Raw genomic sequence first — 57,671 nt, 5'->3', positions numbered from 1 at the left:
AGCATGGTTTACGACAGAGTTGATTCAAAAAAGAGATGAGATGGTGTTTAACCTTGCCAAACGTGACAATATTCCGATTATGTTTGTACTTGCAGGGGGCTATCAGAACTTAGATGATTTAGCAAAATTACATGCTGAAACTTTTCATATAGCGCATCGTATTTATTATGAAAAAAATAAAGACTAAATTCACTGTTAAATTTGGCTGGAATACCGTATTTATTGGCTGAATTTAGTAATGTACGATCTGTATAAATCCATACAATGATAATTGTTCTCATTTATGGTGGTTATCATGTTTATTCAAAATTTAGAAAACTTTCCAATCGTTCGTATTAGTTATCAAGCTGAAGATGCAGTTTCAGTTGATGAAACAATCGCAATTTATGAATCATTATTGAGTCGCAAAGAAACTTTTGTTTTTATCAGTGAAGGGGCTTTTCCTGAACAAAAAAATGATCATGAAGAACGCAAGCAAGTTGCAGCATGGGTTAAAGCAAAACGTGAAATTTTAACCCAATATGTGAAAGCGTTGATTCATATTGAACCTGATGAAAATATTCGACTTGAAACGCAAAAATTTGCCAATAACTTTATTAAGTTTACAGGCTATCCGATGTTTATTGTAGACAATCAACAACAAGCGCAGAAAGTCATCGACGCTGTTTTAAAGTGATAAATATATAGGCAAACCATGCTTGATAATGTGGATCCTTTTTTTGTAGATCAAATAGACCAAGCAATTATTGTATTAAAAATACATCAGCAAGTTCCTGATTGGGAGCTTGCGTCACATCAGCATGTAAAAAGCCAATTGATGATGACAGTGAATGGCTTAATTACTGTGGAAACACCGTCTGGTATTTGGGTTGTTCCAGCACAACAGGCTTTATGGATTCCGTCAAATGTGCCACATAAAGTCAGTAGTTATGGTGTCTCTTCTGGCTATGTTGCATTTATTGACCCCCAACTTGATCATCTTTTAGAACCGAATTGCACCATGTTGCAAGTGACAAATTTACTGAATGCCTTATTGGAAAGAGTTGAAACCTTGTCTGATACGGTACTTTCAGAAAAAGACTTCCGTTTGCAGCAATGCTTGTTAGATGAAATTCAATCAGTTGTAAAGCCAAAATTTTATTTACCCATTCCACAAGATCTTCGTTTAGTCAAATTGGCCCACCATTTATTAAAATATCCTGAGCAAAATCAAAGTTTGGCTGAATGGGCAAAATTATGTTGTATGAGTGAACGAAGCCTTACACGAACTTTTCATCAAACGACAGGGATGAGTATTAATCAATGGCGAAGAAAGTTACATGTTGTATTGGCATTACAATGGTTAACAGAAGGAGATTCAGTACATCAGGTTGCGATGAAATTAGGCTATGACAGTGATAGCTCATTTATTGTGATGTTTAAGAAAATAATGCAGCTTTCTCCTCGAAATTATATGCAGCAAACATAAGGTTTTATTTTCAAATAGAAGTAGTTTTAGCATTTTATCAAAATGAATTTATAACTTTATGAATTATTAAAAAGATTTGCACTGTCGCATTTTAGCTTGAAAAATTTAAATTGATTTGGGTAGACGATGTCTGACCTTGCGCTACTATATCTGTAGCGGTGCCTCTCCTTGTGTTATCACATTCTTGCGCTACAAACAAAGCAGGGCTTTGTTCTTGCTCAAGTGCTTTGATTTACTCATTAAGTTACATTATATAAAAATAGCCAGAATGATCTGACTATTTTTTTGCAATTTTAAAGGGGATTAAACTGCTTCATTTACCAATGGGGTTTCAACTGTAAAGTTTGGCGGTGTTAATACCGTTTTTCTTAACTCAGGTGAAAGCTCAGGATAATCAAGCGTGTAGTGTAGACCACGTGATTCTTTACGCTGCATGGCACAACGAACAATCATCTCTGAAACCATGACCAAATTACGTAGTTCAATCAAGTTCTTACTGACATGATAATCTTGATAATATTCAGTAATTTCTTTCTTCAACATTTCAATACGATGCAATGCACGTTGTAAACGTTTTGTGGTTCTTACAATCCCGACATAGTTCCACATGGTTTGGCGGAGTTCATCCCAGTTTTGCAGGATCACAACATCTTCATCAGGATTGGTCGATTGTGAAGCATCCCATTCAGGCACGGTCGGTATATCAAAGTGAGGATTAAACTTTGCCTCTATGTCCTTGGCAGCACTCATACCATATACAAAGCATTCAAGCAGTGAATTGCTGGCCATACGGTTAGCCCCATGTAACCCTGTATATGACGTTTCACCAATTGCATATAAACCAGCTAAATCAGTTTGGCTATGTTCATCGACCACCACGCCACCGCAAGTATAGTGTGCTGCTGGAACAACAGGGATCATATCCTTGGTGATATCAATACCAAGTTCCAATAAGCGCGCGTATAAGGTTGGGAAATGTTCTTTAACAAATTCAGCTGGTTTATGACTGATGTCTAACCAGACATGGCGGATGCCTAAGCGTTTGATTTCATAATCAATAGCGCGTGCAACAATATCTCGTGGTGCAAGTTCGGCACGTTCATCAAAGCGCAGCATAAAGCGTTCACCATCAGGTAAACGTAAATACGCACCTTCACCACGCATTGCTTCCGTAATCAGAAATGAGCGTGCTTGAGGATGATATAAACAGGTTGGATGGAATTGATTAAATTCCATATTTGCGACACGACAGCCTGCACGATATGCCATGGCAATACCATCGCCTGTGGCAATATCAGGATTTGATGTATATAAATAAGCTTTCATTGCACCACCACAAGCAAGGGCAGTGAATGGGGCTAAAAATGTATGAACTTTTTCATTGCTTTCATCAAGTGCGTAAAGACCAACCGCACGATTGGACTGTTGTTTATGTCCTAATTTATGTGTGGTGATTAAATCAATCGCAATGTAATTTTCAAAAATATGAATATTTTTCTTTTCTTGAGCGCGTTGAACCAGTGTGGTCGAAATGGCTTTACCTGTGGCATCGGCTGAATGAATAATGCGACGTTGTGAATGTCCACCTTCACGAGTGAGATGTAATTGTTCATCTTCATCTAATGTAAACTGCACACCATGGTTGAGTAAGAAATCGACAGAAGGTCGACCACCTTCAACGGTATGTTTGACTGCATCAATCTCACATAACTGTGCGCCTGCAATCATAGTGTCATCAATATGCTGTTGAATAGAATCTGTTTCGTCAAGTACGGCAGCAACACCACCTTGTGCAAAATATGTGCTTGCATCGGTTAAGGTTGATTTCGCTAAAACAGCAATATTAAAATGTTCAGGCAAAGATAAGGCTAAACTTAAGCCTGCACCGCCACTCCCCACAATAACCACGTCAAATTGATGAGTTGTACTTAAATTAGACATGTCCATCAGCTAATTTGAAAAATGTTTGCTAATAACACTCTTTTTTTTAACAAATTACAATAGTCACATGTGTCAGATTTTAGTATAAATAAGATATTCCAAGGCTTTTAATATAAAATTAAGTAAAGTCTTGTTTTATAAAAAAATGTAAACATATTTTTACGTAACGATATTAAATAATATGTTACAAACATTTTTAAGCAAATAATCATCAGATGCAGGTTCGTGAGAAATGAGTAATGGTCTAATACAAAAAGGAATGTATGCAGCAGTATTTACTGTCGCTGCGGCAACATCACAAGTTCAAGCTTCAACACCTGTGGATTTTTCTAACTTGGTTGAACAAGTCAGTCCAGCTGTTGTGAGTGTTAATGTTGTTAAAAAGTTATCTCAGGAAGAGTTGTTACAGCAACAAGTACCTGAAATTCTGAAGCGTTTCTTTGGTAATCAAATCATTATTCCACAACAACGCGCGCCACAAGAAAAGACTGCGTATGGTAGTGCTTTCTTTATTAGTAAAGATGGTTATTTACTGACAAATCACCATGTGGTTGAAGATGCATCTAAAGTGACGATTATGTTGAATGATCGCCGTGAAATTGATGCAAAAGTGGTGGGTAGCGATGAACGTACAGATGTGGCTTTATTGAAAGTTGAGGGGAATAATTTCCCATCATTATCTGTTGGTAATGTAGATCAACTTAAAGTCGGGCAGCCTGTTCTTGCAATCGGTTCGCCATTTGGTTTTGATTATTCTGCATCAGCAGGGATTGTCAGTGCCAAGTCACGTAATATGATGGGTGAAACCTCTGTTCCATTTATCCAAACCGATGTGGCATTAAATCCGGGTAACTCAGGTGGTCCGCTATTTAACCAACAAGGTCAAGTTGTTGGCGTAAACTCTCGTATCTTTAGTGGTACGGGGGGGTATATGGGCTTGTCATTCTCTATTCCAATTGATGTAGCAATGGATGTTGCTGATCAGTTGAAAAAGAATGGTAAAGTAACCCGTTCTTATCTTGGTGTAATGCTGCAAGATATCGATCGAAACTTAGCAGAAGCTTATAAATTAGATAAACCAGAAGGTTCGTTGATTACCCAAGTTGCACCGAATTCACCTGCAGAAAAAGCGGGCTTTAGATCAGGCGATGTAATCTTAAAATATAATGGTTCGCCAATATCACGCACCTCTGAATTATTGAATTATTTGAATCGTACTCAACCTAATCAATCTGTTAAGCTCGAAGTTTTACGTGACGATAAACCAAAAGTAATTACAGCAACTTTAACTGTTGCACCAGATGATACCCCTGCAAAAGTTGACAATACCAATACTTCGGCTAAGCCAAATAAAGGGCCTATCATTGGTGTTGCGATTCGTGCTTTAACTGAACAAGAAAAGAATCGTTTAAATGTTAAAGGTGGTGTGTTTATTCAAGATGTAACCAGAGGCGGTTTAGCGGCACAGTCACGGATTTTACCTGGTGATGTGATCACCCAAGTAAATAACAAGAAAGTAAATACACCGAATGATTTTGTTGATGCTATTTCTGAGCTACAGAAAAATACGGTAGCGCGTGTAGCGATTGTTCGTGAAGGACAACATGCTATGATTGGATTACGTATTCAATAAATACAACTAATCAGAATCAGCCACTCTAAGAGTGGCTTTTTTATGTCAAACTTATATTGATGGTTGAAAAAGTGGAAAAGGAAAGAAGATATGAGTTCAGTATTTGATTTAAGAATCAAAGTAAAACCACAGCATATAGATGTCTTAGGTCATGTAAACAATGTGGTCTATGTACAATGGATGCAGGATGTTGCATCTGCACATATCGAAACATTGGGTGTTGGACTCGATCAGTATTTAGAAATGAAACATGCAATGGTTGCCGTAGAACATCATGTTCAGTATCGCAAAGCCGCAATGTTAGATGATGATGTTATTTTAAGAACTTGGTTATACGAGATCAACGCACTTTATTCTTTCCGTCAGTATGCTTTTTTTAATGCCAAAGACCACAGCTTGCTCTTTACGGGCAATACCAAATGGGCATGTATAGAAATCGCTTCAGGGCGTCCGAAACGGATGTCGCCGACTTTTATCCAAGCCTATCAACCCATTGATCCTGAAATAGATCCTTTTGATTTAAGTTCAATTATTTAAATTACTTGGATTTTTAGATGAAGTGCAATAACACATAAAGAAAATCTTATATTTAGTGAAAGTGACCTCTCTGTTATACACGAGAGGTCGATAGGTTTTATATCAATTCGACTCGTGGAAAGTCTACTGGCGTATCTAGTGCGATATTGATGTAGTTGGTGAATATATTCAAAGCCACATGCGCCATAATCTCAACGATTTGTTGGTCATTAATACCTACATTGCGAAGTGTTGTGATATCAGCGTCAGTCATTTGAGCTCGTTGATTGACCACCTTTAAAGCAAAAGTCAGTGCTGCTGCTGTTTTATCATCAGTTGCTTTTCCTATTTGCGCTTCAGCCATTTCAGCAGCGCTAGCGCCAGCATTTTGACCGAGTACAGTATGTGCTGCTAAGCAATATTCACAGCGGTTTAAATTGGCGATTGCAACAGCAATCTGTTCACCTAATTTTGCACCAAGTGTACCTTTACCTAAAGCAGCAAAAGAGGACCACATGCTTTGTAAAGCTGCTGGCGAATTTGCCACTACCTTAAACATATTTGGAGTCGTACCAAAAGCTTGTTGAATTTGGCTTAATAAAGGCTGACTTGCTCGGGGTGCGAGTTGAGTGTCAAGGTTGATACGTGACATATTGATCTCCTTAAAAGGATCGTAGTGATAGTAGAAGTGCATCAAACTTTGATTATTATGTGTAAATTTTCTGTATGATTAGATACAATATGTTCATAAAATATATCAATTCGTTCAAATGAAAACTATTCACCCCATTGATCGCCTTTCAGGTCTGCTTGATCGTTTCCGCATGCAGGCAGAGTTGTACCATACTGGTGTGTTATGTGGCGTCAGCCATTTTGATGCTTGTGACGGGTATGGCTATTTACATGTCTTACGTCAGGGACAACTGGAAGTCAGTCATCCAGCTATGGCGCATTTGCCAAGACGCATGCGTTTTGATGAACCAACGCTTCTTTTTTATCCTGGGCCAATTACACATCATTTTCATAACCCGCCCAGAGAAGGTGCTGATTTTACCTGCGCACGGTTGATACTGGATGGTGGACAACAGAATCCACTGGTAAGGGCATTACCTGCCGTAATTGCACTCCCTCTAGCGCGTGTACAAGGATTGGATCAGGCGCTTGCACTATTATTTGCTGAAACCGACCATGCCCGTTGTGGGCAACGATTATTAGCGAATCGCTTATTTGAAGTGGTGGTGCTTCAACTATTACGTTGGCTATTAGATCATCCTCATGAAGCAGAGGTAAGTACTGGACTTATTATTGGCCTTTCAGATCCACGTTTGGCACGCACGCTGGTGGGAATGCATGAATATCCGGGTGAATCGTGGACACTAGAGCGCATGGCTGAACTGGCATGTATGTCTAGAACAGCTTTTGCCAATACCTTCCGTGATGTGATGGGACAGACACCAGCTGAATATTTAACAGACTGGCGTATTGCTTTGGCACAAAGTAGATTACGTGAAGGGCATTCAATTAAAATATTGGCTGAAGAACTGGGTTATGCTAATCCATCAGCATTATCTCGCGCATTTTCAGTCAGAATAGGCATGTCTCCCCGAGAATGGTTGACCAGCCATCCTGTCTAATGCTTAGTGTAATGATTTATGACTTAACTTAAACACTTCACCGATTGGAAAATTGAGCAGGGGAATCAACCATTACGGCTTCAGCACCTAACTGTTTTGCTATCCGATAGTCTGCTTCAGAATTGATACCGAACAGCACAATACGATTTGCTGCTTGTGTCCTAAAGCAGTTCATAATTTCCTTATCCCAAACAAACTCTGCTTTTGAACGGCCTTCACCTAAGGTATAGGTTTCTACAACCTCAACCTGCCGTCTTAACTCCAAACCGTGCCACCCAATTGGTTCCTGAGCAGCCTGGCAATTATGGTTTAACGCGACACGAGCTAAAATATCCCGAGTATCATCTCTTGCAACAAAATACGGAAGTTGACCGACCTGTTTGACGGCATCTGTATAACGGCGTTCAGTGGAGTAGAGCCTTACTCGGTTAAGTGAGTTGGTGGAAACGAGTACACGTTTAATAGCCGTAGCAATTTGCACCGGATCTGCATCAGGCGATTTAATATCAATATAAAAAGTGGTTCGAGGAAATTGAGTAAGCACCTGTTGAAGTGTTGGGATACGGATTCCTTTACCTCTCCATGGGTAAATCGTTTGTTGTCCTGTATTGCGGGCGACATTCCATCCTGCATCCAAGCCCTGTAATTGTTTTACAGTATATGCAGAGACCAAACCTTGGCCATTACTTAAAGCATTCAGATTATTAGGACGATAGAGTACTGGAACACCATCATTGCTTAACTGTACGCTGATCCAGATCACATCTGCGTGATTCCTTAGAGCGAGATTAATTGCATAGGCTGTGTTCTCAGGCGCATCCGCCGTTCCACCGCGATGCGCAACAATTAGTGGTGATTGACCCGTTTGATTTGAGTAAGGCGCTGCATTTAATGCCATGCTATGTAGTCCATGACCGAATATGCATATCAACATGATGTTTTTAAACACGCTATTTTTCATAATAATATTGCAACCTATGGATTAAAATTTATAGCCATATTGGAGTCTTATGCCATTTTCACTATATTTTTAGCTTAAATTGTCGTCATTTATAAAATGTGACTATTTATAGTGAATAAATTAAACTAATGATTTTGTTTAACTTAAATAAATTTTTCTGTTCAATCATTAGCTTAAGATCCAAAACTGAAAAGAAGATTAGATCTTTATTATTTGTCCTGTGACAAAATAATTAAAACAACAGAACAATATCATGGCATGTCAAATAATTAAATATTCATTAGGGATTTTTGAAAGTTAAATGGTTTTTTAATGCGTAATCTTACATATCATTGACTGACCATCATTATTTCGCATTGATAAAATCCTGTTAAATATACATACGCAGATCAACAAATATTTATTTTAAAAACAGAAGATTAGAGTAGAGATCATGGATTAGATGCCGTGGATATTACGAGCAATTTTTAGCGATTTCGTGATTAAACTCGTTTCCAACTGGATACCACATATTTGTATAAGTCTGCTGTCATCCCATTCATATTGGATCATGCTTTGCGCATACTGAGATAGATTAACGTAGACAGTGGCGACAAGGATGATGGCTTGAATGGATTTATTAACTTATGAATTTTATTATTAATTTGATTAAATTTTTCATGTAGTTAAATACGCATTGTTTCGTTAAGCAGCATCTAGAATCTAGTAATTTTTTGAATTAATGAAGTGGTAATCTATGAAAAGTTTAACCAAGAATGTTTTGATCATTGGTGGAAAAGGCAAAAATGGACGACGCGTCGCAGAGAAATTAAAGTCGCATAAATTTAATCCAATTGTTACTACTCGTACCATCAATGAGCATGTAGAAAATGAACGGTATTTTGATTGGAATGACAGCAGTACATTTGGTCCAGCACTGAAGAATATTGAAATTGTTTACATTGTTCATCCAGATACTTCAATGTCAGGAGCAGATCAACAGCTTGAAGGATTAATCACAGAAATGATGAATCAGTCTGTTTCCAAGGCTGTATTATTATCAGGCAGAGGTCAGGCATCTGTTGAGAAGTGTGAAAAAATTTTAATGCAGTCCCAACTTGATTGGACTGTCATTCGTTCAGCATGGTTTAACCAAAATTTCAGTGAAGGTCATTTTCTACATGGTATAAGATCTGGCGAAGTGACGTTTATGGCAGATACTGTAAAAGAGCCGTTCGTTGACTTAGAAGATTTGTCAGACGTGGTGGTTGAATGTCTGATAGATGCTGTACATAACGGCAAAATTTATGAAGTCACAGGCTCAGAGTTATTGACTTTCGCTGAAGCGGTAAATGCTATCGGAGTAAAGCTTAAACGAAATATACAGTATCAATACCTTAATCAAGAAGCATATAGACAATATTTAAAGAATGCAGGACTGGATGAATTTATTGCAGCGCATATGACGCAGGCATTTTCTGAAATTCTCGATGGGCGAAATGAAAATATTGGCAAGGGCGTTACTCAGGTTCTGGGGCGCGATCCGATTAAATTCACTGATTTTGTAAAATCAAATAAATTCTAGTTTTATAATTTATAAGGTAGCAAAGTGATGTCTTTAGAATTATCAGTTTCACAGAAATATTTAACCAAATTGGGCGTAGAAGATAAGTATTTAGCTACGCTTGAGAATCTAAAAAAGTTGTTATTTCTACATGTAACCAGCATCCCGTTTGGAAATATTTCTTCTTTTCTTGGTGATAACGTGTCTATGGAATTATCACAGATCGCAGACAAGTTACTCGATCAGGGAAGAGAGGGCTATTGTTTGGAACAGAGTACGCTGACTAGAACAGTATTAAACGAACTGGGATATGAGGCTTTTAATCTTTTGGGGCGCGTATATTATCAATCTCAACCTATAGAAGCTCCGATTCGTACTCATTTGGTGACTGTGGTAAAACTGGTGGATAAATTATATTTATTTGATCCCAGTTTTGGTGGAACGACTCCGACTGCCGTCCTTTCACTGGATAAGCTCGGGGAAATTCAGAATACACCGCATGAAGCTTTCCGTTTTATTGATGTAAAAGACAGTGGTGTTGCTGAAAGTGCCCTGACGGGTGTGAAGATTATGCTTCAAGCTTATATACGTGATGAGTGGGTCAATATTTATGCACTTGATCCAGAACAGAAAGTCTCGGAGTCGGATGCTGTGATTGCCAATTGGTATATTGCAACATCACCAGATTCTATATTTACTCAACATTTGATGCTTGCTGCAGTTACTCGAGATGAACGAATAAACTTAAGTGGAACGACTGTAAAGATCCATGGTAAAAATCATTCAATAAAAAAAGAGCTCACAAGCGAAGATGAATTTCGCGAATATCTTGAGAAGTATTTTAAAATTAATACGCAACAACTGAATGTGGCTTTCATATTTAAAAAAATAATCAATCCTGCCGAGTGAAAGATGCGCTTCTAAGAACAACAAGCAACGCTTGCAAGCTGTTAAACAGACCTGAATGAATCATCGCAAATAGGCTTAAGTAAGATTCACGATAATCATCAGGTTGCAGCTTGCGCATATTTTCAGCATAGTATGTCAGTGGAATATCATCCTTGGAATTAATATTCAATACATGAATAAATAAGAAATCTCAGAGAAAATCTCAAGAATGAATGGAGGAAACTTTGGGTCTAAAGCTACGAAAAAACCGTGCGCCTTCGCCAAATAATGTCTGTCCCTTGAGTAAGAGTATGGCACTGCTACGGGGCGCTTGGACTGCAGAAATCATCTGGTGTTTAAGTGCTGGACCACGTCGATTTGGCGAGTTAAGAGCTGACTTGCCATCAATTACCGCAAAAGTATTAACAGAACGTCTACGTCATTTGGAAAGTAAAGGAATTATACAACGTCTGCCAATCCCGACATCGCCGCCCTCTGTAGAATACAAATTAACAGTTATTGGTGCAAAATTCCTACCCGCTATTCACGCAATCGCCAAAGTTGGTGATGAACTCAAATTTGGCATGCCAGATTCCGAAGCAGACTTAAATGAATAAAAAGCTAACTATTAAAATACTTTGATTTAACAATATTTTGCACAATACATTGTTAATAAGCGCGGTTGTGTTTTATTCCTGTGCAGGATTGTTTTTAAAGGATTCTCTAAACTCAGAAGGTGAGTAGTTAAATGTTTGGGAGAATACTCGGCTGAATGCAGCCTGAGAGGAATAGCCAACAAGCTCAGCAATATGAAAAATACTTTTTTGCGTGGTTAATAGTAATTCACTGGCTAATCGCATTCTCAGCGATTTTAAATATTGTATTGGGGTGGTCCCGACAGATTCTGTAAATTTCTTGTAAAAGCTTGATTTAGAATAATTGGTAGATTTTGCAAGTTCTTCAACAGTCCAGTCAAAATGCGGGTGATTATGCATTAAAGACATGGCTTTACTGATCATCGGTTCCTGTAATGCTGAAATCCAGCTTTTATGATTCGGTTCAACAGTGCTAAGCCAGCATCGAATTGACCAGATAAATAATAGATCAATAATTCTGGTCAGCATAATCTGACTGCCTATCGAAGGTGCTTTAAGTTCCTGTTGAATTGCATGAACAGTGATTGGAACCCATTCTGCAATAATATTTGTGGCTTTACAGGTAAAAGGGACATGAATAAAAGCAGGTAACCCCTCGGCAATAGCTGAGCCATAAATACCTGAAAAATCGATTGTACAGGTGATGATTTTAGCATCCTGAAATGCATCTGTATTCAAGCTTATACTGTGAAAGTTACCAGGTAAAACCACAACTATGTCGCAATGTTTCAATTCCAGATGATGTTCCAGATGATCCATTGTTAAAAGGCATTTTTCTTTCTGAATAATATGTATATAGCCATGATTTGGAGAAAATTCTAGTATTTCTCCAGACAAAAGAGTTGAAATACTATGGATTTTGCCTGCTATATCTGATAACCGATAGATATCAAAAAAAGTATCTGAAAACGAACTAAGCATATTTTTGGAATTCCGAGAAAAATACTGTTTCTGCAAAAACTTTGCATTCTTGGTGATTGTTAGCCGGTAATTTATGCCTAATAATCATTGCAGGAAGCTTTGACTGACCAAAAGTATCAATTATTAATTCGCTCTTAATAGTTATGCCATGAAACTTCTTGAAAAGCTAGATCACTTGAATATGAACATAATAATTTTCTGGAGTAGCAAATGAGTTTAAAACCAACGGTTATATTGGTACATGGTTTTTGGGGAGGCGCAGCGCACTGGAATAAAGTTATTCTAGAATTGGCAGCTAGAGGATATTCGTCTCTGCATGCTGTTGAGATTCCGCTGACCTCACTGGCTGATGATGTAGAACGTACAAAAAAAATGATTAAACAAATAGATGGTGATGTTTTGTTGGTTGGTCATTCCTATGGCGGTGCTGTCATCACAGAAGCTGGAAATTTACCCAATGTTGTAGGTCTGGTTTATATTGCTGCATTTGCACCTGATTCAGGTGAAAGCCCTGGGGCGATTACCCAACAGAACTTACCTGAAGCGGCGCCAAATTTAGCACCAGACAGTGATGGTTATCTCTGGTTAAAAGCAGATAAATTTCATGAAAGCTTTTGTCAAGATTTGACTGCGGATGAAGGTTTGGTCATGGCAGTAACCCAAAAGGCACCGTTGGCTAGTACGTTTGGTGATGTGATTACTTCACCGGCATGGAAAACTAAACCATCTTGGTATCAGATCTCTATAGATGATCGAATGATTAATCCTGAGAATCAAAATATGATGTCAGCACGAATGTCAGCTAAAAAAATAATTTCGCTGAATGCCAGTCATGCATCTTTAGCATCAAAACCTGTTGAAGTAACAGAACTTATTGATGAAGCAGCTACTTTTCTAGCTGGTTAAAGATTTTCGAAGTATCAGAAAATCTGAGGTTGTGAAAAACATAATAAAATATTGAAAAGAGATATAACATGGATGTTATAAACCGATATAGAAAATTTCTATTACTGGGTTCGGTCGTATTATTTCTTGTCGGAATAGTATGGTATCTAAAGCCAGAAACTCATGCTGTCAGTGACGTATCAAGTTCAAATTCAACAATACAAAATCAGCAATCGTTGAGTACTGTTGCGTCAGTTTCTGATACTAATCAACAAGTGTTAAAGTTTCATGGTGTTATGCCTGAGTTGGCGCCATCACTGCGGGGGACAGAGGTGAACTGTCCTTTACAGGTTGATACGAAAGGTCAATTGGTTTTGTCGCGTGGCATTCGCGACTGTTTCGATTATTTTCTTTCAAGTATTGGTGAAAAAACTGAAAGCAGTATTGTTGTTGATATTCGTCAATACCTTGCTGGTCTTCTACCAACGACTGCTCAACCTTATTCTTATCAATTACTTGATAAGTATATGAATTATCTGCATCAGCGTGAAAAGCTACCTGCAGCTCAGACCAACAGTGCAAAGGACTTTAAAACAGTAGCTTCAGCTATAGTTAAGCTGCGTAGACAGATTTTTACGCCACAGGAAGCAGATGTATTTTTTGCCCAAGAAGAAAGCTATGACCAGTATGCAATTGCACAATACGCGATCAATAATGATAAACGCTTAAACACAAATCAGAAGGCAGAAAAAAGTGCAGCATTGCTGAATGAACAGCCAGAAGAACTGAAAGCAAGTATGCAGCCGATTTTACAATACAACCAATTACAGGAATTGACCACCGAGATTAATCAACGTGGAGGTTCAGCAAGTGAGCTGTACGAGATGCGTAAAAAATTAGTCGGTGCGGCAGCAGCAGATCGCCTCACTCAGGTTGATTTACAGGAAAGCCAGTGGCAAAAAAGAGTAGATATTTATCTTGCAGCGAGAGCACAAATTACAGCGAGTCAGCAAGATGCGACTCAACAACAGGTTGCAATAAATGAATTACGTAATAAATCTTTTAGCAGCCCAGAAGAACGAATTCGTGCACAGACTTTTGAACAGATACAGGCTAATTCGAATAAAAAAGTCGCTGAATAGGCAATAAGGAAATTATCAATAACAGAAATATAGCATTGAGAATTAAACAAGGAGATTTTCAGGGAAATATTTTGAAGTATCAAGAAATCAATGTAATACAAAAATAATGTTCAAATATATGGAGTCTTGAACAATGAAAAAAGCAATCCCGGCCTTGGTATTTGGGGCCATCATATTCACATCGGTTAACAGCTCAGCAATTGTAACTACAAGTTATCAAAATTGCGGTATCAAAAACGATCAAGCGGGTTGTAGCAAAACATCTGCAACGGATTGGGGACTGTTCTCTAAAAAAACAGATTATGCCAAAACTAAGTATCCCTTGATATTTGCACATGGTTTATTTGGTTTTTCTCAGATTGGACCGATCAATTACTGGCATGGTATTCCTCAGGATTTAAGTCGCCAAGGCGCTGATGTATATGTAACTAACACATCTGCTGCTAACTCAGATGCAGTACGTGGTGAACAATTACTTAAACAAGTTCTCACGATTCAGGCTTTAACAGGTGCAGAAAAAGTTAACCTGATTGGTCATAGCCAAGGTGTGCAAACTGTTCGCTATGTTGCTGGGGTTCGTCCTGATTTAGTTGCATCCGTAACAGGTATTGCGGGTTCAAATAAAGGTAGTCCTGTTGCAGATTTGGTGGAAACATTTATACGTAAACCAGCCAGTGTAATAGGCTTTGATAAAACTATCGGAGCTGTAATCAATATGTTTACAGGTATAGAAAGTTTTCTGGGGGGGACTTCTAGCAATGGTGGTGCATATGATCAAGATGTTTTAAGTGCACTTGCAGGTTTGACCAAGGCTGGGGCTGGTGAGTTTAATGCCACTTTCCCGCAAGGTATTCCAGTGACTGAGTGTGGTTCAGGAGCAGCTACAGTAAATGGTGTGAATTATTATTCATGGTCAGGTAAAGGCGGACTCACAAATTTATTAGATCCTACAGCTTACGGGTTGCTTGCGGGTGAAGCATTTATCAAATTGAGCACTGGTAGTGATAGTGACGGTTTGGTACCAATATGTTCATCTCATTTGGGCAATGTCATTCGCGATAATTATCCACAGAACCATTTGGATGAAGTTAATCAGATTGTCGGACTTGTTGGCTCTGGTGCTGGTGCAGATCCAGTTCCGTTATATAGTCATCATGCTAATCGTTTAAAATTGGCAGGTTTCTGATTTTTAAATTCAATGTTTTTTCATGAAGGAAAGTAGGAAATTAGTTTTCTACTTTTCCTCAGTTTAAGATCGTTAGCAAAAATAATGGATGAAAAGCATAAATTTTAGAGTGTCATTATTTTAGTTAAGATAAATGATAAATCATTGAATAGGTCCATCGCTTTTTGTTCATCTAATTCAGAAGTGGTGATACGTATAGCTTTAATATCTTGGCCTAATGAAAACTCTTTTCCAAGTCTGACTTTCCATCCCATTAGCGCGAGTTGATAGGCTATTTCCTGAGCTTGCACATGTTCGATCCATAGATTTAAACCATCACAATAACTTATATCTAGAAGCTTTTGATCCAATAATTTTTTAACGATTTCTTGATTTTTTGTCTGATATTGTATTTTTGCTTTATTCATTAATTGATGAACTTTTTCCGATGTCATAAGCGAAAAAATCATCTTTTGTAAGATATGACTCACCCAGGTACAGTTTGGATTTAGTTTCATCCTTAGTCTGGTCGCAGTCTGAGGATCACAATTGATAAATGCAAATCTAAAGTCCGGACCTAAAAATTTTGATACAGATCTTATCACCGCCCAATGTCGGGTAGATTCAGGCACAATGTGATAATAAGGTGTTGTGGCAAGTAATGAAAAGTGATCATCAATAATAATGAGTACATCAGGGTATTCAGAAAATAACTGATGTAATTCTTGTGCCGTTTTAGCATCAAGACTATAACTGGTCGGATTCTGCGCTCTTGGTGTAATGACAATTGCTTTGGCTTTTTGCTCTAGTGCTTTTCTTATACTGTGAATATCATAACCTTGTGCTGTAACTGGGAAAAACACCATATTAAAGCGATTCACCTGTAAAGTATGAATACTGGTAATGAAACCTGGTTGCTCAATCGCAATACTGTCAGATTGGATTAAATGTGCATTGAGAATTCTTTCAATTGCATCTACCGCACCATGGGTAAATTCAATTTCAGAATTTTGATTATTTACATCAGCAAAAATTTCATTTCGTGCAAACGCTTCAAGCACTGAAAGCTTGGTACTGTCACCATATAAATACGAAGTATTAAAATTAAAGTTGATTTCATTTAATTGAGGTAAAAAATTCTGACATGGATTTCCATGCGCGAGGTCAAAAAATGTTTGATTGGTTTTTTGAAGATTTTCAAAACGGTTAATTTGTGGACTTTTGCGAACTTGAGTGCCTGCACGCCCTTTGGATACAACAATCCCCATTAAGGCTAAATCTTTATAGGCGGCAGCAACTGTATTACGATTGACTTCCAGCTCAGTGGCCAAAGCGCGAATATTGGGTAATAATTCCCCCTCCTTCAAAATCCCATTCTGAATAAGTTCTCGAATACTATTTTGAATGTCCTGAGATGTTTTACCTTTAATTTCAGCCATATAGATCCAATCATTTACTTTCAAACCCGATCAAGTTATTTAACCAGTCTTCAAGTACAAGTTTTGCTTTGTCTGCCAGTATATTGCCATAATATTGATTCTCAAGTCTTAAATCCAAAATATCTATCTTATGTTGCTTTAATTCATCAGTATGACCGATGAGCCATCTTTCAAATTGTTTAGGATCTGCTTCAGCATGGAACTGTAATGCTATAATATTATTTCCTACACTAAATGCTTGATTTGGATAGTAAATTGAACTAGCTAAGTGTGTGCCAACGCTAGGTAAATCAAAGGTATCACCATGCCAATGTAAAACGTGTATACCTTCAAGAAACCTTAAAGGTGATGCAAATGCCTGAGCACTCAAGGATAAACGCCCCCATCTTATTTCTTTGATGTGGCCGGGATATACTCTTGCACCTAAAGCAGTGGCAATCAGTTGAGCACCCAAACAAATACCAAAAGTTGCATAATTGGTTATTAATCGTTGCTTCAATCCCACGATGATTTCTTTGAGATAAGGATAGGTAATGATGTCATAAGCACTGATTGGCCCGCCAAGAATGATAAGCGGGTCCTTTTCTTGTAAGATAGCACTTAGATCATCTACACCTGCTTGAAAAACGCAAATGTCATAGCCCATCTGTTTTAGTACGGGAGTAAAGCTTCCTGTATCCTCAAAACTTAAAAATTGGATCACATTAATAACTTGGTGTTTTATCATGTTCATGTTTGTCTCTCGGTAAAATAAGTGTGGGTCAGCGCTATAAATCAAACTGAATTGGATGACTCTTCATTCTGTTAAAAAACTGAATCTGCAGTTGTATTTTGATAAGAGTATTGAGAGGATAACGTTCTCATCTGACCATTTTGATAGATCAGAACACGCATATCTTCAGTCACTTGTACAAACTCAACTTCAATAGGATCAATTGCTGTCAATGTTGCGATGAGTTGTTGAATGGAATTTTGTGAAGCAAGATGATTGGGTGTAAAAGTACCGAGTAACTTTTTTTCTCGATATATATTGATCTGATAATGAGTTTTCATCGTGATGCTCTATTCAGTAGGCCAGTAATAACTGTCTGGTTTGGAACGTGCGCCAAAAATTGCTTGTCCAATCCTGATATCTGTTGCACCTTCAGCGATCGCAAGTTCAAAATCTCCAGACATACCCATTGAAAGCCGTTGTATCTCTGGATGTTTTTTTGAAATTTGATCTCTTAGTGCTCTTAAAAGCTGAAAACACTGCCTGACTTCAGTAGGGACATGGCTATGTATTGCCAAAGTCATCAATCCAACGATTTTTATGTAGCTAAATGGCTGACATTGTTCTATGAAATGTTCTAGTTCGTGAGGCTGAATGCCATATTTACTGCTTTCGCCTGATGTATTAACTTGGACAAAGACAGGCATAATCCGCTTTTCTTTTTCTAAGGCACTATTCAGTTTGTAAGCAAGTTCGACGCGATCTAAGGCATGGAATTCACTGATAAATTGGGCTACATATTTCACTTTATTGCGCTGTAGATGCCCAATCAGCACCCATTTTAAATTGCTAAGTTGTTTTAGTTCCTCATATTTAGCCTTGGCTTCAAGAACTTTATTTTCCCCGACACAGTCATATCCTAGCGCGTGAATTGCTCGAACATGTTCTGCTGAAAATGTCTTACTGACAGGCAATAATCTGATTTCAGAAGGATCTCGATTCACCTTGTGGCAGGCTTTCTCAATCGTTAATTTAATTTCACTCAGTCTGTCTGAAATAATTTCTTTGAGCACAATATTGACCTATGACAAAATTATTTATTGTATAGAACAATATCATGAGCATGTTCAATAAACAAATGCTTAAAGAACACCTCCACTCAGCAGAATTTATTTTTGCTACCTGAGCAAGAGCAAAGCCCTGCTTTGTTTGTAGCGTAAGGCGTAGTGGGGATTAGCGTGTTTTTTTGCCAGTAAATGGTACCTGACGAATTGTCAACAGACTCTAGCGGATTTGATCGTAACGACATGCATCTCAGGACTCATCTACACGATTACTGAATAATGTATCGTTCAGCAACAAATTCATTTCGTTACGACCTGACTTTATTGAGTCAAACCAAATAATATTTTGTGTGCCAAGCTGTCCTGAGTTGGATCCATCACTTGTACCTTCTCAGCTACTTTATATGCACGCTGAATAGCAGGGCGTTCACGGATTGTTTCAAACCAAGATTTAATATGAGGGAAATCAGCAAGCTTTATGCCATGTTCTTCATGGTGAACGATCCAAGGATATGCTGCCATATCGGCAATTGAGTAATCTTGACCTGTAATGAAAGTACGTCCGTCGAGATGAGTATTCAACACTTTATAGAGGCGTCGGGTTTCATTGACATAACGTTCGATTGCATAAGGAATTTTTTCAGGTGCATACTTTGCGAAATGTTGATTCTGACCTAACATTGGACCAAGCCCACCGACTTGCCAATACAGCCATTCCAAGGCCATGATTCGTGCTCTGGGTTCACTGGAGAGAAATAATCCGCTCTTTTGAGCCAAATATTGAAGAATTGCGCCAGACTCAAACACACTCAAAGGCTCGCCACCATCGTCTGGACTATCATCGATGATTGCTGGAATACGGTTATTGGGTGAAATAGCAAGGAAGGCTGATTTTAACTGATCCCCCCGACCGATATTCACAGGTATTACATCATATTTAAGTCCTGCTTCCTCAAGAAAAATAGTGATCTTATGGCCATTTGGCGTTGGCCAGTAATGTAGGTGGATCATAGGATGATGCCTTAATAAGGTTTTGAGCGAAAATCAACTGATTTAAATTATGATCAGGGAGATAACAGCTTCACTTAGCGCAGGCTGTATAACCCTGATCTTTTGAGTGGTGGTTATAAATCGATAACCGTCACGCCATCATTACCATTGAGTCCCAGTACCATACTCTCAGCAAATTGAGGCTCTTTAAGTATTGAAATCACATGATCACCAAAAGCTCTCGGTGGCATAGGTGCCCCAAAGCGGGAGACAAATTCTTCAGGTGTAATTCCCATGGCTGCTGCATAAGCACCTGCTGCTGAGTCACCAACGCCCGTACCAAGGATCATCATGCGAGGAACGATGGCCTGAAACTGAATACCAAGATTTTTATCTTGCGCAAACAAATTGGCATATTTGGTCATGAACCAAAGCGCACGTTTAGAACTGGCGTAGCCACCTGTCATCTGAGAACCAGACTCAGCTGCACCACTAGATCCCACTAAAACTCGGCTGCCTGGATTTAGCGGTGTTTTTAATACAGCTTGAAACCAGAAAAAGGCTGCTTTGACATCAGTTTCCCAATTTATAGAAAACTCTTCCCAAGTCAATTCATCCAGAAGCCCCATTCGCGGCGCTGCTCCAGCATTTAACACAAGGACATCTGGACGAATGTCTGCAATGATACGATGTGCCGCAGCTTCATTTGTGATGTCCGCAGAAATTGTATCAACCCCTAACCGTTCAGCGACAGCATCAAGATCTTTGGCATTACGTGCAACCACAGTTACTTTTGCACCTTGATCAACCAGTGCTTCAACTAGACCTAAACCGAGACCACGACTACCACCAGTGACCACGACTTTTTTGTCTTTCAGATTCATGACGATTTCTCCAATATCTAATAAAGTGATGTACTACTAAAACGATTGAAGCCTCAGAAAAGAGTCAAAAAGTTTATAAATTATTTTAATTTGATTGAGTGAAGTGCTTTCGATTTGGCTTTTTATATAATTTAATTCGCCGCTGATCAGTCTGATCATGTGGATGTGTATTGATAACTTGCGATGATGAGGCAGGTGTGGAATCGAAAGATAGTTGACGTGATTTTTTTGGCAGGACATGATTTTTATCATCTACGCTTAAATGTGTTGAATCACTTTAAATCATCATCTACAGCCGAAAAGGCAGGATAATGGAGTGGCTACTTGGCCATACTAGGCAAAATTACAACATCGATTAGAAGGGAATATGGGGGTAGGAAAAATTTGAGCAAGATAGACAAATAAAACAAAGCTCTCAATGGAGAGCTTATCTGTAAAAAACCATGCAATTGTATGAGTGACATTACTCAATTTTGAGATGAGCTATTTTTAAATAACAAAAATGTATGATTTTAATTTCATACGCTCAGCCGCAGTGTTAAGTAAATATGGTGCAATGAAGCGATGCGGAACTGTCATCATTTTCAAGGTGGGTGTTGAGAACCATTTATGACCGCTGCTAAAGAAAGAAGAGAAGATCACCTGAGATTCGATCAGGTTGATGACCATACATATTTGAATATCAACTGAATCAGAGTGAACAACAATCATGATTAAATCTTCTTGCTTGATCATTGTTGCTGATTTTAGTGATTGCCAGTGTGAGTCAGATTTAGATTTAAATCCCAGCGTATTCCATGACTGACTAACGATCTGATTGATTGCTGGAGGAGCATTGGCAAAAATCTCATATGCCCATTCTTCGGCGCTGTACTTTTTATTCATCATGGGATTAGCAATATCAACGCTAAAAGCATCTTCATAGCCAATATTTTCTAAAGGACATACTTCACGTGCTAGATCTGGAATACGGATTGCTTGTGCTTTCATGGCATTCTCCTTAAGGCATTTGGCTCATCAACAATAGCTATATGCTCAATGGCGAATGGGTTTGAGTATGATGACGAGCCTAATTGTTTATTTATTTGGGGTTAATATCAGCTCTGCATCAGCGGCAACATATCGCACATAGCGGTAATCTCGAATAAAGCTAATTTTGCCTTCTTGCCATTCCAGCCACATGATATAACTTGGTTTGATGTCTATACGGTTTTCAAAGAGAGCAATGACCTCGCGATCTCCAAGCCATGCGGGAACTAGCCAGATGTGGTCATTTTTTGCGTAGGCACCAAAGAACATGGAGACATCGGCAGCGCCAACACGGACAGGATGAGTAGACTGACTGAGTTTGACATCATCAGAAAGTAATGCTTTTAGCCCATTCCAGTCGCGTAGGTTAAACAGCTTTACATAGTTTGCTACTGCATCAGATGTTGGTCGGGCAATTTGTGCTTCTTCCGTGGTTATGTTGATTTCGCGCAGTCGAGCACGTCCAAGGGAAAGATGGGCTTTTACTGAGTCTACTGAGAGATTCAGTAGGGTAGCAATGTCTACAAGAGGCTCATCAAGAACGTCTTTAAGAATGATGACACTGCGCTGAAGTACTGGGAGTTGCATAAATCGTGAAACAGCCATTTTAATTGTTTCCTCGCGCATCAGCATCTCCATCGGATCAGAGGTATTTATATCTTCAATATCGTCAGTAACACTATCCACAGCTTCTGTTATTCGAATGGCTCGACTTCGAAGTAAGTCAAGTGCTCGGTTATGTGCTATGCGGAATAACCAGGCACGTAACATCTGAAAATCTTGTATTTTGTCAATCACAAGCAATGCCCGAGCAAGCGTATCCTGAACGACATCTTCACCTTCAATGACAGAGCCCATCAGTCGCGAACAGTAGCGATGCAATTCAGGGCGAAGCTGTTCTGCCAGATTAATCAGTTGGGTCTGTTGCATGTGAGGCTTAGGATCATGGTCTTTATTCAAATTGTCTCACCATTCAATCATGGTCACAGCGGTATGGCCGCTGCAATCTAAAAGGATATATTGATATCAATGACCTGACTGTTTTGTCATTTTGCGGTCACTGTAATTTGTTGTTGAACAAAGATTTCTATTGAGCATGAATCAAGTGCTTTAGATCCGCCAATAAGGTTAATTTCTATCTGCACAGCACCACGTTAATGTTTTTGTTTAGATAAGCTATTACTAAAACGATTGAGGAATATAAAAAGAGTCAAAAAGTTGTAAATAATTTTAATTTTGTTTGAAGCTGCTGCAATTATTTTATGTGTTTTATTGATATTTAGCAGGATCATTCTTTTTTATCATGAGATTTAATCAGTTATTTTTTTATAGTCTGGCTCAAACTTTTTTTGAGTCCGATCCTGTTTTTATTAAAAAGACGATTATAGATTTTACGAACAGAAAGAACATCGCTTATTTCTGCATTAATGTATTATTCGTCAGCATCTGGAAGTATAAGTACCAAGAAAAAGTGCTTGGTTCTGCTTGTTATTGTGGGTCACCAGATTAAAAGCATGGATTGGCGCAGTTGATAAAACAATACACAGCAGGTCTTATTTTTATATGTAATTACTATATTTTTGACCATGTTCTGCTTATACTGTGCAGCAATTAAGATATTTCATTTTTTGCACGTCATAAGTACTTTTGATATTGAGTACATGATTGTGTACATATTTTTAGAGTAGTGTATGGCAGTAGCTAAGAAATCCGTTAATATCAACAATATACGTAATTTTTCGATTATCGCTCATATCGACCACGGCAAGTCGACACTTGCAGACCGTTTCATTCAAATGTGTGGTGGATTGCAAGACCGTGAAATGCAGGCTCAAGTCCTAGACTCTATGGAGCTTGAGCGTGAACGTGGGATTACCATTAAAGCGGCTTCTGTAACCTTGTACTATACCCATCCAAATGGGCAAGAGTATCAATTAAACTTTATTGATACACCGGGGCACGTGGATTTCTCTTATGAAGTATCGCGTTCTCTTGCTGCCTGTGAAGGTGCATTGTTGGTTGTCGATGCTGCACAAGGGGTTGAGGCGCAATCTGTTGCAAACTGCTATACCGCAATTGAGCAGGGTTTAGAAGTACTACCTGTCCTTAATAAAATCGATTTGCCACAAGCAGAACCTGAACGTGTTATTCATGAAATCGAAGAAATTATCGGTATTGAAGCAACACATGCACCAACATGTTCGGCAAAAACAGGTCTAGGTGTAGAGTCTGTTTTAGAGACATTGGTTGACATTATTCCAGCACCGCAAGGTGACCGTGACGCACCTTTACAAGCCTTAATTATTGACTCTTGGTTTGATAACTATTTAGGTGTGGTATCACTTGTTCGTATCAAACAAGGTCGTGTGCGTAAAGGCGATAAAATGTTGATGAAATCAACAGGTCAATCGCACATCATCACTTCTGTTGGTATTTTTAATCCAAAACATACCGATACAGGTATTTTAGAAGCGGGTGAAGTTGGCTTTATCATTGCTGGGATCAAAGACATTTTTGGTGCGCCAGTTGGTGATACGATTACCTTGGCAACCACACCTGATGTTGCAACTTTACCGGGTTTTAAAAAGGTAAAACCACAGGTTTATGCGGGTTTATTCCCAATTGATGCCAGTGATTTTGAACCATTCCGTGAAGCGCTACATAAGTTACAAATTAACGATTCTGCGTTGTTCTTTGAACCTGAAAGCTCAGATGCTTTAGGTTTTGGTTTCCGTTGTGGCTTCTTGGGAATGCTACACATGGAAATTGTACAAGAACGTCTAGAGCGTGAGTATGATTTAGACTTAATCAGTTCTGCGCCTACCGTAATCTATGAAGCATTGATGAAAAATGGCGAAACGATTTATATCGATAGCCCATCTAAAATGCCTGATGGTTCAACGGTTGAAGATTTACGTGAGCCGATTGCTGAATGTCATATTTTAGTGCCTCAAGAATACTTGGGTAATGTCATGACCCTGTGTATCGAGCGTCGTGGTGTGCAAAAAGATATGAAATTCTTGGGTAACCAAGTATCGATTACCTTTGAAATTCCAATGGCAGAAGTGGTTATGGATTTCTTTGATAAATTGAAATCTTGCTCACGTGGCTTTGCTTCGTTGGATTACAATTTCGTGCGTTTTGAGAGTTCATCTCTAGTTAAGGTCGATGTGTTAATTAATGGTGATAAGGTTGATGCTTTGGCAATGATTTGTCATCGTAATGATGCGCGTCACCGTGGTATTGCTTTAGTTGAAAAGATGAAAGACTTGATTCCGCGTCAAATGTTTGATGTGGCGATTCAAGCTGCAATAGGTGCACAAATCATTGCACGTTCAACAGTTAAAGCGATGCGTAAAAACGTATTGGCTAAATGTTATGGTGGTGACGTTTCTCGTAAGAAGAAACTGTTATCGAAACAAAAAGAAGGTAAGAAACGCATGAAGCAAGTGGGTAGTGTTGAAATCCCACAAGAAGCGTTCCTTGCTGTGTTAAAAGTAGAAAGATAAAAACTAGAGGTCTTATTGCTCATGGATTTTGATTTTAATTTAATTCTCGTTCCTGCAACGCTTATATTTTTTGGGCTATGGTTACTGGATAAGTTTGTACTGAAACAACGTGCAACAAAAGGTAAGGGGAATGAAAATGTCATCATTTCATGGGCATATGATTTCTGGCCTGTTCTAGCAGTGGTTTTGGTGTTGCGTTCATTCTTATTTGAACCGTTTAATATTCCTTCTGATTCTATGGTGCCGACTTTAGAAACAGGTGATTATATTTTGGTGAATAAGTTCCAGTATGGTGTTCGTTTACCGATTACCAATACCAAGATTATTGATATTGGTGAGCCACAACGTGGTGATGTTGCTGTTTTCCGTTATCCAGAAAATCCCAAAATTAGCTATATCAAACGTATTATTGGTTTACCGGGTGACCATCTTGAATTCAATAATGGTCAACTTACAATCAATGGCAAAAATGTTGAGCAAGTACCTACTGAGTTTAGTCGTGAAAAAGATATTTTAGATACACCTAAGTCAATCTACTATTATGAAACGATGGGTACACATAAGCATTTAGTTCGTTTGTTGGAAGGTCAAAATACTTTGGTTTCAGCATTTAATTATGCACAGAAAAAACAAGACCTACCTTATGTAGCAACTGCAAATGACCGCTTTGTAAAATCAAATGGTCAAAGTTGGGAAGTGACTGTTCCAAAAGGCCATTATTTTGCCATGGGTGATAACCGTGACCAAAGTGCAGACAGTCGTTTTTGGGGCTTTGTACCTGAAGAGAACTTAACTGGTCATGCAATCTATGTGTGGATGCATAAGGAACCTGGTTTAAAAATGCCTTCATTTAGTCGCAATGGTGCAATTAACTAATCGGCTACAGTTTAGAAAATCAAATAAAGGTCAATTTTTATTGACCTTTATTTTTATCTGTTAAAGCTATAAAGTTGTCTTGATTTATAAGAAAAATGAAATAGAACAAATGATTTAAACTAGCAACTTGATGCAGTTTCAAGGATAATAGCGCGGTAAAGTTTTTTATCACACCAGGGTTTGCAGTGGATAAAAAATTTATAACAATTGAAAATGATCAGTGGGTCTGCAGCAGTGTATTTGACTCAATTATATGATTATTTTCAATTGCGATTAAAGATTATTCATTCTGAGCTGTTGGATAAAAAAAATGCGTAAAAATCAACAAGGCGCTTCATATATTGGAATTTTACTGGGGATAATCGCTTTAGCTTTTATGTTGAAAATCATAGTTGCTGTATGGCCTTTATACTGGGATGATCGTGTGATTAATAATCAAATTGTAGAGCAGATCAAGAATAGCTCTGCTGAAATCACACCAATGAAATTTGCAACAGAAGTTGATAAACGGTTAGAAATGAACAATATCCGAGATACTAAACTTGAGGATATTGCGACTGTATCAACTAAAGATGGTTTACAAGTGACTAAAAAATATGAAGTACGAAAAAATTTCATGCTGAATATAGATTTAGTCCTCACTTTCGAGAAGAGTTTTGATCAAAGGTCAGTTGAAAGTAAGTGATCCTCGCTTACAGAGTAGAATCGGTTACCAGTTTAAACAATACGAGTTATTACAACTCGCGCTGACTCATCGCTCGGTGAGTCACAAATACAACTATGAGCGCCTAGAGTTTTTAGGTGATGCATTGTTGGGTATGATCATCGCAAACTACTTATATCATGCGTATCCTCATGAAAATGAAGGTCGTTTGACGCGTATGCGCGCAACTTTGGTACGCCAAGAAGCATTGGGTAAAATTGCCAATGATTTAAAGTTAAGTCAAAGTTTAATTTTAAGTACAGGTGAATTGAAATCAGGCGGTCATCATCGTGAGTCAATATTAGCAGATACAGTTGAAGCAATTATTGGCGCAATTTACACCGAAACGCGAGATTTGCCTTTGTTGGAATCGATTGTTTTAAAATGGTATGAACCGTATTTAGATCATATCGAACCGACAGATCAACTTAAAGACCCGAAATCACGTTTACAAGAATATCTACAAGCTCGTAAAAAGCATCTCCCAGTTTATGAGGTCGTAGATATTCAGGGTGATGCACCTAACCAGCATTTTAAAGTAGAATGTACAGTAGATGGCTTGCCTAAAATGATGGGTGAGGGATCAAGTCGCCGTTTTGCAGAACAAGCAGTCGCGGCGGATTTTTTAAAGATATTGGAGCAGTAAACTGCATGAGTACACATTCCGATCACAATGATGCTGATCACGAGCCGTCTGAAAACGGTAATGAGTTAATTAATCAATTTTTTAGCTCGCAAGGTACAAAAATCCCTTCGGATTACCGAAGTGGATTTGTTGCAATTGTAGGACGTCCAAACGTGGGTAAATCGACATTGATGAACCATTTATTGGGGCAAAAATTGTCAATTACTTCACGTAAGCCACAAACGACGCGCCATAAAATCATTGGTATTGATAGTCGTGAAAAGTCTCAGGCTGTATTTGTTGATACACCGGGGATGCACAAGAAAGAAGTGCGTGCGATCAATAAAATGATGAACAAAGCTGCACATTCTGCATTGCGTGATGTCAATTTGGTTCTATTTGTTTTAGATGCCCAGAAATGGACACCAAATGATGACTTGGTTTTAGAAAAACTGCAAAATGCAGAAATGCCAGTCGTTTTGATTATCAATAAAATCGATACCTTAGAAAATAAGCGTATGATTTTACCGTTGATCCAAGAACGTGCGAAGTTAATGAATTTTGCTGAAATTGTTCCTGTTTCAGCATTACGTGGTGCAAACTTGGATCATTTGCGTGAAGCGATTGAAAAGTATCTGCCATTCCAGCCACCATTATATTCTTTAGAACAGTTAACTGACCGTTCAGAACGTTTTCTTGCCAGTGAAATCATTCGTGAGAAAATTATGCGTCAGTTAGGCGAAGAGCTGCCTTATGATTTAACGGTTCAAATTGAATCATTTAAAACAGAAGAAGCGACAGTGAATGAAAAAACGGGTCGTCCTAAAGCTGCATGTACTTATATTGATGCCACAATTTTTGTTGATCGCCCTGGGCAAAAAGCCATCGTGATCGGTGAAAAAGGTGCTAAGCTGAAGAAAATTGGTATGGATGCTCGTGTTGACATGGAAAAAATGTTTGAGCAAAAAATCATGCTAACACTTTGGGTGAAAGTTAAAGGCGGTTGGTCTGATGACGAACGTGCTTTAAAAAGTTTAGGCTACAGCGATATTTAATTGACTTTTTGGGAACTGAAATGATTCGAGTTATAGCAATTCTTGCTTGCATAATCATGTTACAAGGCTGTATCACTAAAATTGTGACAGTTCCCGTCAAAGTTGCTTATAAAACCACCAAAGGTGTGGTTAAAGGCACTGCTGCGGTTGTAGGCGCTGTTATTCCTGACGGGGATGATGACGATGATAAGAAAAAACAAAAGGATGATTAAGTTCAAGCTAGATGCGTAATGAAATCTTGCATGGTTATTTAATCCATCATCGAAAATACAGAGAACGTAGTCATATTGTGCACTTATTTACACAAGAGCATGGTCGTGTCGACGGTATTCTTAGACAAACCCCACCACCACAATATCAACCGATTACTTTACAAGCGTCGGGAAAATCCGAGCTTAAAAACTTTTCAAAACTCGAAATACTCAATCAACCGATTTTCTTTTATGGGGATGCTTTCTTTTCAGGCTTTTATTTAAATGAATTGCTACTTCGTTTATGTCCGCTTGAAGAAATGATGTCTGAAACATTTCAGCAATACCATTTAACTTTACAACATTTACAAAAATTGGCTGAACATCCACAAGCTGATTTATTTCTTCGGCAAATTTTACGCCAGTTTGAACACGCACTGTTAGAAGAGTTGGGCTATCCACTGGATTATGGGCATGATTCAAATCAACAAGAGATTATGCTGACCCAACGTTATCAATTTCAATTGGCGGAAGGCTTTACACCAGTGTCATATACTTCGTCTGGGACGTTGCTGGGCCAGCAAATTCTAAGCATGGCAAATTATGAAAAGGGTAGGGATTTTAGCCCAGAGCAGTTACAATTATTGGCTAAACTCTATCGACAAATGATTACTTCACTTTTAGGTGATCGACCATTAAAAAGTCGTCAGCTTTGGGTTCAAAATGCTCAATCTAAAACGTTGAGCCGTTAATTTTATTTTATTGGTTAATTAGGAGAATGTTATGGCTGCATTGCTAGGTGTAAACATTGACCATGTTGCGACCCTCAGACAAGCACGTGGAACAACTTATCCTGATCCTGTGAAAGCTGCATTAATTTGCGAACAAGCAGGGGCGGAAGGCATTACTTTACACTTACGTGAAGATCGTCGTCATATTCAAGATGATGATGTGCGCCGTATGCGACCTGTATTGACGACAAGAATGAACTTGGAAATCGCTGTAACTGATGAAATGGTTGCATTTGCAAAAGAGATTCAACCACATCATGTGTGTTTTGTGCCGGAGAAACGTCAAGAAATCACCACAGAAGGTGGTTTAGATGTGCTTGGGCATTTTGAAGATGTTAAAGCTGCGACTCAGGCATTAACTGCAATTGGTTGTGATGTATCTTTGTTTATTGATGCTGATTTTGCGCAAATTGATGCTGCAATTGCTTGTGGTGCACCCACTATTGAATTACATACGGGTGCTTATGCAGACGCTAAAACTGCTGAAGCTCAACAGATTGAACTCGAAAGAATTATTAAAGGTACTGAGTACGCAGCATCTAAAGGTTTGGTCGTCAATGCTGGTCATGGTTTGAATTTGGACAATGTGGCTGCAATTGCTGCAATTCCTCAGATTCATGAACTCAATATTGGACATTCGATTATTGCTGAAAGTGTTTTTGTCGGTTTGGAACAAGCAGTAAAGGACATGAAGGCCGCACTTCATGCAGCTGGTTAATTTAATTTTTGATTTACGTTGTTGAATATTGATCATGTCGAATATGAATTATGATGAGCTTATGCAACCTGTGATTGCTTTTTTAGGCTGTGAAACGCCAAAAGCATGGTTGGATGAGGCATTGAACAATCTCCCATTGCTCATGCAAGATCATGCGAATTGTGAAAAGAAAGCGGCTGGAACAGCAATGAACTTGATGTTTCGCTACAGTTTTTTTACCGATTTGCAGATCAAATTAGCACAACTTGTGCGTGAAGAAATGTTGCATTATGAACAAGTGTTAGAGTTTATGAGCAAACGTGGTCAAGAATGGAAAGGTCTGAGTGCGGGTCGTTACGCAGGTGGTTTGCGTAAGGAAATTCGTACTTATGAACCAGAAGCGTTGATTGATGTTTTGGTGATTGGTGCGTTTGTTGAAGCACGTTCTTGTGAACGATTTTATGCCTTAGCGCCATTGGTAGATGATGAGTTGGGTCGTTATTACCGTTACTTGCTGAAATCTGAATCTCGTCACTATGAGGACTATTTAGCTTTGGCTTTAGATGTTGCTAAAACTGCTAAATTAAAAGATCCAGAAGAGGATATCCAGCAACGCATCGAATTGATTCGTGAAGTAGAGAAGGATTTGATTTTAACGCCTGATAAGACTTTCCGTTTCCATAGCGGTGTACCGGTTTAACTGCTTGCCTGATTAAAAACTGAATTTACAAAATAGACCAAAGCATTGCTTTGGTCTATTTTGTTGTGCTGTTTAATAAAAACCAGATGGAACTGTTGCTTTAGTTTGTCACACGCTGTGTCTAATCTTGAAATAAAAAAAGCCCACTTTGATAAGTGGGCTTTTAGAATTTGGCTCTCCAACCTGGGCTCGAACCAGGGACCTGCGGATTAACAGTCCGTCGCTCTACCGACTGAGCTATTGGAGAATCTGAATGCGATTATAAGGATATATCTTTAAGGGTCAAGCCTTTCCTGTCATCTTTTCTTCATTTGTACACTGTATGGTTTTTATTTGAGCAATCTATAGATAATTTAAAAAAATTGATTCTGACAGTTGCAATAGTGAAACGGTCTTGTTAGATTAAAACCATAAAGAGTGTTTAAGTTTGACTTAAACAGTGTGGATTTAAAACCAACTTGCCAGCACTAAATGGCTAAATAGGAGACAGCGAATGAATACGCTTACTATTTCTCAAATTTTTGAAAATTTCTCAGTCTACCAAGAAAATTACCTTTCAATCCTGCAAGATCCTGAACAATATTTTATCCAAGTTGAACAAGCCTATTTAGATGTTTGGCCATTTACTGAAAAAAAACTGTATTTGGGCGATCTGTTGCAGCTTTGGTTTAGTGAAAAATGGCTCATTAATACACCGTGTCGATTATTAAATTCATCCAGTCAGGTTTCATCAAGTTCAGACAAGCAGGCTACTCAAAAACCAGTTCAACGGACACAAGATTTTTATCTGTTCCAATTGAGTGGAAGTACCTTATCAGGTTCTAACCATGCGCAAATCTGGTCAGTTTCAGAACAAAAAGTGCTTTATGTTTCTTTGGATCGCATCTTTAAATATTACTGCTATTTTGAATCGATTGAACGCCCAAAAAACCATCCTCAAAACCCACTTAAATTGTTTCAACACGCGATTTAATCAAACGCATTGAGAACGCTTTTAAGTGTGACTTTAAATCTGCTTAAAAGCTTCAATTGCTCGAATACGACTTTGCTTTAAATCCACAATTGGCTTTGGATAGTTGAGCTCTATATTGGGATTTTTTGCATAAGGTTCATGAATGGTTTTTGCGTCTAAATGTGCAAGTTCTGGAACCCATTGTCGAATGTAGTCACCTTGTGCATCGAATTTCTGCGATTGGCTGATAGGGTTAAAAATACGGAAATAAGGTACGGAATCAGTTCCTGTGGATGCACACCATTGCCATCCGCCGTTATTGGCAGCCAAATCTCCATCAATAAGATGTTGCATAAACCATTGCTCACCTAAACGCCAATCAATCAATAGGTTCTTGGTGAGAAACATGGCGACAACCATGCGGATCCGATTATGCATCCAACCTGTGTGAAGTAATTGGCGCATACCTGCATCGACGATCGGAATCCCTGTCTGACCTGTTTGCCAAGCGCTTAAATCATCTGCAGCATCACGCCATTGTAGCTGCTGTGTTGGCATTTTAAAGGGCAAGTGCTTTGACACACGCGGGAAATCAAACAGGATATGCTGATAGAACTCACGCCAAAGTAGCTCATCGAGCCATGTTTGTTGACCAACATGATCAATAGAAAAATGTCCGAATTGTGCTCGAAATAGGGCATTGAAACACTGTCGAATTGAAAGGATGCCTATATTTAAATAGGCTGAAAGCTGGCTGGTGGCTTCAATTTGGGGGAAATCACGTTCGAGTTGATAATGACGGACTTTGTTTTCAATAAATTCATCCAAGACATTCAAGGCATATTGTTCGCCAATTTGCCACTGTTTGTTGATCTGATTCGGATCGAATGTAAAACCAAGCTCGGCCAAAGTCGGCAGGCTATTGTTATTCAACTTGCCCAGATCTATTGCATCATTTAAAGCTTGAGTCTCAGGAATAGGGAAGCATTGCGGGATCGAAATACTCAGTTGTTCATAGCAGTATTTTTTAAATGCACCGAAGACTTGATAGGGTTGATTGGATTTATTGCGAATTGAACCGACAGGGAACAGAGTGCGATCATGATATAAAACCAAATCACGGTTACTTTGATTTAGTTGTGTTTGAACTTGGAAATCTCGATTTAATTCATTAACACCGCACTCAATATTGGCGTGTACATTTTCAATGTCCAGTTTTTGACAGAGTTGATCGATCTCTGCTGCAATGTTTTCCCATAAGGGAACAGTGCGGATAATCAACGGAATTTGAATAGAAGCAAGTTCTTGTTGAATGGCTTGAATTTGACGTAAATAGAAATCAAGCTTAATCGGTGCATCGTCATGCATTTGCCATTGTTCAGGTGAAAGAATCACCAGTGCAATTACAGGACCGCTTTGCGCTGCATGCCATAGGGCAGTATGGTCTTGAATACGTAAGTCTTGACGAAACCAAAGGAGTTGTTTTTGCATAGGATTGATAGGAATGGATTCATTCACACTAGGTTTTCATCAATTTAAACCAATACGCATAAAAAAGGCAAAGTAAAAACTTTGCCTTTTCGATCAGATCAATCAGATCTTAGTGGTGATGACCACCTGCACCGTGTACATGACCGTGCTCTAATTCTTCTGGAGAAGCATCACGAACTTCTGCGATTTCAACTTCAAAAGTAAGATCTTGGCCAGCTAATGGGAAGTTAGCATCAACGATGATGTTGTCGCCTTCGATTGCTTTAACAGTAACGATTTGAACACCATCATCAGTTTGAGCTTGGAACTGCATACCAGCTTCAATGTTCTCAACACCTTGGAACATTTGAGCAGGAACTTCTTGAACGAGGTCAGGGTTGTATTCGCCATAACCTTCAGCAGCTGGGATAGTTACTGTAAATTTGTCACCTACAGTTTTACCTTCTAAAGCTTTTTCTAAACCAGGAATGATGTTACCTGCGCCATGTAAATATGCAAGTGGTTCACCTTGTGATTTATCGAGAGTTTCACCCTCAGCGTTAGTCAGCGTATAGTGGAAAGAAACCACGTTGTTATTTGCAATAGCAGTCATGTTATTGATCCATTCGGTAATCGATAATTTTAAGGCTACATCATAAAGTGAAAAGCAATTTTTGTAGACTAAAATTACTAAAAAATTGCATTTTCATCTGTATTTTGACCATTTTTTCATAAATATGGGCAAAAATTTAAATTTCAATGCAATTTTATTTTTGGCGCGATTTTTCGTGTAACAAAATCTTTAGCCGTTAACAAGCCTGCATGAGCATAGCCATATATCGTCGCTTGATGAATACGATATAAAGACACATACATTGATTTTGCCACGAAACCTTGAACATTGACCTGACCAAGTAGCTCACCGACCGCTTTATTTTCACTGAGTGATACCAGTGAGCCTTTGTCTGCGAACTGGAACATTGGCTGTGGTCGTCCTTTGATGCGTGCATTCATTGCATCTACTAGAAACGAAGCTTGTTGACTTGCGACTTGTGCACGTGGACCAAGTGGTGCTTCTCTTGCATCTAAAATACAATGGGCGCAATCACCAAAGGCAAAAATGTTTGGATCAGCCTGAGTCTGTAAGGTTGCGTATACGTTTAAACGCCCCATGCGATCTTTTTCAAAGCCTGCTAAGTTGGCAATTACTTTAGGGGTTTTTATCCCTGCTGCCCAAACTTTTAATTGTGCTTCTACGGATGTGCCATCACTAAAATAGACTTTTTCAGCATCTACTTTTTCAACACGTTTGCCCGTTAATACATCTATTTTCATTCGTTGTAATTGCTGTGTGGCATGCTCAGCCATTTTTTCAGAAAGTGCAGGTAAGATACGATCAGCGCCTTCAACCAAAGTAATTTTGACATTGTTTGGGTTAATTTTATTTAAACCATATTTATAAAAGTTCTGTTTGGCTTGAACCAACTCAGCTGAAAGTTCAACACCTGTTGCGCCTGCACCAATCACGGCAATGTGTAATTCACGATCAATATTTTTATTTTGAGCATCTAAATACAAGTGCAGTAAGTCCTGTTGGAAGACTTCTGCTTGTTGGCGACTGTCGAGATAATGACAAAACTCTTTAACCCCAGGCGTATTAAAATCATTGGAGACTGAGCCGACAGCCAGAATTAAGGTGTCATAATGCAGGGTGATTTGCTCTTGATTGGATTCATATTTACTGGTTTGGGTTTTGCTGAGCTCGATGGTTTTGTTATCACGATCTAAATGTTCAAAACGACCCAAGACAAATTCATAGTGATGCTTGGCTGCATGCGCATAATAATTGGTTTCTTCATCACTTGGGTTCATGGTGCCAGCTGCAATTTCATGCAGCAATGGTTTCCAGATATGGGTGAGTTTTTGGTCAACAAGGGTGATTTTGGCTTTTTTACTCTTTCCAAGCGTATCACCGAGTTGTGTCACCAGTTCTAAACCACCAGCGCCACCACCAACAATCACGATATGATGTAGATTTGACATAGAAAACCTAAATTGTTGTTATGAAAATAGAATGGCATAAATATGCCATTCTATTTAATTGTTTAGGTTTTTTTTGTATTACAGGTTACATAATTATAATAAATCTAACTAAATTGGTTGGTTTTAATTAAATTCCAAAAATCGACTTGATCCATTCCATTAAACGTTCAAACCAAGAGGCTTGTTCAATATGCACTTCATCTTCAATATCAAAACTTTGAATCAGTTGATTGTTTTGGTAAACATTCACTTTTGCCAAATGCATGATCTTTTCTAAAGGTGCGGTAAGTGATGTCTCATTCAGTTCAACATTCAAATGGGTTTGAGTTGTTGTAAGCGGTTCAACTGCTGCCAAGAGACCATTTGCCTCAGTTTTCATGATACGGCTATTTACAACATCAAAAGTCGCTAAATCAATTGGTGTCGCATCGTTATATAAAGATGTGGTAATGAGTTGAGGTTTTTTTGCTTCAACCTTAAACATTTTTAAGGTGGATTTAACTACAGGAAGCTCAGCAATCAATTGTTTGTCTTTAATTGCGACTTCATCACGGGTGTAGGCATAGCCCAAGTTTAACAGTTTATGTGCAATTTCCGCGCGTTTAACTGCACTTTTTGCACCCATCACCACCACAATTAAACGACGATCAGGAGACTCTGTAATAGCAGAAGGACGATGCGCTGTCAGTGCTAAGTTATAGCCGGCTGCTTTAGTAAAACCCGTTTTTAAACCATCTACACTTGGATCAGACTTTAAAACAAGGTTGGTGGCATGATGAAAATGTTGGTTATAACTAAAACTTGGCATCACTGAATAATGCATATATTCAGGGGTTTGTGATGTGACTGCTTGACCTAAGATCGCCATATCATGTGCTGACGAAAAATGATCAGGCATGGTAATGCCCGGAGGGTTGGCAAAATGAGTATCCTTCATTCCCAAGGCTTGTGCTTCTTGGTTCATACGAGCAACAAATGCAGGTACACTACCTGAGATACGTTCTGCCAGCGTTACTGCTGCATCATTGGCAGACATCACAATCAATCCAGCAAGAAGTTGGTCAATTGAGATTTGCTCACCTTGCTTCAGGTACATTTGAGATTCATCCCATTGCACGATCTGAACTACAGGGGTTGCAGTAATAATCTCTTCTTTTTTGATATGACCTGCTTTGAGTTCTTTCAACGCAATATAGGCGACCATCATTTTGGTCATGGATGCTGGGGCACGCTGTACATGACTATTATATTCAGCAATGGTTTGACCCGATTGCGTATCTAATATTGTCCAAGCTTCAGCTTCAACAGATTGCGGATTAATATTAAGTAAAGCGGCGTTAACAAACGTGGAGCAAACCAAGCCAGTTATCGCGATAAAAGAAGCAAGAATTTTCAACAGATTTACCTTTAAGCCAATCCTATGGCAAGAGTGCATAAACTTTGCGAATGCTATGCCTTTTTTGCACTCTTCGCTAGTCAGAATCGTAGACAATTGCGACTAAAATCGCCTGACTTTGTAAAAAAATGCTAATCTAATTGGTAATTTCTCACTGTCTATTTTCGAATATATATTTATGTTGCATTATCAGATTGAATTTGACGATTACCGTCAGCACCTCATTCATGTCACATTGCGCTTTCTGGCGAACCCTACTCAAGTTTTGTCACTTCCTACATGGATTCCTGGTAGCTATTTGATCCGTGAGTTTTCTAAACATATCGAATCTGTGAAAGCCTATGATGAAGCGGGTCGTCAACTGCAAATTAATAAGTTTGAAAAAAATAAATGGCGTTTATATAACACCGACCATGAACTGATTACTGTTGAATATGATGTTTATGCCTATGACCTTTCGGTACGTGGCGCATATGTCGATCAAACCCGTTTATATGTCAATCCTGCTTGTGTCTGCCTAGGGCTACAAGACCAAGAAGAATCAGCAATCGAAGTTGAAGTATTTTTACCTGAAGAATTAAAGCATTTTCAAATTGCCACAGGTTTAGAGTCAAGAAGCTTGGTGAAAGGGCGCTATACCTTAAAAGCCAACAATTATGCACAATTGATTGATGCACCATTCGAATTGGCGGATCAAACCCGTTTTAGTTTTGAAGCGAATGGGATTCCACATGAATTTGTGGTTTCTGGTCAGCATACAATGAATGCAGCGCGTATGAAGCAAGACCTTGAAAAAATCTGTAGTACAGAAATTTCAATGTTTGGTTCAGCACCTTTTGAAAACTATACTTTTATGACCATGGCAACTGGCAATAGTTATGGTGGTTTAGAGCATCCGAATAGTACCAGTCTGATTTCGCCACGTGATGATTTTCCTAAAGCAAATGAACCTGTAGAGCCTTCTACGGATTATCAACGCTTCCTTGGGTTGTGTAGTCATGAATATTTTCATTCATGGTTGGTTAAATTTATCCGCCCTGAAAATTTTGCAAATTACGATTTAGATCAGGAAGGCTACACCTCACTGTTATGGATTTTTGAAGGTTTCACCTCTTATTATGATGATTTGATTCTGTATCGCAGTGGTGTGATTTCTCAAGCATCTTATTTAAAGTTGCTAAAAGGGCAAATTGATCGTTATCTACAGAATCCGGGACGTTTTATTCAATCTGTTTCAGAATCTAGTTTTGACGCTTGGATTAAATTTTATCGTCAGGATGAAAACTCAAATAATGCTGGAACCAGTTATTACAATAAAGGCTGTTTGGTTGCACTCAGTTTAGATTTAGGTCTACGTTTACGTGGTTCTAGTTTGGATGCGTTAATGCGCCGTTTGTATGAAAATACCCAAAAGGGCATGCAAGTCAATGAGCGTACCATTGTCGAACTGTGTAATGAACTGACTGGCGATAATTGGATCGAACAGATTAATCATTTGATTAATACCACAGATGAATTACCACTGGATCAATTGTTCCCTGAATTTGGTTTGAGCTATAGCTTGCAAAATGAAAAAGCACTTCCATTTGGTTTAAAAGTTGCTGAAAAAGCTGAGGGTGTCATTATTCAGCAAGCGCGTCGTGATGGTGTTGGCGCAAAAGCGGGGCTGTCTGCCAATGATGTGATCATTGCGATTGATGGTTTAAAAGCGTCTGAAAAACTTTTAAACCAATATGCAAAACAGCAAGGTCAATTTACGGTTTATGCATTCCGTCGTGATGAGTTTTTACAATTTGAGTTGCAAGGCGGCGAAGTTGCGTTGACTACGGTTGAGTTAACTGTATTAGATCAAGCCAAAGCTGAGAAATGGTTAAAGGCTTAATTAAGTTGTGTACCCCAAAAAACCGATGTTAAAACACATCGGTTTTTTTTCGCCTAAAATTTAACGTTGTATGATCAATCAATTACCACGATATGTTGAATATCCATAAGGGCTAATCAACAGTGGAATATGATAATGTTCAAGACTTCCATCAATCACAAAAACCACAGGAACTTCTGGGAAAAAAGCACGTTGGTTATTTTGTTTAAACCATTCACCAGTTTGAAAAGTAACCTTATAAACACCTTTATCTAATACTTTGTTTTCAGGGTATAAGGATGAAATTCGCCCATTACTGTCTGTGCTTCCTTCATTAATTTTTACCCATTTATCTTTTTGTTGCGCTTCGAGAATGACTTTAACATTGCTTGAAGGTAAGCCATTTTCAAGATTTAATACATGTACGCTTAATGGGTTTTGGGCAAAACAAAGCCCAGAAAATAGGGTTGCTGAAATAGCTAAAGTTAATTTTTTCATCATCAATTTTTACTAAGACTAAAATCACTATGTTAAGGTCAAGTTGAAGTGTTGCCGTTAAAAAAATGTAAAATTATATTAATTGTTAAAATTTAATCAAGTGTCAGAATTAAAATAATTTTTATTTAACAATAAGATAGATAATTAAAATAATAAATAAAACAGTATTGTTGAGAGGTTTTCAAATGAAATGCTTAGGCTTGCAAACGAGCCTTTCTAAAAAACGATGCGTATTTTATTTAGATGCTTACAGTAAGTGAGAAACCGATTTGACTGGATAAATACTCTATAAAAATTTTGTCAGATTTAAACTTAGCTACTGTCCTTGGCGATTTATACGACTATTTATAATGTGATTTGAGGTAGTCAAAAAACTGAATCAAACCTTAGCCTTGTGGTTTTTTAAATGCTATAGTCAAAGATTATTGTTAATTTTTTATAAACAAAATATTAATCAACTATTTATAGTTGGTGCTTAAATCTAGTCCAGTATGTACTTTGTCGTGGTCTAACACGATGTGTGAATCATACATTCGACAGTGAGAAGGAAAATATAATATGAAAAAATCTCTTTTCAAAATTCCACGGATAGTTTTGTGTTGCGTTTTGCTCTTGGCAACATCTGTTGCACGTGCAGATGGTACAGGCAAGCTACAGTTTTTATATACGGCTTATTTAGATGTACCTGCCTTAATTTCAAATATGCTTGCGTCCTGTAAGCAATTTGATCCATCGACAGAGCCAGAATTACAGCGTTTGTATGATCAATGGTATCAAAAACATGGGCGTTATCAGAAAGAGTTGCAACAACTCTTATTTAAGTTACTTAGCGAACAACTGGGAAAAGCAAAAGCACAGGAGTTTGTTACCCACCTCAAAACAGAAGTTCAAAATGAGTTAGGGGATTTGTATTTTCCGCTGAATCATACGTGGACTAACAACTGGTATTGTACCAAGGAGTTACCTGATGAATTGACTGGAAAGGGCTTAATGTTGAATTACGCAGACTATGTTGAAGAACTTAAGCAGAAAGTAAAATAACGACACCGCCCTAATTTTAAGCGGCTTTTTGATTTTGAAATCAGTCAAAGTCGCTAAGTCAGCAATGATTTATTTCAACCCAAATCTGCAATAACAGTAAAATGAGGTAAATAAGCTAAAGCGTCATCCATTTTTATATTCACGATTCCCAGTGAAAAGAAATCAACATATTTGTCATTAAACTTTCTAACTGTATATTTTAAAATCATCCAACAATAAATTTATTCTAAATTCATAATACAAAAGGGTAATGTCAATGAAAAAGCGTTTCTTAAAGCTCATCACAATTGCATGTGGTTTAGGCGTAGCTCCACTTGGATTTGCTGCAAATTGTTCAAGTACAATCAGCAATAATGCTGTGGCAAACTTAACTGTACCAGCAGGTGCAACATGTACCTTAAATAGTACATCTGTTGATGGAAATGTGAATGTACTCAATGGAGGGAGTTTGATTTTAAATAACTCTTCAGTGAGTGGAAATGTGCAAGCCAATACCGCCAAAGTATTGAAATTGGTCAATTCTTCTGTTGAGGGGGATGTGCTTGCAGGTCAGGTATCGTCAACATTGAGTTTAAATAAATCCATGATTTCAGGAAACTTACAATGTTCTACACTGACGAAACTACAAAGCAGTATGAGCAGTGTTGAAGGTAAAACTACAGGGAAGTGTCGTTAAAGATTAAAAATATCTGTAAAAAAGCACTCAATATTGAGTGCTTTTTTGACGCTTAAATTTGTGAATGATGACTTAAGCTTCGATGGCTTGTACCGCAATTTTTTTCGCTGGATCAACTTTACGACGTACCACTGGAACAGGTTCACCATAATATTGACGATCTGCAAAATAGCTTGAACGAACCATTGGAGCAGCCCAGATATTTCTGAAACCAAGCTTGTGACCGTGTGCAGTATAACGCTCAAATTCTTCTGGTGTGACAAAACGGTCAATTGGTGCATGTTCTTTAGAAGGCTGTAAGTATTGACCAATTGTCACATAATCAACACCGTGTGCATGTAGATCATCTAACAGGGCAATCACTTCTTCTTCGGTTTCACCAATACCTACCATTAAACCACATTTTGTTGGCACATCAGGGCAGTATTCTTTAAACATTTTTAATAAGTTTAAAGAATGTTGATAGTCTGAACCTGGGCGCATCGCTTTATAGAGGCGAGGTACTGTTTCGATGTTATGGTTAAATACATCTGGCGGACATTCAGTCATGATACGCAGTGCAATATCCATACGACCACGGAAATCAGGAACCAATATTTCTAATAATGTTTTTGGACTGAGTTGACGTGCTTCTTGAATACAATCAACGAAATGTTGCGCACCACCATCTAAAAGATCATCACGGTCTACAGAGGTAATCACTGCATACTTTAAACCGAGATTGGCGATGGTTTCTGCCATATGACGAGGTTCATCAGGATCAAGTGCATTTGGACGACCATGTGCAACATCGCAGAACGGGCAGCGACGGGTACAAATATCACCCATGATCATAAAGGTTGCAGTACCACCACCGAAACATTCTGGAAGGTTAGGACAAGCTGCTTCTTCACACACAGTATGTAATTTTTGTGCACGTAAAGTGGTTTTGATTCGTTGAACTTCATCAGGCGCAGCCATTTTGACACGAATCCAGTCCGGCTTTCGTGGTGCTTCAACCGTGGGAATAACTTTTACAGGTATACGAGCAACTTTTTCCGCGCCACGTAATTTGACACCCTGTTCTGGTTTACGGTTCTCTGACATATTCAACTTTTCCACTGTTTTCTACGGGGGAGATTATGCTCATTATAGCGGAAATGCAAAAAGATAGGGCAAAAACACTATTCATATACTAAATGTCGTTATCACAGAATATATGCATGCGAAATACAGAAAATTGTTTTGGTTTAGGTCATAATATCGCATAAGACAAGATATAGACTGAATTTACTATAAGGAGCTTTGAATGCCACGTAAGAAAGAAGTCGTTAGTGGGAAATTTGTGAAATACGATGCGGTCGTACTTGGCTCTGGTCCTGCTGGTGAAGGCGCGGCAATGAAGCTTGCTAAATCGGGTAAGCGTGTTGCAATTGTAGATATTCGTGAGCAACTTGGTGGTAACTGTACCCATGTCGGCACCATCCCAAGTAAGGCTTTACGTCAGACAGTTTCAAGTATTATCCGTTACCAACGTGATCCAATGTTTAAAAAAGTAGGGGATTGGAAACAATTCACTATGAAGCAAGTTTTGCGTAATGCGCATAAAGTGATTCAACAGCAAGTTGATACACATTCACGTTTTTATGACCGTAACCATATCGATGTATTTCACGGTCGTGCATATATCCAAGATAAAAATACGGTGATTATTTTTAGCGAAGATGGTGTTAAAGAAACTTTAGTTTTCAAACAGCTTGTGGTTGCCACAGGTAGCCGCCCTTATCACCCACAAGGTTTAGACTTTAATCATCCGCGTGTATTTGATTCAGATAAAATTTTAGATTTGGATTATCCAATTCATAAAATTATCATTTATGGTGCGGGTGTAATTGGTTGTGAATATGCATCTATCTTTATTGGTTTAGACCATAAAGTTGACTTGATCAATACACAGCATCAGCTGCTCAGTTATCTCGATGATGAAATTGCAGACGCGTTGTCTTATCACTTACGTGAACAAGGCGTGTTGATGCGTCACAATGAGCAAATTGATCATTTAGAAACGTTTGATGATCATGTGGTCTTGTATTTGCAAAGCGGTAAAAAAATTAAAGCTGATGCCATTCTTTGGTGTAATGGCCGTTCAGGAAATACCGATGGTTTAGGTCTTGAAAATGTAGGTATTACACCAAACAGCCGTGGGCAACTTGCGGTAAATGATCAATATCAAACCGAAGTTGAAAATATCTATGCAGCAGGCGATGTTGTGGGTTGGCCGTCCCTTGCTTCTGCAGCATATGACCAAGGTCGTTGCGCTGGTTCAAATATGAGCGGCGAAGAAAATGTTAAGCCAGTGAAAGATATTCCAACGGGGATTTACACCATCCCTGAAATTTCATTCTTTGGTAAAACTGAAAGTCAGTTAACTGCTGAAAAAATTCCATATGAAGTTGGACAAGCATCATTCCGTCATTTGGCACGTGCGCAAATTACAGGGGATACAGTTGGTGAACTTAAACTGTTATTCCATCGTGATACCTTAGAGTTATTAGGTGTGCATTGTTTTGGCAATAATGCGGCTGAAATTATCCATATTGGACAGGCGGTGATGCAAAGTGGAAACAATACCATTAAGTATTTTGTTGAAACGACATTTAACTATCCAACAATGGCAGAAGCCTATCGTGTTGCAACATTGAATGGTATGAATCGTTTGTTCTAAACAAATATTCAGAATTAAAAACCCGTAAGGCATCTTGCGGGTTTTTTTATGCCATATTTAAAAGATTTGATGTGTGAACTGCATAGTCTTAAGTGGTTCAAAGGTTTATCATAGCGGCAGTTAAACTTGTGGATGACGCTATGAAAATTGTTGCAGATGAAAATCTAGCATTTACTGAATATTTCTTTTCAGAATTCGGAACCATTCATCAAGCAGCAGGACGCAATTTGACTCATCATGATGTGAATGATGCAGATGCGTTATTGGTACGCTCTATAACAAAAGTCAATGAACAGTTGATTCAAGATACAGCACTAAAATTTGTCGGTAGTGCAACTATAGGGACAGACCATTTAGATATTCCAGCATTAGAAAAGCATCAAATTGCATGGTCAAATGCAGCTGGTTGCAATGCACAAGCCGTTGCAGAATATGTCATCACGGCTTTACTGCATCTCAATCAGGATTTTCTAGATTTAGGGAAAAAGTTTACTTTAGGCATTATTGGTCTAGGCAATGTGGGAACACGATTAGCATATATGGCTCAGTTGTTGGGCTGGAATGTAATTGGCTATGATCCCTTGGTACAACGAGAAAATGTTCAGCAAGTTGAATTTGACGCTTTATTAAAGAAAGCCGATGCGATCAGCATACATGTGCCTTTAACCCAAACAGGGCCGTTTGCAACACATCATTTAATCAATGCTGATGCATTGGCGCTGATGCAGCCAGAAACCATCTTAATTAATTCTGCGCGTGGTGCTGTTGTTGAAGAAGCGGCATTAATGGCAGATATCTTAAAAACACGTCGTAAAGTGGTGTTGGATGTATTTGAACATGAGCCTGAGATTTCACAACGTCTATTGGATTTAATTACAATTGTGACGCCACATATTGCGGGTTACAGTCTGGAAGGTAAAGCACGTGGTACTCAGATGATTTATGACGCATTTTGTAAAACATTTGCCTATACCGCGCATAAGAAATTTGAATCACAATTACCGGCATGTGAACAATATTTTTATGGCAATAACATTAAACAAACGCTGAAAAAATACTTAGCTGAAATTTACAATATTCAGCGAGATGATGAGAATTTAAGAGATTGCTTAAAGGATGGCAAGGTGGATCAAAAAGCTTTTGATTACCTTCGTAAAACTTATCCTTTGCGCCGTGAATGGGCTGCGCATGGAGGGCCAAAAGCATGAGCATAGATTTTAAACCGACTTGTGATATTCAGGCGCTTAAAGCACGAGCAAAACTCTATAGACAAATTCGCCAATTTTTTATTGAGCGTGATGTTTTAGAGGTTGAAACTCCGATCTTGTCTCAAGCAGGTGTAACCGATGTCCATCTGGCTTCTGTACAGGCTCAGCGTCATGTACATGGCAAAAAACAAACGCATTATTTACAAACTTCACCAGAGTTTGCCATGAAGCGTTTATTGGCGAGTGGCAGTGGTGCGGTTTATCAAATTTGTAAAGTTTTCCGAGATGATGAACATGGGCGTAAGCACAATAGTGAATTTACTATGTTGGAATGGTATCGTCCGCAGTTCAGCTTGAAAGATTTGATGCTAGAAGTCACTGATTTATTGAATGTGGTTTTGGCTGAACGTTTTGGTGAAGTTCGACCAACCGTACTCAGTTATAAGCATGCATTTATTGATCGTTTGGACTTGAATCCACTGCAAGCAACGTTGCAACAATTAAAAGATGCGGCACACCGTGTAGGACTCAATCTGGATTTGGGTGATGATCGTTTGGCCTATATTGATTTGTTATTTTCTCATATGGTTGAGCCAAGTTTAGGTTTTGATACGCCGGTATTTTTAACTGATTTCCCCCCAGAATTGGCCTCTTTGGCAAAGACTAAATTGGATGAGGATGGTGAGTTAGTTGCTGCACGTTTTGAGCTCTATATTGAAGGGTTAGAACTTGCCAATGCCTATGATGAGTTGATTGATGCTGAGGTTTTGCGTAGTCGTTTTCAAGCAGATAATACTGAGCGTGAAAAGCTGGGTTTACATGTGATGCCAATCGATGAGTATTTGCTCGCTGCTTTACCGAATATGTCAGATTGTGCGGGTATTGCTTTGGGAATTGATCGTTTGTTAATGGTGGTGATGAACCAAATGAAATTGGAAAAGGTGATTACATTTCCTGCGGATGTGTCTTGATATAAAATCGTTTGGGCCATAGGCTGATATTTATAAATGCTATGCTCACAGAATGATTGAATATTATTTAAAAGAAAATACGATATCTAAAAAAGCCTCTCATTACTGAGAGGCGTTTTTTTTAAACCGTATGATGATGATGACCTAACTCATGCTTTAAATCAGCAATCGCTTCAATACGTTTTTGAATCAACATTTCACCGATATCAGGACCTTGAATATCTGAGGGTAAATCCGATGCTTTAATCGTGCGTACAGTTTTCATTGCATCTAATAGGTAATGCGCTTGTGGGTATTCGCGATTTTCTAAACCTAAGCGGCCTTTAGCATCACATTCACAGGCTTGTGCAAAAGCTTCAACACGCTCAGGACGACGTAGCACATCTAAACGCTGTAATAAACGCCATAAGGTGCCTGGTTTTAAGGTAAAAGCCTGATGACATTTTAAATGTTCTTTACATACTGCTAGAGCAAGCTGTTTCGTTTGAGTGGGCACACGTAAACGATCACATACATCTGTGACAGGCTGAATCCCACGTTCTTCATGCATGATATGACGAGGTAATTCATCTTTCGGTGTTAAAGCTTTGCCCAAGTCATGTACCAATACAGCAAAACGAACATCTAAAGAATAATTGGCTTTACATGCTTGCTGTAAAGACATCAGTGTATGAATACCGCAATCAATCTCAGGATGATATTCAGGGCGTTGTGGAACGCCAAACAGGGCATCTATTTCAGGGAAGAGTACTTTTAATGCACCACACTCACGTAACACTTCAAAGTAAACATCGGCATGACGTTCCATTAAAGCACGAGAGGTTTCTTTCCAAACACGTTCAGGTGTCAGTGCTTCTAACTCACCAGATTCAGTCAGTTGACGCATCAATGCAAGTGTTTCATCGGCAATACGAAAACCATATTGTGCATAACGAGCAGCAAAACGAGCCACACGCAGTACGCGTAAAGGATCTTCTGCAAAAGCGTCTGAAACGTGACGTAGGATTTTATGCGCTAAATCATCTTGTCCATGATAGGGATCATACACTTGACCTGCTTCATCCATCGCGATGGCATTGATGGTTAAGTCACGACGAATTAAATCCTCTTCTAAGGTGACATCTGGATCGGTAAAAAACTCAAATCCATGATAACCGTGTCCCGATTTACGCTCAGTACGGGCTAGGGCATATTCTTCTTTTGTTTGGGGATGTAAAAACACAGGGAAATCTTTCCCAACGGGTTGATAACCTTGGGCAAGAAGTTGCTCTGGCGTAGCGCCAACAACAACATAATCCTTTTCGTGATAGGGATGACCGAGTAAATGATCTCTAACGGCACCGCCTACTAAATAAACTTGCATGAAAAAACCTCTATTCTTACTGCCATCATGCAACAGAATAGAGGTTTTCTCAAGTACAGAACTTGAGTGATTGACTAAAGTTCTGCGGTATTGATGTTAAATTGACTTCAAGCTTAGCCTTCAGCTTGTTGAATCTCTGCAACGGTTAAAGCTGTCATATTAACTAAACGACGTGTTGTCGCTGTAGGTGTTAAAATATGCACAGGTTTAGCAGCACCAAGCAAGATAGGACCAATAGTCACATTATTGCCTGATGTTGATTTTAACAAGTTGAATGAAATATTTGCCGCATCAAGATTTGGCATAATCAACAAGTTCGCTGAACCTTTGAAGCGTGAATTTGGGAATGCAAAATGACGAATATTTTCATCAAGTGCAGCATCTGCATGCATTTCGCCATCTACTTCTAATTCAGGTGCGATTTCAGTCAAGATTTCAAATACTTTACGCATTTTTTGTGCACTTGGATCATTTTGATCTGAACCAAAGCTAGAATGCGAAAGTAATGCAACTTTTGGCGTCATACCGAAACGACGAACTTCTTCAGCCGCTAAAATAGTCATTTCAGCTAGCTGTTCAGCAGTCGGGTTAGTATTTACATATGTATCTGCCATAAAGATATTGCGATCTTCAAGCATCAATGCATTAAGCGTAAAGAAGTTATTACGACCTTCTTTTAAACCAATCACATTTCTCACAAAGTCTAAATGGATATCATAACTTGCATAAGTACCGCATAGCATACCATCTGCAAGACCATGACGAACCAACATTGCTGCAATCAAGGTAGAACGACGACGTGTTTCACGTTGTGCATACTCAGGCGTTACACCTTTACGTTGCATCAAGTTGTAATAGTCATCTGCAAACTTATCGTAATCAGGATTCTTTTCTTGATCTACGATGGTAATATTTACACCATGTTCAAGACGTAAACCTAATTTCTTGATATTTGCTTCAATGACTGCAGTACGGCCAACCAGAATAGGTTGTGCCAAACCTTCATCAACCGCGATTTGAATCGCACGTAATACACGAAGATCTTCACCTTCCGCATAAGCAATACGTTTAGGCGCTGTTTTCGCTTGTGCAAAAATTGGTTTCATCATCAATGCTGAATTATAAACAAATTCAGATAGACGTTGACGATAAGCTGAGAAATCCGCAATTGGACGACTTGCAACACCTGAATCCATTGCAGCTTGTGCAACAGCAGGAGCAATTTCAAGAATTAGGCGTTGATCAAGTGGACGTGGAATTAAATAATCACGACCAAATGATGCAGATTTTTCACCATAAGATGCGGCATCCGCTTCAACATGTGCCATACGTGCAATTGCATGTACACAAGCAATTTTCATTTCTTCATTAATCGTCGTAGCGCCAACATCTAGCGCACCACGGAAGATATAAGGGAAGCAAAGCGCATTGTTTACTTGGTTCGGATAATCTGAACGACCAGTTGCCATGATTACATCTGGACGTACTTCATGTGCATGTTCAGGTAAAATCTCTGGATCTGGGTTTGCCAATGCAAAGATGATTGGATCAGCCGCCATAACTTTAACCATTTCTTTGGTTAAAATGCCTGCCGCAGAAAGGCCAAGGAACATATCTGCATCTGCAATCACATCTGCAAGTTGAGTACCCTCAATATCTTGCACATAACGCTTTTTAGACTCATCCAAGCCTTCACGTTTAGTGGTCAATAAACCGCGTGAGTCAGCAACCACGATATTTTCTTTTTTAGCACCAATTGCACACAGCAAGTCTAAACAAGAAAGTGCCGCAGCCCCTGCACCTGAAGCAACAATTTTGATTTCGTCAATTTTTTTGCCATTCAATTGCAAAGCATTGAGAAGGGCTGAACCTACGATAATTGAGGTACCGTGTTGGTCATCATGGAACACAGGGATTTTCATGCGTTCACGAAGCTTTTGCTCAATATAAAAACACTCTGGTGCTTTAATATCTTCGAGGTTAATACCACCAAAAGTAGGTTCTAAAGCCGCAACGATATCCACAATTTTGTCAGGATCATTTTCAGCAATTTCAATATCAAAAACGTCTACACCAGCAAACTTTTTAAATAATACGCCTTTGCCTTCCATTACAGGCTTAGATGCTAATGGACCAATATTACCTAGACCTAAAACGGCTGTACCATTACTGACCACTGCAACCAAGTTGCCACGAGCAGTATAAAGCGCTGCTTTTGAAGGGTCTTTTTCAATTTCTAAACAAGGCGCTGCCACACCTGGTGAGTAAGCAAGCGCAAGGTCATGTTGATTGACAAGTTGCTTACTTGGCGTAACGCTAATTTTTCCTGGTGTTGGAAATTCGTGATAGTAAAGGGCTTGCTGTTTTAAAGATTGATCATCCATCTGAATCTCGATTATTACATGTTCCAGCGAGGCTGGTGGTTTGACTAAATTTCATCGAATATAACATTTGTTGAGCGATACCGACAGTCAAAAAATAGTTATTTCAAACAAAGTAATAGATATAAAGTCTAAAAAAATTAACAAATCTTTATAAGTTTATGCTGTTCCAAATATTTTGTGCTGTCCGCAGATGACAATGCTTTGGAAAAGTAAAAGCCTTGTAAAATATAACAACCGTGTTTTTGTAAAAATAACGCTTGCTCTTTAGTTTCAACGCCTTCAGCCACTAAGGTAATGCCGATTGCATTGCCCATAGCAATAATCGCATTGACGATTGCTTCGTCTTTTTCTTGTCCAATTTTTGAAATAAAAGCACGATCTATTTTTAAGATATCAAAAGGGTAACTGGTTAGATAAGCTAAAGATGAGTAGCCTGTTCCAAAATCATCCAAAGAAATAGAAATATGGCGATCTTTTAATTGTTGTAGGAGAAAATTAACTTCTTCTGACTTATCAAACAAAGAAGATTCAGTCAGTTCCAGTTCAAGCATATCACCTGAAATATTATATTTTTTAAGGGCATAATCGATATCTTTAACCAACTGTCCGCGGTAAATTTGTTGTGCCACAATATTGATCGATACCCTAAAATGATCAAAACCAAGGGATTGCCACTGCTGTATTTGCTTACAGGTTTCATGCAATACAATTAAACCAATATCTGAAATGAGGCTGGTTTCTTCGGCAAGCGGGATAAAAATGTCTGGCAAGATATAACCCAAAGTTGGATGTTGCCAGCGGACTAATGCTTCAAAACCATAAATACGTTGAGTTTTAACACAGATTTTAGGTTGATAATGTACGGTCAGTTCTTTGTGCTTTATGGCTTTTCTTAATTCGTTTTCTAAGTTGATCCCTTGATTGAGCAACGGCGTTTTTTTGTTTGAATAAAAATATACGGTATTTCCACCTAAACGCTTGGCTTCGTGTAATGCTGATTCTGCATGACCATTGAGACTGTCGAGCTGTAAGCCATGCTCTGGATATAACGCAACGCCAATTGAAATGGTGATGGTTTGTTCTTGTTCTTTAACATCAAAAGGTTGTTTAAATGCATCTAAAATATGTTGTGTATGTTGATGAATATTGATGTTATTGCTGCTTAAATTATAGATCACTGCAAAATCATCATTATTTAAATAAGCGATCAGAGAGGCATTTGGACAACATAATCTTAATCTGTGAGCGACTTGTTTTAATAATTCATCACCTTCTTTATGGCTCATAAATTCATTGAATAATTTAAAACGGTCAATGTTGATGCGTAAAACCGCAAAATTTTTAAATGAATCAGAATAGTGAATTAAATAATTATGCAGTTGTTGTTTGAAATAAAAGCGATTTGGCAAATCGGTTAGGATGTCATAATGTTCTAAATACGAGAGTCGTTGTTCTTGTTTTTTGCGATCAGTTAAATCGGTAATAATGCCGACATAGTTGGAAAATTTATTTTTTTCATCATAAATTGCATTGATGTGTACCCAGAGTGCAAGTTTTTTCCCAGAGGTAAAATCAATCTGTAATTCAGACTCAAATTCTCCTTTTTGAATTAAACTTTGGGTAATCACATTATACATTTGTTGGGTACGAGAATTATTGTTAATGGTGATATCAAATAGATGATTTCCAACGATATTGTGTTGTTTATAATCTAAGAGCTTTTCAAAATAAGGGTTTACTTCTAAGTAGCATAAATTATTATCTAAAATGAAAACACCTTCAGCCACTTGTGCTAATACATTTGCGGCGAGTTTTAACTTTTCTTGGTCGGTCTTTTCTTTTTGAATGTCGCGTTGGATACCCACCATTCTAAGCGGTTTGTTATTGATATTCTTAGAAACCACTTTGCCAATGTCTTGAATCCAGCACCATTGACCATCTCGCTTAACACGGTAGATTGCCTCAAAGCGCTCAGTTTGGCCTTTGAGATGTTGTTTCAGGATGGTTTTATAATTGACAATATCATCAGGATGAACATATTCATCTACGCTATTGTGTTTTAAATTGAGTTGTTTGAATTCTGCACCGCTTTTTGAGTCGGAAATCTCAAAAGTTCTTTTTTCAATATTCCAGACCCAAGAGTGAATACCGGCGGTTTCATGGGCAAAAGCTAAGTTGGCCTGATGATTTTCTAAACGGTCATTCATCTGTTTAAAATCGAAAATTCGTTCTTTTACTTTTTGTTCTAATAAATGATTATGTAACTGCAATTCACTTTTCATGACCTGTGTTTTTGAGATTTCATTTTTAAGTTGTATTTCTAAGCCTTTATAGTTTGCAAGTTGTTCTTGTGATTGCTTAAATAAAAACTTATTTTTCAGGTCTAATATTTCAGAATTAATATAAATTTTATGTGAAGCATAAGTGCTAAAGAATAATAAAGAGAACCAAACAATGAAAATGGTGCTATAGATTTCGTTGGTGTTTTGAGGGAAAAGCAGAGGGAGCGTGAGCACCGGAATCGCAGATGGAACAAATAAAGCAATAAAATAACTAAATCTTTGATTGAGAAAATTCATTGCTAAAACATATGAAAAACTCAGCAAAAAGCTAGATAACAAAAATGAAAAAAATGGGTCAACCACATTTGGCATCATCATAAATTCTAAATTGATGATATAAACGCCAATCCCAAATAAGCTTCCTAAGATCAAACAAGAAAACTGAAAGAAAAGATCAATATTTTTAAATACTTGAACTTTATTTTGTTGTAACAGATAGGTAGAAGACAAAAATCCCGATAATATAAATAAAACAGTCAGAATAAACCAACCGCTTAATAATTCAGAGGAGGTCTTAAATAAGTAAAGATAAATTAAAGCGTCACAGATACACGTAAAAAATACCCAAATAAAAAATATCCGGATATCTTTGGTTATCTTTCTGATGTTCGACGAATTCACATCATATGAAAGAAGCTCTTCCTGAACATCATTCATTAGCGCTTGCACCTCTGCTATTTTTAGAATGTGTAGGTTTAACGGAGCAACTATTTAAAATTTGCTAATTAATAGTTTCTTTGGAATTAAAATACTGTGAAATCATCCAATTTGCAATTATTTTACATGACATACATCACTTTTTAAAGCTTTGATAATTCAAAATTGATAATGCAACTACAGGTGCTGTTTCAGTTCTTAAAATACGATCACCGATGCACCAATTTTTAAATCCATATTGGTTGGCCTGATCAATTTCAGCTTCATTTAAACCACCTTCAGGGCCAATTAAAAGGGCAATATCTGGGCTTATGCCTTTAAGTACATCTGTCTGCTCTTTTTCAGGCGCAAGAACAAATTTACTCTGCGGTAATTCAGTTTTGATCCATTCGTTTAGGCTTAGAGGCGCTAAAATCTGAGGAACAATATTCATACCACACTGTTCACAAGCTGCAATCGCTATACCTTGCCAATGATCTAATTTCTTTTGATCTCGATCATATTTTAAACGCATTTCACAACGTTCTGATGTGAGCAATTGAATTTGAGCTACGCCCAATTCCACAGCTTTTTGAATCGCATAATCCATACGATCGCCCTTACTCATGACTTGTCCAAGTAGGGCTGTAAAAGCAGGGGTACGATTATCTGGATTAAATGAATTGACTAAAACAGAAGCAGATTTTTTTGCGACTGCTGTTAAAGTCACTTCATATTCACCCCCTTGTCCATTGAACAAGGTGGCTTTTTCACCCACTTGTGCACGCAATACTTTGACCCAATGATGAAATACTGTTTCAGTGAGTTCAACCGTAGTTTCGACAGCTAAATCAGATTCAATATAAAAACGGGGCATGCAGTATTACTCACAAGTTGATGATGCAATTTTGATTTAAGCTAAACCGAGATCAAGTACCAATTGGCGGTTTGGCTCAGTATGATTCATGCTATAGAAGTGCAAACTTGGTGCACCTCCTGCAATAAGGCGTTCACACAGTTTGATCACAACTTCATGTCCAAAAGCTTTGATACTTGCAGTGTCGTCACCATAGGTCGCAAGTTGCTTACGAATCCAGCGTGGAATTTCTGCACCTGTCCCATCTGCAAAGCGGATTAAGTTGCTGGCATTGGTAATTGGCATAATTCCTGGCGCAACAGGAATATCAATTCCTTGTTTTTGGATACGCTCTACAAAATAGAAATAGGCATCTGGATTAAAGAAAAATTGAGTGATGGCTGCATTTGCACCAGCTTTGACTTTTTCTGCAAAGTGCTGAATGTCTGCATCAAAGTTGTCAGCTTGTGGGTGCATTTCAGGATATGCCGCAACTTCAATTTTAAAATGATCGCCTGAGTGTTCACGAATAAAACGGACCAAATCAGTTGCATAAGGCAGTTCACCTAGGCCAACTTGACCAGAAGGTAAATCACCTCGAAGCGCAACAATACGATCAATCCCTTGAGCTTTATAGATATCGAGTAATTCAGCAATACGTACTTTGTCATCACCAATACATGAAAGGTGAGGGGCAACAGGTGTACCTTTACCATTAAAGTCAGCAATTGCGGCTAATGTACGTTCACGCGTCGAACCACCAGCCCCATAAGTAATCGAGAAAAACTCTGGATTTAAAAGCTGTAATTCTTGATGAACAAGCTTAAGTTTTTCCGCCCCTGCATCAGTTTTGGTCGGGAAAAACTCAAACGAAATTGGAACACGTTTGGTCATGGTTAAATCCTTTTTTATTCATACTTTTTTAATTTGTTTTAGCCTCTTCGAAGTCCTTTCCTAAAAGGAGAGGACTTCGCCTTTATATTCATTAATCTGTAAATGAATATTCTTTCTCCCTAAGGAAGAAAGCGAAGGAGAGGGGGTTAAAACTTAGTACTTATAAGCCTCAGATTTAAATGGACCTTCAACTGCAACGCCCAAGTAATCTGCTTGAACTTGAGTCAATTGCGTCAATACACCACCAAAACCAGCTACCATTGCAGCAGCAACTTCTTCATCTAATTTCTTAGGAATCAATTCAACACGGATCTGTGCTGCTTTTTGATCTTCTGGAAGATCAGCAAATTTCTCTGCGAATAAGTGCATTTGACCTAATACTTGGTTCGCAAAAGAACCATCCATCACGCGTGAAGGGTGACCTGTTGCATTACCAAGGTTAACCAAACGACCTTCTGAAAGAAGAATCAGGTAATCATTTTCATTTTCTGTACGATACACTTGGTGTACTTGAGGCTTAACTTCAACCCACTTATAACCACGTAAATAGTTTGTATCGATTTCAGTATCAAAGTGTCCGATATTACACACCACTGAACCTGCTTTTAATGTATCTAACATTGCAGAATCACATACGTGGTAGTTACCTGTAGTTGTTACGATCAAATCAGTATTTTGAAGAAGGTCTAGGTTAATGTCTTCTTTTTTACCTGTTTGTACACCATTTTTATATGGAGAAACAACTTCATAACCGTCCATACATGCTTGCATTGCACAGATTGGGTCAATTTCAGTTACACGTACAATCATACCTTCTTGGCGAAGTGATTGAGCAGAACCTTTACCAACATCACCATAACCAATTACTAGCGCACGACGACCAGATAACAACATATCTGTACCGCGTTTGATGGCGTCATTTAATGAATGACGGCAGCCATATTTATTGTCGTTTTTAGATTTTGTGATTGAATCATTCACGTTAATTGCAGGAACTTTTAAAGTACCGTCACGGAACATTTCATTTAGGCGTTGAACACCCGTAGTCGTTTCCTCTGTAATACCATGAATTTTAGCAATAAGTTCAGGATATTTTTCATGAACAACAGCAGTTAAATCACCACCATCATCAAGAATCATGTTGGCATCCCAAGGCGTGCCATTAACATTGATTTGTTGTTCAAGACACCACATGTATTCTTCTTCAGTTTCACCTTTCCAAGCGAATACTGGAACACCAGATGCGGCAATTGCTGCTGCTGCATGATCTTGAGTTGAGAAGATGTTACATGAAGTCCAACGTACTTCTGCGCCTAATTCAACCAGTGTTTCAATTAAAACAGCAGTTTGAATGGTCATATGAATACAACCCAGAATTTTTGCGCCAGCAAGAGGTTTTGCTGCTGAATAACGTTTACGTAAGCCCATCAACGCTGGCATTTCTGCTTCAGCAAGTTTGATTTCTTTACGACCGTAGTCAGCGAGGGAAATATCTGCAACTTTATAATCTGTAAATGAAGCATTAACCGCGTTCATCACGATCTCCTTTATATTAAAAAAATATTGATCATTCAGTTCGCGGATGCCGTTGTTGATCAGCACGAAAGTCTGACCGAATCGTCGAGCCTAGCGATTTCACATTTATGTGCCTGTGAAAAAGTCGCAGCATCCCTCGACTGGCGACTATTGTACCTAGATTTTAATAGAGTTCAAATGTAGTTGGTTAATATTCAACTAAAAGATAGAATTGTTTTTGAATCGCTAAGCTATGCAAAAATATGATCAGTATTTACTGATATATAAACAGAAATAAAATCAAGATGATGCATTTAAGCGTTTGCCAAGTGCTAGAGCTGTGCCACGATGATTGCTGTATTTGTGATTATGCTGCATGCTTTGCTTTTTTTATCTCTGGGTTTTTTGGTTTAAAAAAGTGAATATCGGGGAGATTAAATTGATGGATATTGTAAAAATAATTGATCAGCATAGTTTTGCATTGCGACAAGCCATTGAGCAGGCTTCGCTTGAACAGCGGAAAAGTTTGGTGAAAGCTGTTTTTGCTTTTTATGAAAAATTACCGAACTTTCAATCTGCTATCGAACAAAATTATCAAATAAAAATTGATAAAAAACAATTGTTTCAGGATATTGATCAAGAGAATTTAATTGATTATCAAAAGCGAATTCGACAATCAAATGCTTCCGTAGATGAATATGCCGATGATTATGAGGAATTAGCGGCCATTGAGGTGATTTCTTTGGATGCCTTTTTCTTAATGGTATCAAATCAAAACAAAAGCCAGCATTTAGTGGCTTTGTTTAATGCGATGATTGAAGTGCTGGATTATTATGAGAATTTTTCAGAAAACTCAATCTATTGGAATGAAGTTTTAGAAAAAGAAATTCTTTTACAAGAGCAGATTATCAAACAGATTGCTACACATATTATTTTCGATGAATCCATTTATTGTGTGCATTATCAAACAATAGAATTTCCTGATTTGGATTAACTGATTTGGATTAAAGAGAATGAAAAAAATCGTATTGATCACATCGATTCTGACAGCGACATCAGCTTTCGCCAATGATTCTACAGGTTATGTGGGAACAGGGGGAATTGAGTACCTTAAAAATAAAAATATTGCCATGCAACGTGAAGACTTATTTATTAGTAAAAAATTAATTAAGGTCGATTATCAATTTAAAAACCTCAGTAATCAGGATATTACTGAAACTGTTTTGTTCCCTTTACCACGAGTTGATAATACTTTTGAATCCGATTTTGCCCACACTGAGGATTTATTAAAAAGTTTTAAAATTCAGGTTAATGGAAAAGCGGTTCAACCGACAATGCATGTGCAGACATTTATACAAAGAGATGAAAAGTCTAAAGCGATTGATGTCACTGAGTTATTTAAACAGTGTGGCTTTTCACAAACTTAAATGTTAAATCCTTGGAATCGCAAAAGTGATGAATATGGGGTATTTGAAAAGAAACTGAAAGGCTGTTCAAACCCTAAAGTAAAAAGCATTTTGCCTAAAAATCCAGATGAAGTCATCAACTGGTCATCACAGGTGGTTTATAGCTGGAAGCAAACTTTTAAAGCCAATTCAATTACACAGGTAAAACATCAATATAAACCTTTAGTGGGTGGTTCGGTTGCACTATATCCAGATGAATATAATCAACAATTTTGTATGGACAGTAATTTTAAGAAAGGCTTGAAAAAAGCACAGTCGGAACATTCGCCTTTTAATGCACTGAGTTATATTTTGACTACTGGGGCAAATTGGGCAAAACCGATTGAAAACTTTAAATTGACCATTGAACGTGATCCGGGAGAATTGGTATCGTTTTGTTGGAAAGGTAAAGTCAATAAAATTAGCCCGACACAATTCCAAATGGTTGAGAAAAACTTTGTACCTAAACAAGATTTAGATGTAATTTTTGTGCATTTACGTAATTAAATAAGTGAATCAAATTTAAGCCCATTTTATATGGGCTTAAATTTATAAATTATACTGAGGTGTCTTCAGCTGACTTGGCTTTTTCAGCCCAAAAATCAGCTTTTTCTTCATCAACATCAACGCCCATCCCGTGTTCATAAATACAAACAAGATCACGCATGGCTTGAACTTCACCCAGTTTTGCTGCTTGCTCAACCAGCTCTACTGATTTCACCAGATCTTTTTCAACCACATCGCCACGGCGATAGAAATTGGATAACTCTAAAATCGCAGCAGGATGCTGATGTTTGG

The 57,671-nt window shown here is 38.2% G+C and carries 54 protein-coding genes, 1 tRNA gene and 1 pseudogene (2 of these 56 running past the window's edge); 30 read left to right on the top strand and 26 right to left on the bottom strand.

Annotated features, from left to right (window positions below):
• The 3 genes from ACZ5QH_RS16180 to ACZ5QH_RS16170 form a co-directional block, all read left to right on the top strand.
• On the top strand, positions 1-187 hold the 3' end of the coding sequence (locus ACZ5QH_RS16180) for an arginase family protein (RefSeq protein WP_244013540.1). It extends 695 nt beyond the left edge of the window; only the last 187 of its 882 coding nucleotides appear in the window; the start codon falls outside the window, past its left edge; the stop codon is at positions 185-187.
• Between the two features lie 108 nt (positions 188-295).
• On the top strand, positions 296-676 hold the full coding sequence (locus ACZ5QH_RS16175; protein ID WP_034616260.1) for a hypothetical protein: 381 nt from the start codon (positions 296-298) through the stop codon (positions 674-676).
• A gap of 18 nt (positions 677-694) precedes the next feature.
• Positions 695-1,468 carry an AraC family transcriptional regulator gene (locus tag ACZ5QH_RS16170; protein ID WP_303576267.1) on the top strand — a complete coding sequence of 258 codons (774 nt, stop codon included), beginning with the start codon at positions 695-697 and terminating at the stop codon, positions 1,466-1,468.
• Positions 1,469-1,771: 303 nt separating this feature from the next.
• On the opposite strand, the gene nadB is transcribed toward ACZ5QH_RS16170, so the two are convergent.
• A complete protein-coding gene (nadB, locus tag ACZ5QH_RS16165; RefSeq protein ID WP_303576266.1) occupies positions 1,772-3,415 on the bottom strand; it encodes an L-aspartate oxidase in 1,644 nt (547 codons plus the stop codon).
• A gap of 226 nt (positions 3,416-3,641) precedes the next feature.
• Between nadB and ACZ5QH_RS16160 the strand changes: the two genes are divergently transcribed.
• Both ACZ5QH_RS16160 and ACZ5QH_RS16155 read left to right on the top strand, forming a co-directional pair.
• Positions 3,642-5,042: a Do family serine endopeptidase gene (locus tag ACZ5QH_RS16160; protein ID WP_004823133.1), complete on the top strand. Its 1,401-nt coding sequence runs from the start codon at positions 3,642-3,644 to the stop codon at positions 5,040-5,042.
• A gap of 90 nt (positions 5,043-5,132) precedes the next feature.
• A complete protein-coding gene (locus ACZ5QH_RS16155) occupies positions 5,133-5,579 on the top strand; it encodes an acyl-CoA thioesterase (RefSeq protein WP_244013518.1) in 447 nt (148 codons plus the stop codon).
• Between the two features lie 97 nt (positions 5,580-5,676).
• Here ACZ5QH_RS16155 and ACZ5QH_RS16150 read toward each other — a convergent pair whose 3' ends face one another.
• Positions 5,677-6,210 carry a carboxymuconolactone decarboxylase family protein gene (locus tag ACZ5QH_RS16150; RefSeq protein WP_303576264.1) on the bottom strand — a complete coding sequence of 178 codons (534 nt, stop codon included), beginning with the start codon at positions 6,208-6,210 and terminating at the stop codon, positions 5,677-5,679.
• A 118-nt stretch (positions 6,211-6,328) separates the two neighbouring features.
• Here ACZ5QH_RS16150 and ACZ5QH_RS16145 point away from each other — a divergent pair, with 118 nt between their 5' ends.
• Positions 6,329-7,192 (top strand): AraC family transcriptional regulator, encoded by an 864-nt coding sequence (locus ACZ5QH_RS16145; RefSeq protein ID WP_303576263.1) that lies wholly within the window; start codon positions 6,329-6,331, stop codon positions 7,190-7,192.
• Positions 7,193-7,229: 37 nt separating this feature from the next.
• Here ACZ5QH_RS16145 and ACZ5QH_RS16140 read toward each other — a convergent pair whose 3' ends face one another.
• Positions 7,230-8,090 carry a glycerophosphodiester phosphodiesterase family protein gene (locus ACZ5QH_RS16140; protein WP_303576262.1) on the bottom strand — a complete coding sequence of 287 codons (861 nt, stop codon included), beginning with the start codon at positions 8,088-8,090 and terminating at the stop codon, positions 7,230-7,232.
• Positions 8,091-8,889: 799 nt separating this feature from the next.
• Here ACZ5QH_RS16140 and ACZ5QH_RS16135 point away from each other — a divergent pair.
• From ACZ5QH_RS16135 to ACZ5QH_RS16125, 3 genes are all read left to right on the top strand, one after another.
• Entirely contained in the window at positions 8,890-9,717 is an 828-nt protein-coding gene (locus tag ACZ5QH_RS16135) for a Rossmann-fold NAD(P)-binding domain-containing protein (RefSeq protein WP_244013513.1), read from the top strand.
• Between the two features lie 27 nt (positions 9,718-9,744).
• On the top strand, positions 9,745-10,605 hold the full coding sequence (locus ACZ5QH_RS16130; protein ID WP_239045224.1) for an arylamine N-acetyltransferase family protein: 861 nt from the start codon (positions 9,745-9,747) through the stop codon (positions 10,603-10,605).
• 290 nt (positions 10,606-10,895) lie between these two features.
• Positions 10,896-11,201 carry a winged helix-turn-helix transcriptional regulator gene (locus ACZ5QH_RS16125; protein ID WP_303576261.1) on the top strand — a complete coding sequence of 102 codons (306 nt, stop codon included), beginning with the start codon at positions 10,896-10,898 and terminating at the stop codon, positions 11,199-11,201.
• Positions 11,202-11,273: 72 nt separating this feature from the next.
• On the opposite strand, the gene ACZ5QH_RS16120 is transcribed toward ACZ5QH_RS16125, so the two are convergent.
• Positions 11,274-12,161 (bottom strand): AraC family transcriptional regulator, encoded by an 888-nt coding sequence (locus ACZ5QH_RS16120; protein WP_303576423.1) that lies wholly within the window; start codon positions 12,159-12,161, stop codon positions 11,274-11,276.
• Between the two features lie 210 nt (positions 12,162-12,371).
• Between ACZ5QH_RS16120 and ACZ5QH_RS16115 the strand changes: the two genes are divergently transcribed.
• The 3 genes from ACZ5QH_RS16115 to ACZ5QH_RS16105 all read left to right on the top strand — a co-directional run bounded on the left by ACZ5QH_RS16115 (position 12,372) and on the right by ACZ5QH_RS16105 (position 15,374).
• Positions 12,372-13,067, top strand: a complete 696-nt coding sequence (locus ACZ5QH_RS16115) for an alpha/beta hydrolase (RefSeq protein WP_034616282.1) — start codon at positions 12,372-12,374, stop codon at positions 13,065-13,067.
• A 68-nt stretch (positions 13,068-13,135) separates the two neighbouring features.
• Positions 13,136-14,188: a lipase secretion chaperone gene (locus ACZ5QH_RS16110; protein ID WP_303576260.1), complete on the top strand. Its 1,053-nt coding sequence runs from the start codon at positions 13,136-13,138 to the stop codon at positions 14,186-14,188.
• Between the two features lie 133 nt (positions 14,189-14,321).
• Positions 14,322-15,374: a lipase family alpha/beta hydrolase gene (locus ACZ5QH_RS16105; RefSeq protein WP_303576259.1), complete on the top strand. Its 1,053-nt coding sequence runs from the start codon at positions 14,322-14,324 to the stop codon at positions 15,372-15,374.
• A gap of 104 nt (positions 15,375-15,478) precedes the next feature.
• On the opposite strand, the gene ACZ5QH_RS16100 is transcribed toward ACZ5QH_RS16105, so the two are convergent.
• The 8 genes from ACZ5QH_RS16100 to ACZ5QH_RS16065 all read right to left on the bottom strand — a co-directional run bounded on the left by ACZ5QH_RS16100 (position 15,479) and on the right by ACZ5QH_RS16065 (position 22,431).
• A complete protein-coding gene (locus ACZ5QH_RS16100) occupies positions 15,479-16,792 on the bottom strand; it encodes a GntR family transcriptional regulator (RefSeq protein WP_244013504.1) in 1,314 nt (437 codons plus the stop codon).
• 10 nt (positions 16,793-16,802) lie between these two features.
• Positions 16,803-17,525 carry a glutamine amidotransferase gene (locus tag ACZ5QH_RS16095; RefSeq protein ID WP_034616295.1) on the bottom strand — a complete coding sequence of 241 codons (723 nt, stop codon included), beginning with the start codon at positions 17,523-17,525 and terminating at the stop codon, positions 16,803-16,805.
• 71 nt (positions 17,526-17,596) lie between these two features.
• A complete protein-coding gene (locus tag ACZ5QH_RS16090; RefSeq protein WP_034616297.1) occupies positions 17,597-17,845 on the bottom strand; it encodes a hypothetical protein in 249 nt (82 codons plus the stop codon).
• 9 nt (positions 17,846-17,854) lie between these two features.
• Positions 17,855-18,577 (bottom strand): YggS family pyridoxal phosphate-dependent enzyme, encoded by a 723-nt coding sequence (locus ACZ5QH_RS16085; protein ID WP_034616299.1) that lies wholly within the window; start codon positions 18,575-18,577, stop codon positions 17,855-17,857.
• A 312-nt stretch (positions 18,578-18,889) separates the two neighbouring features.
• On the bottom strand, positions 18,890-19,579 hold the full coding sequence (locus ACZ5QH_RS16080) for a glutathione binding-like protein (RefSeq protein ID WP_239045228.1): 690 nt from the start codon (positions 19,577-19,579) through the stop codon (positions 18,890-18,892).
• Between the two features lie 113 nt (positions 19,580-19,692).
• Positions 19,693-20,442 carry an SDR family NAD(P)-dependent oxidoreductase gene (locus ACZ5QH_RS16075; protein ID WP_303576258.1) on the bottom strand — a complete coding sequence of 250 codons (750 nt, stop codon included), beginning with the start codon at positions 20,440-20,442 and terminating at the stop codon, positions 19,693-19,695.
• Positions 20,443-20,931: 489 nt separating this feature from the next.
• On the bottom strand, positions 20,932-21,432 hold the full coding sequence (locus ACZ5QH_RS16070) for a hypothetical protein (protein ID WP_303576257.1): 501 nt from the start codon (positions 21,430-21,432) through the stop codon (positions 20,932-20,934).
• Positions 21,433-21,519: 87 nt separating this feature from the next.
• A complete protein-coding gene (locus ACZ5QH_RS16065; RefSeq protein ID WP_303576256.1) occupies positions 21,520-22,431 on the bottom strand; it encodes a sigma-70 family RNA polymerase sigma factor in 912 nt (303 codons plus the stop codon).
• Positions 22,432-23,162: 731 nt separating this feature from the next.
• On the opposite strand from ACZ5QH_RS16065, the gene lepA reads away from it, so the two are divergent.
• The 9 genes from lepA to ACZ5QH_RS16020 all read left to right on the top strand — a co-directional run bounded on the left by lepA (position 23,163) and on the right by ACZ5QH_RS16020 (position 30,618).
• Positions 23,163-24,980, top strand: coding sequence for a translation elongation factor 4 (gene lepA / locus ACZ5QH_RS16060; protein ID WP_004717093.1), 1,818 nt, complete (start codon positions 23,163-23,165; stop codon positions 24,978-24,980).
• Positions 24,981-25,001: 21 nt separating this feature from the next.
• Positions 25,002-25,856 carry a signal peptidase I gene (lepB, locus tag ACZ5QH_RS16055; protein WP_004823131.1) on the top strand — a complete coding sequence of 285 codons (855 nt, stop codon included), beginning with the start codon at positions 25,002-25,004 and terminating at the stop codon, positions 25,854-25,856.
• Positions 25,857-26,166: 310 nt separating this feature from the next.
• The gene (locus ACZ5QH_RS16050) at positions 26,167-26,541 is read left to right on the top strand and encodes a DUF4845 domain-containing protein (RefSeq protein ID WP_004717090.1); all 375 of its coding nucleotides are present in this window, start codon (positions 26,167-26,169) and stop codon (positions 26,539-26,541) included.
• Positions 26,513-27,205, top strand: coding sequence for a ribonuclease III (gene rnc / locus ACZ5QH_RS16045; protein WP_004717088.1), 693 nt, complete (start codon positions 26,513-26,515; stop codon positions 27,203-27,205). The genes ACZ5QH_RS16050 and rnc overlap by 29 nt, the downstream gene beginning before the upstream one ends.
• Before the next feature lie 5 nt (positions 27,206-27,210).
• Complete coding sequence (gene era, locus ACZ5QH_RS16040) at positions 27,211-28,239, top strand: GTPase Era (protein ID WP_303576255.1); 1,029 nt, start codon at positions 27,211-27,213, stop codon at positions 28,237-28,239.
• A 20-nt stretch (positions 28,240-28,259) separates the two neighbouring features.
• Positions 28,260-28,451 carry an NF038104 family lipoprotein gene (locus ACZ5QH_RS16035; protein WP_004717085.1) on the top strand — a complete coding sequence of 64 codons (192 nt, stop codon included), beginning with the start codon at positions 28,260-28,262 and terminating at the stop codon, positions 28,449-28,451.
• Between the two features lie 11 nt (positions 28,452-28,462).
• Positions 28,463-29,182 carry a DNA repair protein RecO gene (gene recO / locus ACZ5QH_RS16030; RefSeq protein WP_004717082.1) on the top strand — a complete coding sequence of 240 codons (720 nt, stop codon included), beginning with the start codon at positions 28,463-28,465 and terminating at the stop codon, positions 29,180-29,182.
• Positions 29,183-29,213: 31 nt separating this feature from the next.
• Positions 29,214-29,939 (top strand): pyridoxine 5'-phosphate synthase, encoded by a 726-nt coding sequence (pdxJ, locus tag ACZ5QH_RS16025; protein ID WP_004717080.1) that lies wholly within the window; start codon positions 29,214-29,216, stop codon positions 29,937-29,939.
• A 34-nt stretch (positions 29,940-29,973) separates the two neighbouring features.
• Positions 29,974-30,618 carry a MiaE family protein gene (locus tag ACZ5QH_RS16020; protein WP_034616324.1) on the top strand — a complete coding sequence of 215 codons (645 nt, stop codon included), beginning with the start codon at positions 29,974-29,976 and terminating at the stop codon, positions 30,616-30,618.
• 171 nt (positions 30,619-30,789) lie between these two features.
• Here ACZ5QH_RS16020 and ACZ5QH_RS16015 read toward each other — a convergent pair.
• Positions 30,790-30,865: transfer RNA gene (locus ACZ5QH_RS16015), tRNA-Asn, on the bottom strand.
• 246 nt (positions 30,866-31,111) lie between these two features.
• Here ACZ5QH_RS16015 and ACZ5QH_RS16010 point away from each other — a divergent pair.
• Complete coding sequence (locus ACZ5QH_RS16010; RefSeq protein WP_270385690.1) at positions 31,112-31,591, top strand: hypothetical protein; 480 nt, start codon at positions 31,112-31,114, stop codon at positions 31,589-31,591.
• 33 nt (positions 31,592-31,624) lie between these two features.
• Here ACZ5QH_RS16010 and ACZ5QH_RS16005 read toward each other — a convergent pair whose 3' ends face one another.
• The 4 genes from ACZ5QH_RS16005 to ACZ5QH_RS15990 all read right to left on the bottom strand — a co-directional run bounded on the left by ACZ5QH_RS16005 (position 31,625) and on the right by ACZ5QH_RS15990 (position 36,479).
• Entirely contained in the window at positions 31,625-33,061 is a 1,437-nt protein-coding gene (locus tag ACZ5QH_RS16005; protein ID WP_303576422.1) for a cryptochrome/photolyase family protein, read from the bottom strand.
• Positions 33,062-33,170: 109 nt separating this feature from the next.
• Positions 33,171-33,653 (bottom strand): FKBP-type peptidyl-prolyl cis-trans isomerase, encoded by a 483-nt coding sequence (locus tag ACZ5QH_RS16000; RefSeq protein ID WP_004717066.1) that lies wholly within the window; start codon positions 33,651-33,653, stop codon positions 33,171-33,173.
• Positions 33,654-33,796: 143 nt separating this feature from the next.
• Positions 33,797-35,083, bottom strand: a complete 1,287-nt coding sequence (locus ACZ5QH_RS15995; protein ID WP_004717064.1) for an NAD(P)/FAD-dependent oxidoreductase — start codon at positions 35,081-35,083, stop codon at positions 33,797-33,799.
• A 127-nt stretch (positions 35,084-35,210) separates the two neighbouring features.
• On the bottom strand, positions 35,211-36,479 hold the full coding sequence (locus tag ACZ5QH_RS15990) for a D-alanyl-D-alanine carboxypeptidase PBP6B (RefSeq protein WP_239045235.1): 1,269 nt from the start codon (positions 36,477-36,479) through the stop codon (positions 35,211-35,213).
• Between the two features lie 178 nt (positions 36,480-36,657).
• Here ACZ5QH_RS15990 and ACZ5QH_RS15985 point away from each other — a divergent pair, with 178 nt between their 5' ends.
• The gene (locus ACZ5QH_RS15985; protein ID WP_303576254.1) at positions 36,658-38,361 is read left to right on the top strand and encodes a M61 family metallopeptidase; all 1,704 of its coding nucleotides are present in this window, start codon (positions 36,658-36,660) and stop codon (positions 38,359-38,361) included.
• Between the two features lie 78 nt (positions 38,362-38,439).
• On the opposite strand, the gene uraH is transcribed toward ACZ5QH_RS15985, so the two are convergent.
• Positions 38,440-38,841 (bottom strand): hydroxyisourate hydrolase, encoded by a 402-nt coding sequence (gene uraH / locus ACZ5QH_RS15980; protein ID WP_004717057.1) that lies wholly within the window; start codon positions 38,839-38,841, stop codon positions 38,440-38,442.
• A 555-nt stretch (positions 38,842-39,396) separates the two neighbouring features.
• Between uraH and ACZ5QH_RS15975 the strand changes: the two genes are divergently transcribed.
• Together ACZ5QH_RS15975 and ACZ5QH_RS15970 are read left to right on the top strand one after the other, a co-directional pair.
• Entirely contained in the window at positions 39,397-39,879 is a 483-nt protein-coding gene (locus ACZ5QH_RS15975) for a hypothetical protein (protein WP_303576253.1), read from the top strand.
• A gap of 256 nt (positions 39,880-40,135) precedes the next feature.
• On the top strand, positions 40,136-40,555 hold the full coding sequence (locus tag ACZ5QH_RS15970; protein ID WP_239045238.1) for a hypothetical protein: 420 nt from the start codon (positions 40,136-40,138) through the stop codon (positions 40,553-40,555).
• A 72-nt stretch (positions 40,556-40,627) separates the two neighbouring features.
• Here ACZ5QH_RS15970 and lipA read toward each other — a convergent pair whose 3' ends face one another.
• On the bottom strand, positions 40,628-41,641 hold the full coding sequence (gene lipA / locus ACZ5QH_RS15965; RefSeq protein WP_004717052.1) for a lipoyl synthase: 1,014 nt from the start codon (positions 41,639-41,641) through the stop codon (positions 40,628-40,630).
• Between the two features lie 202 nt (positions 41,642-41,843).
• On the opposite strand from lipA, the gene sthA reads away from it, so the two are divergent.
• The 3 genes from sthA to epmA all read left to right on the top strand — a co-directional run bounded on the left by sthA (position 41,844) and on the right by epmA (position 45,438).
• Entirely contained in the window at positions 41,844-43,259 is a 1,416-nt protein-coding gene (gene sthA / locus ACZ5QH_RS15960) for a Si-specific NAD(P)(+) transhydrogenase (protein WP_004717049.1), read from the top strand.
• A gap of 140 nt (positions 43,260-43,399) precedes the next feature.
• Complete coding sequence (locus ACZ5QH_RS15955; RefSeq protein ID WP_303576252.1) at positions 43,400-44,467, top strand: 4-phosphoerythronate dehydrogenase; 1,068 nt, start codon at positions 43,400-43,402, stop codon at positions 44,465-44,467.
• Positions 44,464-45,438, top strand: a complete 975-nt coding sequence (epmA, locus tag ACZ5QH_RS15950; RefSeq protein WP_303576251.1) for an EF-P lysine aminoacylase EpmA — start codon at positions 44,464-44,466, stop codon at positions 45,436-45,438. Before ACZ5QH_RS15955 ends, epmA begins: the two co-directional genes overlap by 4 nt.
• 121 nt (positions 45,439-45,559) lie before the next feature.
• Here epmA and ACZ5QH_RS15945 read toward each other — a convergent pair whose 3' ends face one another.
• From ACZ5QH_RS15945 to ahcY, 6 genes are all read right to left on the bottom strand, one after another.
• A complete protein-coding gene (locus tag ACZ5QH_RS15945; RefSeq protein ID WP_303576250.1) occupies positions 45,560-46,801 on the bottom strand; it encodes a multifunctional CCA addition/repair protein in 1,242 nt (413 codons plus the stop codon).
• Positions 46,802-46,914: 113 nt separating this feature from the next.
• Positions 46,915-49,185, bottom strand: coding sequence for an NADP-dependent malic enzyme (locus ACZ5QH_RS15940; RefSeq protein ID WP_004717035.1), 2,271 nt, complete (start codon positions 49,183-49,185; stop codon positions 46,915-46,917).
• 137 nt (positions 49,186-49,322) lie between these two features.
• Complete coding sequence (locus ACZ5QH_RS15935; RefSeq protein ID WP_004823098.1) at positions 49,323-52,184, bottom strand: sensor domain-containing protein; 2,862 nt, start codon at positions 52,182-52,184, stop codon at positions 49,323-49,325.
• A gap of 136 nt (positions 52,185-52,320) precedes the next feature.
• Positions 52,321-53,040 carry a 16S rRNA (uracil(1498)-N(3))-methyltransferase gene (locus ACZ5QH_RS15930; RefSeq protein ID WP_303576249.1) on the bottom strand — a complete coding sequence of 240 codons (720 nt, stop codon included), beginning with the start codon at positions 53,038-53,040 and terminating at the stop codon, positions 52,321-52,323.
• Positions 53,041-53,076: 36 nt separating this feature from the next.
• Complete coding sequence (gene metF / locus ACZ5QH_RS15925; protein WP_154129811.1) at positions 53,077-53,913, bottom strand: methylenetetrahydrofolate reductase [NAD(P)H]; 837 nt, start codon at positions 53,911-53,913, stop codon at positions 53,077-53,079.
• 153 nt (positions 53,914-54,066) lie between these two features.
• Complete coding sequence (gene ahcY / locus ACZ5QH_RS15920; protein ID WP_004717024.1) at positions 54,067-55,449, bottom strand: adenosylhomocysteinase; 1,383 nt, start codon at positions 55,447-55,449, stop codon at positions 54,067-54,069.
• A gap of 421 nt (positions 55,450-55,870) precedes the next feature.
• Here ahcY and ACZ5QH_RS15915 point away from each other — a divergent pair, with 421 nt between their 5' ends.
• Positions 55,871-56,422 (top strand): hypothetical protein, encoded by a 552-nt coding sequence (locus tag ACZ5QH_RS15915; protein WP_303576248.1) that lies wholly within the window; start codon positions 55,871-55,873, stop codon positions 56,420-56,422.
• A gap of 19 nt (positions 56,423-56,441) precedes the next feature.
• Positions 56,442-57,380: pseudogene (locus ACZ5QH_RS15910) on the top strand (DUF4424 family protein).
• 49 nt (positions 57,381-57,429) lie between these two features.
• Here the strand turns inward: ACZ5QH_RS15910 and ACZ5QH_RS15905 are convergent.
• Positions 57,430-57,671, bottom strand: partial view of a tetratricopeptide repeat protein gene (locus tag ACZ5QH_RS15905; protein ID WP_303576247.1) — the final stretch only. Its footprint extends 283 nt past the window's final position; only the last 242 of its 525 coding nucleotides appear in the window; the start codon falls outside the window, past its right edge; its stop codon occupies positions 57,430-57,432.

The organism is Acinetobacter sp. Ac8, from assembly GCF_055392545.1.
This window is presented reverse-complemented; position numbering and strand designations above follow the sequence as displayed.

Bases quoted from the DNA above. Each gene is read 5' to 3' on its own strand.
- ACZ5QH_RS16080 (WP_239045228.1), bottom strand. From the start codon at position 19,579: ATGATCCACCTACATTACTGGCCAACGCCAAATGGCCATAAGATCACT.
- ACZ5QH_RS16150 (WP_303576264.1), bottom strand. From the start codon at position 6,210: ATGTCACGTATCAACCTTGACACTCAACTCGCACCCCGAGCAAGTCAG.
- ACZ5QH_RS15945 (WP_303576250.1), bottom strand. From the start codon at position 46,801: ATGCAAGTTTATTTAGTAGGCGGTGCCGTTAGAGATCATTTACTCGGT.
- ACZ5QH_RS16160 (WP_004823133.1), top strand. From the start codon at position 3,642: ATGAGTAATGGTCTAATACAAAAAGGAATGTATGCAGCAGTATTTACT.
- ACZ5QH_RS16035 (WP_004717085.1), top strand. From the start codon at position 28,260: ATGATTCGAGTTATAGCAATTCTTGCTTGCATAATCATGTTACAAGGC.
- ACZ5QH_RS16105 (WP_303576259.1), top strand. From the start codon at position 14,322: ATGAAAAAAGCAATCCCGGCCTTGGTATTTGGGGCCATCATATTCACA.
- ACZ5QH_RS16075 (WP_303576258.1), bottom strand. From the start codon at position 20,442: ATGAATCTGAAAGACAAAAAAGTCGTGGTCACTGGTGGTAGTCGTGGT.
- ACZ5QH_RS16010 (WP_270385690.1), top strand. From the start codon at position 31,112: ATGAATACGCTTACTATTTCTCAAATTTTTGAAAATTTCTCAGTCTAC.
- ACZ5QH_RS16110 (WP_303576260.1), top strand. From the start codon at position 13,136: ATGGATGTTATAAACCGATATAGAAAATTTCTATTACTGGGTTCGGTC.
- ACZ5QH_RS16120 (WP_303576423.1), bottom strand. From the start codon at position 12,161: ATGCTTAGTTCGTTTTCAGATACTTTTTTTGATATCTATCGGTTATCA.
- ACZ5QH_RS15940 (WP_004717035.1), bottom strand. From the start codon at position 49,185: ATGGATGATCAATCTTTAAAACAGCAAGCCCTTTACTATCACGAATTT.
- lepB (WP_004823131.1), top strand. From the start codon at position 25,002: ATGGATTTTGATTTTAATTTAATTCTCGTTCCTGCAACGCTTATATTT.
- ACZ5QH_RS15935 (WP_004823098.1), bottom strand. From the start codon at position 52,184: ATGAATGATGTTCAGGAAGAGCTTCTTTCATATGATGTGAATTCGTCG.
- ACZ5QH_RS15970 (WP_239045238.1), top strand. From the start codon at position 40,136: ATGAAAAAGCGTTTCTTAAAGCTCATCACAATTGCATGTGGTTTAGGC.
- recO (WP_004717082.1), top strand. From the start codon at position 28,463: ATGCGTAATGAAATCTTGCATGGTTATTTAATCCATCATCGAAAATAC.
- ahcY (WP_004717024.1), bottom strand. From the start codon at position 55,449: ATGAACGCGGTTAATGCTTCATTTACAGATTATAAAGTTGCAGATATT.
- lepA (WP_004717093.1), top strand. From the start codon at position 23,163: ATGGCAGTAGCTAAGAAATCCGTTAATATCAACAATATACGTAATTTT.
- ACZ5QH_RS16020 (WP_034616324.1), top strand. From the start codon at position 29,974: ATGTCGAATATGAATTATGATGAGCTTATGCAACCTGTGATTGCTTTT.
- ACZ5QH_RS16070 (WP_303576257.1), bottom strand. From the start codon at position 21,432: ATGAAAGCACAAGCAATCCGTATTCCAGATCTAGCACGTGAAGTATGT.
- ACZ5QH_RS16005 (WP_303576422.1), bottom strand. From the start codon at position 33,061: ATGCAAAAACAACTCCTTTGGTTTCGTCAAGACTTACGTATTCAAGAC.
- era (WP_303576255.1), top strand. From the start codon at position 27,211: ATGAGTACACATTCCGATCACAATGATGCTGATCACGAGCCGTCTGAA.
- lipA (WP_004717052.1), bottom strand. From the start codon at position 41,641: ATGTCAGAGAACCGTAAACCAGAACAGGGTGTCAAATTACGTGGCGCG.
- ACZ5QH_RS16050 (WP_004717090.1), top strand. From the start codon at position 26,167: ATGCGTAAAAATCAACAAGGCGCTTCATATATTGGAATTTTACTGGGG.
- metF (WP_154129811.1), bottom strand. From the start codon at position 53,913: ATGACCAAACGTGTTCCAATTTCGTTTGAGTTTTTCCCGACCAAAACT.
- ACZ5QH_RS15915 (WP_303576248.1), top strand. From the start codon at position 55,871: ATGGATATTGTAAAAATAATTGATCAGCATAGTTTTGCATTGCGACAA.
- ACZ5QH_RS16095 (WP_034616295.1), bottom strand. From the start codon at position 17,525: ATGAACATGATAAAACACCAAGTTATTAATGTGATCCAATTTTTAAGT.
- ACZ5QH_RS16140 (WP_303576262.1), bottom strand. From the start codon at position 8,090: ATGGCATTAAATGCAGCGCCTTACTCAAATCAAACGGGTCAATCACCA.
- ACZ5QH_RS16170 (WP_303576267.1), top strand. From the start codon at position 695: ATGCTTGATAATGTGGATCCTTTTTTTGTAGATCAAATAGACCAAGCA.
- ACZ5QH_RS16130 (WP_239045224.1), top strand. From the start codon at position 9,745: ATGTCTTTAGAATTATCAGTTTCACAGAAATATTTAACCAAATTGGGC.
- ACZ5QH_RS16135 (WP_244013513.1), top strand. From the start codon at position 8,890: ATGAAAAGTTTAACCAAGAATGTTTTGATCATTGGTGGAAAAGGCAAA.
- epmA (WP_303576251.1), top strand. From the start codon at position 44,464: ATGAGCATAGATTTTAAACCGACTTGTGATATTCAGGCGCTTAAAGCA.
- ACZ5QH_RS15930 (WP_303576249.1), bottom strand. From the start codon at position 53,040: ATGCCCCGTTTTTATATTGAATCTGATTTAGCTGTCGAAACTACGGTT.
- ACZ5QH_RS15985 (WP_303576254.1), top strand. From the start codon at position 36,658: ATGTTGCATTATCAGATTGAATTTGACGATTACCGTCAGCACCTCATT.
- ACZ5QH_RS15975 (WP_303576253.1), top strand. From the start codon at position 39,397: ATGAAAAAATCTCTTTTCAAAATTCCACGGATAGTTTTGTGTTGCGTT.
- ACZ5QH_RS15995 (WP_004717064.1), bottom strand. From the start codon at position 35,083: ATGTCAAATCTACATCATATCGTGATTGTTGGTGGTGGCGCTGGTGGT.
- ACZ5QH_RS16100 (WP_244013504.1), bottom strand. From the start codon at position 16,792: ATGGCTGAAATTAAAGGTAAAACATCTCAGGACATTCAAAATAGTATT.
- nadB (WP_303576266.1), bottom strand. From the start codon at position 3,415: ATGGACATGTCTAATTTAAGTACAACTCATCAATTTGACGTGGTTATT.
- ACZ5QH_RS16145 (WP_303576263.1), top strand. From the start codon at position 6,329: ATGAAAACTATTCACCCCATTGATCGCCTTTCAGGTCTGCTTGATCGT.
- ACZ5QH_RS16175 (WP_034616260.1), top strand. From the start codon at position 296: ATGTTTATTCAAAATTTAGAAAACTTTCCAATCGTTCGTATTAGTTAT.
- ACZ5QH_RS16090 (WP_034616297.1), bottom strand. From the start codon at position 17,845: ATGAAAACTCATTATCAGATCAATATATATCGAGAAAAAAAGTTACTC.
- ACZ5QH_RS16115 (WP_034616282.1), top strand. From the start codon at position 12,372: ATGAGTTTAAAACCAACGGTTATATTGGTACATGGTTTTTGGGGAGGC.
- ACZ5QH_RS16125 (WP_303576261.1), top strand. From the start codon at position 10,896: ATGGCACTGCTACGGGGCGCTTGGACTGCAGAAATCATCTGGTGTTTA.
- ACZ5QH_RS16000 (WP_004717066.1), bottom strand. From the start codon at position 33,653: ATGACTGCTATTGCAAATAACAACGTGGTTTCTTTCCACTATACGCTG.
- pdxJ (WP_004717080.1), top strand. From the start codon at position 29,214: ATGGCTGCATTGCTAGGTGTAAACATTGACCATGTTGCGACCCTCAGA.
- ACZ5QH_RS15955 (WP_303576252.1), top strand. From the start codon at position 43,400: ATGAAAATTGTTGCAGATGAAAATCTAGCATTTACTGAATATTTCTTT.
- uraH (WP_004717057.1), bottom strand. From the start codon at position 38,841: ATGATGAAAAAATTAACTTTAGCTATTTCAGCAACCCTATTTTCTGGG.
- sthA (WP_004717049.1), top strand. From the start codon at position 41,844: ATGCCACGTAAGAAAGAAGTCGTTAGTGGGAAATTTGTGAAATACGAT.
- ACZ5QH_RS16155 (WP_244013518.1), top strand. From the start codon at position 5,133: ATGAGTTCAGTATTTGATTTAAGAATCAAAGTAAAACCACAGCATATA.